A 56038-nucleotide genomic window follows, 5' to 3' on the forward strand; every position below is an offset into this window, starting at 1 on the left:
CGCGCGCGCTGCATGCCACCGTGGACATCGATGACGAGATCCCGGCCGAGCACTACAAGGCCGTGGCCGAGGTGATCGGCTTCGTTCTGAGGTTGCGCCGCCGCGCCGCCTGACCGCGATGGATGCCGATCCGCTATGGACGTGATTCGTGCCGGCCGATCCCGAAAAGCCACTGTTTGTCCACCTTTATTCGGGAAAGTCCGCCGCAGCTTCCGGAGACAAATCCCTTGCTGCCCGGGGAGGCTCGGGCGTAACCGGTTCGCGTACGGGTGGATTGAGGCCTGATGGCTGAGCTGATGGGATCACCGGCGCCCGTGTCGGGCTCGATCGACCGGTCCGAGCGTCCGGGCCGCGTCGGGCTCCTCCTCGTCCTGGCGGGCCTGCTCGTCGGCGCCGCGATCGGCCTCTCGTTCGTCGCCAACGAGCAGGCGCAGTCCCTGATCGTGTGGCTGCTGGCGCTGCTGGCCATGGCCGGCGTGTTCTTCCTGTTCGCGCTCGCCATCGGCGCGATCCAGCTGAGCGGGCAGGGCGCGCGCGACGACATCACCAAGGCGATCGTGGACGCGGCACCGGAGGCGGCCGTGGTGGTCGAGGAGGGCGGACGCCTGATCTACGCCAACGAGGCGTATCTGCGGATCGCCGGCGGCGACAATTTCTCGAACCTGCGCTCGGTGGAGCGGATCTTCGTGGGTTCGCCGGAGGTCTCGGAGGCCGTCTATCGCCTCGCGCAAGCGGCGCGCGAGGGCCGCAGCCACACGGAGGAGATCCGGATGGCGCCGCCGCCGAGCGGCACGGCGGAGCGGGAATTCGCGTGGTTCCGCATCTCGGTCCGGGCGTTGAGCCGTCCGCGCCGGCAATCCTCCCTGTGGACCGTCGGCGACATCACGCATGAGCGCGAGCGGCAGGAGAACGTCTTCCAGGAACTTCAGCACGCGATCGACTATCTCGACCACGCGCCGGCGGGCTTCCTCTCGATCGATCCGGCCGGCTCGATCGTCTACATGAACGCGACGCTTGCCTCCTGGCTCGGCTACGACCTCGCCACCGTCGGTCCCGGCGGTCCCCACCTGTCGGAGATCGCGCCCGGCGCCGACGTCCTGACGAGTGCCGCGGGCATGCCCGGCGAGGTTCGTACCGACCGGTTCGATCTCGACCTGCGTCGGCGCAACGGTCACTCGCTCCCCGCGCGCCTCTATCACCGGGTCGCCTTCGGCAAGGACGGCAAGCCCGGTTCCTCGCGCACCTTCGTCATCAACCGCTCGGCCGGCGCCGAGTTCGACGAGCCGCAGCGGGCGGCCGAGGTGCGGCTCGCCCGCTTCCTCAACAATTCGCCGATCGCCATCGCGACCCTCGACCGGACGGGCAGGATCGCACGGGCGAACGCCTCCTTCGCCAGGCTCTTCGGGGCCATGCCCCGGCAGGCGATCGAGGTCGGGGCGGCCGAGGCGGGTCCCGAGCCGAGCATGGGCGAGACCGTGACGGAGCGCGACCGCGCGGCGCTCGAGGCCGCTCTGGCCAAGGCGGCGAGCGGCCTCAGCGACGTGCAGCCGATCGAGGTCGCGCTGCAGGGTGCGGGCAATCGGTCGGCGCGCGTCTGGCTCAGCCCGGCGGGCGGCGAGGGCGCCGCCGCCGACCAGAGCCTCGACGAAGCCGATCGCGAGCGTGTGATCCTCTACGCCCTCGACACCACCGCTCAGCGTCAGCTCGAACAGCAGGTCGCGCAGACCCAGAAGATGGACACGGTCGGCCAGCTCGCCGGCGGCATCGCGCACGACTTCAACAACGTCCTCCAGGCGATCATCGGCTACTCGGACCTGCTTCTGGCGAGTCACAAGCCGACCGATCCCGCCTTCCAGGACATCATGCAGATCAAGCAGAACGCGAACCGGGCGGCCGGCCTCGTGCGCCAGCTCCTCGCGTTCTCCCGCCGCCAGACCCTGCGGCCCGAGGTAATGAATGTCGGCGAATCCCTCTCCGAGCTGACGCTCCTGCTCAAGCGCCTCCTGGGCGAGCGCGTCGACCTCGAATTGAAGCACGGCCGCGACATCTGGCCGGTCAAGGCCGACGTAAACCAGTTCGAGCAAGTGATCGTGAACCTCGCGGTCAACGCCCGCGATGCCATGCCCAATGGCGGCCGCCTGCTCGTGCGAACGGCGAACGTGCCGGGTCAGGCCGAAGCGGATGCGCGCGGCGGCGCGCCGGCCGGAGACCACGTTCTGATCGAGGTGCTCGATACGGGCGAAGGCATTCCGCCCGAGCTGATGGAGAAGATCTTCGAGCCGTTCTTCACGACGAAGGACATCGGCAAGGGCACGGGCCTCGGTCTCTCGACGGTGTTCGGCATCGTCAAACAGAGCGGTGGCACGATCGACGTCCAGTCGACCGTGGGGGAGGGCACCGCCTTCCGGATCTACCTGCCGCGCCACGAGCCCGCCGAGGAGGCGGCCCCGGAGCCGATCGCCATCGCGAGCCCCTCCGCCAAGCTCGTTCCGCCGGGTCAGGCAGCCACGTCCGACGCGGTCGGAACGGCACCGGCCGAGCCGGCCGAGGCCGCGCCGGCGGTGCCGAAGGAGGTGCGCAAGCCGTCCGCCGACCACACCGGTCAGGGAACCATCCTCCTCGTCGAGGACGAGGACCCCGTCCGGGCCGTCAACAGCCGGGCGCTATCGGCCCGCGGCTACACGGTGCTGGAGGCCGCCTCGGGTGCCGAGGCGATGCGGATCGTGGAGGAGGGCGCGAGTGAGATCGATCTCGTCGTGTCCGACGTCGTCATGCCGGAGATGGACGGGCCGACCCTGCTGCGAGAGATCCGGAAGCACAAGCCCGGCCTGAAGGTCATCTTCGTCTCCGGCTACGCCGAGGACGCCTTCCGCAAGAATCTGCCGGAGGGCGAGGCCTTCAACTTCCTGGCCAAGCCTTTCAGCCTGAAGCAACTCGTCGAGACCGTGAAGAAGACGATGTCGGCGTGAAGGCCGGCACGGGTCTCAGCTCGGGAGGCCGACCTCCCGCAACACCGTGAGAAATGCGGGTGAACGGAAGTGCTCTCCCTTGCGAGATGAGAACAAAACAGGTACATAAATCGGCAACCGGGCGCATTGAGAACCGCGCCCTTTCCACGCATAAGGATGCCGACGCATGGCCCAGGCCGCACTGAAAGTGGTGGACACTCCGAGCATGGATAAGGACAAGGCCAAGGCGATCGACGCCGCGCTGTCCCAGATCGAGCGCGCCTTCGGCAAGGGCTCGATCATGCGCCTCGGCAAGACCGACAAGGTGCAGGAGGTCGAGACCATCTCGACCGGCTCGCTCGGCCTCGACATCGCGCTCGGCGTCGGCGGCCTGCCGCGCGGGCGCGTGATCGAGATCTACGGCCCTGAATCGTCGGGCAAGACCACGCTCGCGCTCCACACCATCGCCGAGGCCCAGAAGAAGGGCGGTGTCTGCGCCTTCGTCGACGCGGAGCACGCCCTCGATCCCGTCTACGCACGCAAGCTCGGCGTGAACCTCGACGACCTCCTGATCTCGCAGCCCGATACCGGCGAGCAGGCGCTCGAGATCACCGACACCCTCGTCCGCTCGGGCGCCATCGACGTGCTCGTCGTCGATTCCGTGGCCGCGCTGACGCCTCGGGCCGAGATCGAGGGTGAGATGGGCGAGTCGCAGCCCGGCCTGCAGGCCCGCCTGATGAGCCAGGCCCTGCGCAAGCTGACGGGCTCGATCTCGCGCTCGAACTGCATGGTCATCTTCATCAACCAGATCCGGATGAAGATCGGCGTGATGTACGGAAGCCCCGAGACCACCACGGGCGGCAACGCGCTGAAGTTCTACGCCTCGGTGCGGCTCGACATCCGACGCATCTCGACGCTGAAGGACCGCGACGAGGCGATCGGCAACCAAGTCCGCGTGAAGGTCGTGAAGAACAAGGTCGCGCCGCCCTTCAAGCAGGTCGAGTTCGACATCATGTTCGGCGAGGGCGTTTCGAAGGTCGGCGAACTCATCGACCTCGGCGTGAAGGCCGGCATCGTCGAGAAGTCGGGCGCGTGGTTCTCTCACGCGAGCCAGCGGCTCGGCCAGGGCCGCGAGAACGCCAAGGGCTTCCTGCGCGACAATCCGGATATCGCGGCCAAGATCGAGACGTCGATCCGCCAGAATTCCGGCCTGGTCGCGGAGCGGATCCTCGAGAACGCGACACCCACCGCCGACGATCTCGACGAGGGCGAGGCCTGATCTCAGCAGGCTACGCCGGACGGATCCCGAGGCCCGCCGCGAGAGATCGCGGCGGGCCTCATCACGTTCGCGTCAACCGCCGAAGGGCAGGATCTTGAGAAACAGGCCCCAGAGCACCAGCAGGATGCCGAGCATCGACACGCCCCAGGCGAGCGTGCGCATGACGGGAATGCCGAACGCGAAGATGGGCAGGTAGGCGGCCCGGCCGATCACGTAGAGGTAGGCCCCGGCGATTACGGCCGTGTTGTGCCGCCCGATGACGGCGCAGGCGAGGACGAGGGCGGCGAAGATCGGGAAGGTCTCGAAGAAGTTCTTGGACGCTTTCTCGAGACGCGCGGCCGCGCCGGTCACTTCCGGCGCCTTGCCTTCCCGGTTGCTCGCCGCCCAGGCGAGGCCGCCGCGCTGCCTCAGCCCGCTCGCGGAGGCCGCCACGATGTGGACGAGGCCGAGCAGGCAGGCGACGGCGAGAAGGCGGACTTCGATCGGCATGGGCGGGACCCTCGGCGGGAAATGTGTGGAACCTCGGCCGTTCCTAGCCCGAGGCAGCCCCGGCACGAAACCGCTCGCGAGAAACCACCCGTGACTTGCGCCGCGCCTCTCCTTATGAGGACGAAGAACGATAGCCAGGCTTCGCCGTGAGGCGCGTGGCGCAGGATCCGATCAGGACAGAGTCTATTTCGATGAGCGGCGTCAACGAGATCCGGTCGACCTTCCTCGACACCTTCGCGAAGGCGGGCCACGCCGTGCTGCCCTCCTCCTCGCTCGTGCCGAAGAACGACCCGACGCTGATGTTCACGAACGCCGGCATGGTGCAGTTCAAGAACGTCTTCACGGGCGTCGAGAAGCGGCCCTACACCAAGGCGACCACGGCGCAGAAATGTGTCCGCGCGGGTGGCAAGCACAACGACCTCGACAATGTCGGCTACACGGCGCGGCACCTGACCTTCTTCGAGATGCTGGGGAATTTCTCCTTCGGAGACTACTTCAAAGCCGAGGCGATCGAACTCGCCTGGACTCTGATCACCAAGGAGTTCGGTCTCTCGCCCGAGACTCTGCTCGTCACCGTCTACGCGGACGACGACGAGGCGGCCGGTCTGTGGCGGAAGATCGCCGGCTTCTCGGACGACAAGATCATCCGCATCGGCACCTCCGACAATTTCTGGCAGATGGGCGATACCGGCCCCTGCGGTCCCTGCTCGGAGATCTTCATCGACCGCGGGCCGGGCTTCGCGGGCGGCCCGCCCGGCTCCCCCGACGAGGACGGCGACCGGTTCCTGGAATTCTGGAACCTCGTCTTCATGCAGTACGATCAGGTGACGCCGGGCGAGCGCCAGCCGCTGCCGCGGCCCTCGATCGACACCGGCATGGGCCTGGAGCGCATGGCGTCGATCCTCCAAGGCGTTCCGACGATCTACGAGACCGACCTGTTCCGCGCCCTGATCGATGCAGTGGCCCATGCCGTCAGCCGCGCGCCGACGCCTGAGACCGCGGCCTCCTACAAGGTCGTGTCGGACCACCTGCGCTCGACCTCCTTCCTGATCGCGGACGGGGTGCTGCCCTCGAACGAGGGCCGCGGCTACGTGCTGCGGCGGATCATGCGCCGGGCGATGCGCCATCTCGAGCTCCTCGGCGCCCGCGAGCCGGTCATGTATCGCCTCGTGCCGACGCTGGTGCGCGAGATGGGCCCGACCTACACCGAGCTGATGCGGGCCGAGAGCCTGATCTCCGAGACGCTGCGGCTTGAGGAGACGCGGTTCCGGCGCACGCTGGAGCGGGGCCTCGCCATCCTCGACGCGGAGAGCCGCGATCTGACGGAAGGCCAGAACCTCTCGGGCGAGACGGCCTTCACCCTCTACGACACCTACGGCTTCCCCCTCGACCTGACGCAGGACGCCCTCAAGAACCGCGGCATCGGCGTCGACACCGCAGCCTTCAACGCGGCGATGGAGCGTCAGCGGCAGGCGGCGCGCGCCGCCTGGTCGGGCTCGGGTGAGGCCGCGACCGAAACGGTCTGGTTCGCGATCCGGGAGCGGGTCGGCGCGACTGAGTTCCTCGGCTACGAGACCGAGACCGCCGAGGGCATCGTGACCGCCCTTCTGCGCGAGGGCGCCGAGATCGAGACGCTGAAGGCCGGCGAGAGCGGTCTCGTCCTCCTGAACCAGACGCCGTTCTACGCGGAATCGGGCGGCCAAGTCGGCGATACCGGCCTCATCGTCGCGGCCGGCCTGAAGGCGCGCGTCACCGGCACCGAGAAGAAGCTCGGCGACCTCTTCGTCCACCACGTAACCGTCGAGGAGGGCAGCCTCGCTCTAGGTCAGGCCGTCGAGTTGCAGGTGGAGCACGCCCGGCGCAGCGCGATCCGTGCCAACCACTCGGCGACCCATCTGCTGCACGAGGCGCTGCGCCAAGTGCTCGGCGACCACGTCGCCCAGAAGGGGTCGCTCGTCTCGCCAGAGCGTCTGCGCTTCGACTTCAGCCATCCGAAGCCGATGGAGGAGGCCGAGCTCCGCGCCGTCGAGGATATCGCGAACGCCGTTCTCCTGCAGAACGCGCCCGTCGTCACCAAGCTGATGGCGGTCGACGAGGCGATCGAGTCGGGGGCCCGCGCCCTGTTCGGCGAGAAGTACGGCGACGAGGTGCGGGTGGTCTCGATGGGCCGGCCCGTGGACGATGCCGGCATCGAGACCGAGGGCGGACGCCTGCCGAACTTCTCGATCGAGCTCTGCGGCGGCACGCACGCCGCCCGCACCGGCGACATCGGCCAGATCACGGTGGTGGGCGAGAGCGCGGTCGGCGCCGGCGTCCGTCGCATCGAGGCGATGACGGGCAATGCCGCGCGCCGTCACCGCGCCGAGGAGAGCCGCGCCTTGGGTGCGCTGGCCGGCCTCCTGAAGGCGCCGGTCGCTGACGCGGCCGAGCGGCTCTCCGCACTGATGGAGGACCGCCGCCGCCTGGAGCGGGAGCTCTCCGAGACCCGCAAGAAGCTCGCCATGGGCGGCAGCAATCAGGGCGATGATGCGGCCCGCGAGGTCAACGGCGTCAAGCTGATGGCCCGCGTGGTCGAGGGCGTCGAGATGCGCGATCTCAAGAGCCTCGCCGACGAGGGCAAGAGCCGCCTCGGCTCCGGCATCGTCGCGATCGTCGGCGTCGCCGCGGACGGCAAGGCCGGCCTCGTCGTCGGCATCACCGAGGATCTGACGGAACGCTACGACGCGGTCGGGTTGGTGCGGGCCGGCGCCGGTCACCTCGGCGGAAAGGGCGGCGGCGGACGCCGGGACATGGCCCAGGCTGGCGGCCCCAACGGGGCGGGCGCGGAGGCGGCGCTCGCCGCCATCGCGGACGCTCTCGCCGCGGCGGCCTGACGGTTCCCGGCCCCGGCTTCCGCAGCCGGGGCCGACGATTGCTTGTGTGGGTGATGGCGCCTCAGTTCACCCGCTTCCAGGTCTGGCGCTTGCAGAACACGCTCATCACGCAGCCTGCGACCTCGAGGGTGCTCGGGCCGGTCACCTTCAGGCTCCCGGAATAGGTCTTCCCGTCCTTCGGATTGTAGAGCGTGCCTTCGTAGCCGTCCGCGGTCGGCGTCGTCGCGTTGACGATCTGAACGCCCACGACGCTGCGGCTGCGCAGCGCGGGGTTCGGGTTGTTCTCGTCGATGCCCTTGCCCGACGTGCTGACGATCGTGCCGCACATGCCGCCGCCGCAGCGGCTGAGCCGCACCTTCGAATCCCCCGTCTCCGTCAGCCAGACGCCGGTGGCATCGGGGGCGGCCTGAGCGGCCGGTGCGAGAGCAAGGAAACCGAGCAGGAGGGTGGGGATGAGGCGCGGCGCGCGAGGCATCGTCATGGTGGTTCCTCCCGTTGGTATCCTTATGGACCTTCGTCGAGCTTTAGCGTTCCCGGTCTGGCTTCGGCAAGAGTGCCCCGGCAAGATCGGCGCCCGGTGGCGCAATCGCGTTGCGGAGGGCTCGGCGACGGTTTTCGGACTTCCGGTATGCACGTGCAGGTGAGGCCGATGCCTCAGCGGCGTCCGAGGACGGCACCCCGGTAGGTCTCGGCGACCTCGCAGAACGGGACGCCGTCGCCGGTCGAGAGCACGGCCTCCACGGCGAAGAGCGCCTCGTCCGGCCCGGGCACCCGCCCGAAGGCAGCCTGCCAGATCACGCGGACCCCCAGATTACGCCGACTCGGGCTCAGCGGCCGCACCACGCGTCCGAACGGCGTGTCGCTGTCGGCGAGCCGGGCGTTCATCGCGGCCGTGAGGCGGCCTGGTACGTACCAATTGTCGGCCTCGGAGAGCACGTGCTCGCCGCAGGTGAGCCTGACGCGGCGGTAGCGCACGGGCTCGCCGGGCGCGAGGTCGAGGCGCCGGGCCTGCGCCGCGCTCAACGGCTTCTCCGGCCCGCTTTCCCGGCGCGCGACGAGCCGCGGCTCCGCCGCGAGTCCGCGCTCCGCGCACCAAGCCTCCAGGACGGAGGTGGCGCTCGGACCGGTGAGCAGCCGGGCTTTCAGCGTCTCGATCAGGATCGCCGCCTCAGCCGCGTCGGGAGTGGGTCGGACCACCTCGTCCGACGACGCACCGGGCGCCTCGGCATGGACGGGAACGGCCGGAACAAGCATCGCCATCGCAGCTCGGATATAGGCAGCCCGTCTCACGCGCGTACCTTCGCAGGTGATGATGCACCGCGATAGAAGCTGTCGGCGAAAAGATCCAGGTTCAGGAATTCGTCGAGAAGGAGGGGATGGTGGAGCCTAACGGGATCGAACCGATGACCTCTTCCATGCCATGGAAGCGCTCTCCCAGCTGAGCTAAGGCCCCACTCTATCCACCGCGGCGGCTGGAAACGCCCGCGGAGTTCGTCTCGCCGCCGGGTCCGTAGAGCCCGCCGGCGAGGCCGGTTCTATAGGCGGCTCCCGGCCCGGACTCAACCCCTTTTTTCACCGAGCGGAGCCGTTTTTCGCCGGCCGCCTCAGGGTGCGGGGAGAGGGGCGCGGGGCCGGCCCGCCTCAGCTCTCCTCGTCGTTCTCGATGTCGCCGTCGATCAGGTCGGAGACGTCGTCATCGCCCGTATCCTCCTCCTCGAGGAACGTATCGTCGTCGCTGTCCCCCGCATCCGCGTCGTCGCTGGAATCGTCGTCCGTCGTGGTGTCGGCTTCGTCCTCGGCCGCTTCGACCTCGTCGAGGGAGACCATCTCCGGGCCGCTCTTCTCTTCCGCGTCGTCATCCTCGTCGGTCGAGCGGGCGGCGAGCGCCGGGGCGGCGACGCGGCTCGTGGCGACGGCCTGATAGACAGTGCCGCATTTCGGGCAGATCGCGGGATCGCGGTCGAGATCGTAGAATTTCGCGCCGCAGCTCATGCATTGGCGCTTGATGCCGAGTTCCGGTCTGGCCACGGGCGAAAACCTCTGACGGTGGGGTCTGGAAGAGGGGCCCCGTTAGTCGCGCGGCGCGCCCGTGTCAAATGGGGCCGTTTCCCGAGGCGCCCGCGGGGCTTCGCTGGATTTTCGCGAGCGACCCGGCGTTGTTCGGAGCCGCGCGCAGAACCTGCCGGATGACGCCGGGCGGCGCGCATGATAACGGCCCGCCACCGCCCTCCAGCGAGGCCGATACCCGTGTCCCACGATTCCGAGCCACAGCCCCTCACCGCCGCTCCGGGCAAGCCCCTGACGGGCTCGCTCCGGCCGCCGGGCGACAAGTCGATCTCGCATCGGGCGATGATCCTCGGCCTTCTCTCGATCGGCGAGACACGCGTCGAGGGCCTGCTCGAGGGCGACGACGTGCTCCGAACCGCCGCTGCCGCACGCGCGCTCGGCGCCGGCATGGAGCGCCTCGGCGAGGGACGCTGGCTCGTGCGCGGCGTCGGCATCGGCGGCATGAGTGACCCGGCCGAGACGCTCGATTTCGGCAATGCCGGCACAGGCTCGCGACTGATCATGGGCGTCGTCGGCGGGCAGCCCGTGACCGCCACCTTCGACGGCGACGCTTCGCTGCGGAAGCGGCCGATGCGGCGGATCCTCGACCCGCTGGTGCGCATGGGCACCGAGGTGCTGGGCGAGGCGGAGGGCGGCCGCGTGCCACTGACCCTGCGCGGCCCGCGCGAGGCGATCCCGATCACGTACGAGACGCCCGCAGCCTCGGCGCAGATCAAGTCGGCCGTGCTGCTCGCCGCCCTCAACGCGCCGGGCGTCACCACGGTGATCGAGCGCGAGGCCACGCGCGATCACACGGAGCGGATGCTGCGCCTGTTCGGGGCCGAGGTCGCGGTGACCCCACACGGGCCGGGCGGGCATGGGCGCGCCGTGGCGTTGACCGGCCAGCCGACACTCCGCGGCACCGACGTCGTGGTGCCGGCCGACCCGTCGTCTGCGGCCTTCCCGCTCGTCGCGGCCCTGATCGTGCCGGGCTCGGACGTGACCATCCGCGGCGTCATGATGAACCCGCTGCGGACCGGCCTCATCACTACCCTCCTCGAGATGGGCGCGGAGATCGAGCGGCTCGACGAGCGCGAGGAGGGCGGCGAGACGGTCGCCGATCTGCGCGTGCGCGCGAGCCGCCTGAAGGGCGTCGATGTGCCGGCCGAGCGCGCGCCCGCGATGATCGACGAATATCCCATTCTGGCCGTGGCGGCGGCCTTTGCCGATGGCCCGACCCGGATGAACGGGCTCCACGAGCTGAGGGTGAAGGAATCCGACCGCCTCGCCGCGGTGGCCGACGGGCTTGCGCAGAACGGCATTGCCTACGCGATCGAGGGCGACGACCTCATCGTCACCGGCGACGGCCTCCCCCCGAAGGGCGGCGGCAAGGTGGCGACGCATCTCGACCACCGCATCGCCATGGCCTTCCTGGTTCTCGGCCTCGCCACCCGCGAAGCCGTAACGGTCGATGACGGTGCCATGATTGCCACGAGCTTCCCGAGCTTCCTGCCGACGATGAGGGGGCTCGGGGCCGAGGTCCGCGGAGAGGTCGTGGCGTGAGCGGACCGATGGTGATCGCGATCGACGGGCCGGCCGCGTCGGGCAAGGGTACGCTCGCCAAGCGCCTCGCCGCTCATTACGGGCTGCCCCACCTCGATACCGGCCTTCTTTACCGCGCCGTCGCGCTGGCGATGCTCGATGCAGGGCGCGCCCTCGACGACGAGGCTGCGGCCGCCCACGCCGCCGCCTCGCTGATCGCGGACAGGCTCGCAGATCCGCGACTTCGCGAGCGCGCCATGGGCGAGGCCGCCTCGCGCATCTCGGCGGTGCCGGCCGTGCGCGCGGCGCTCCTCGCTTGGCAGCAGCGCTTCGCCGGGAACGCGGTCGGGGCCGTACTAGACGGACGCGACATCGGCACGGTGGTCTGTCCCGACGCGCAGGTGAAGCTCTTCATCACGGCCTCGGCCCTTGAGCGCGCCCGCCGCCGCCACCGCGAGCTGATTCTGCGCGGCGAAGAGACGACGCTTGCCGTGATCCTCGCCGATATCGAGGCGCGCGACGCCCGCGACGCCTCGCGCGCGACGGCGCCCCTGAAGGCCGCCGCCGACGCCGTGGTGCTCGACACGACGGAGCTCGACGCGGACGAGGCATTCGAGGCCGCCAAGCAGGTGATCGATCGGCGCCGGCCGCACTGAGACCGATACGGGCCCGGCCGGCGCCGGCCGCGATCTCCGGGCGGGCGAGCGGCGTTCAGGTCCCCCGCGGCTTCGCGCGACGCGTCGGGGCCTCGCTCAAGGGGTCCTCCGGCCAGGGGTGACGCGGGTATCGCCCGCGCATCTCGGCGCGGACCGCCGCCCAGGAGCCGCGCCAGAACCCCGGCAGGTCACGGGTAATCTGAATGGGGCGGGAGGCCGGGGAGAGCAGGTGCAGGACGAGGGGAACGCGTCCGCCTCCGATCACCGGATGCCGGTCGAGACCGAACAATTCCTGGACACGCACGGCGAGGACCGGCTCGGCCTCCGCTTCGTAGGTGATCGGGACGCGTGAACCCGTGGGCACGGTGACGTGGGTCGGCGCTTCCGCGTCGAGGCGGGCGCGCAGGGTCCAGGGCAGGAGCGCGTCGAGGGCGCGCCCGAGATCGTCGGCCGTCACCGCGTCGAGGCTCGTCCGCCCGAGGATCGCGGGCGCCAGCCAGTCGGCAGCACTCTGCGCGAGGTGCCGGTCCGAGAGGTCCGGCCAGTCTTCGCCCTCGGCACCGCGCAGAAAGCGGATGCGCGCGACGAGTTGCCGGAGTGCCGGCGTCCAAGGCAAGGCGTCGAGTGCGGTCTCGCCGAGGCCGCGGGCGAGGATGGCCGCGCTCGTCTCGTCGGCCGGCACCGGCAGGGTGCGCTCGCCGAGCGTGACCGCACCGAGACGCCGGGCTGCGCGCGCACGCAGGGCACGCGAGGCGGGATCGAACACCACGTTCGTTGAGGCCTCGATCCGATCGGCGAACAGCGTCTCGATCGTATCGGCGTCGATCGCGGCCGCGGACAGGATGCGCGCATTGGCTGCCGCACCCGCGAGATCCGCCACAACGATGAAGGGCTCGCGGGCGAGGGAGGCGGCGGGATCGAGGCGCCCAGCCCGGCCGTTCACCATCACGAACTCGCCGTCCCGGCCGCGGGCGCGGGCGATCCGGTCGGGATAGGCCAGCGCCAGGAGCGCTCCCGTCCCCGGCGCCGCTCCGTCCCGGGATCCGGCGCCCGCCTGCCGGGCCCAACCCTCGGCGAGGCGCCGCATGTCGGCGGCGCGTCCGCCCCGCTCTCGGTGGAATCGGTCGACCCGCTCCGCGAGGTCGGTGCCATCTCCGCCGAGGCCGCGCTCGACGAGAACCGCGGCGAGATCGGCCGCGGCCTGCGCAGGATTGGCCTCGGCCGCGCTCACCACCATTCGAGCGAGGCGTGGCGGCAGGGGCAGGGCGCGAAGCCGCGCGCCAACCGGCGTCAGGCGCCCGTCGTCGTCGATTGCGGCGAGGGCGCGCAGCATGTCCCGCGCTTCCTTGAGGGCAGGCGCCGGAGGCGGGTCGAGGAAGGCGAGGGTCGCGGGATCCGCGACGCCCCAGGCGGCGCAGTCGAGGAGGAGGCCGGCAAGGTCCGCCGCCAGGATCTCGGGGCGCCCGAACGGGTCGAGGGCGTTCGTCGCCGCCTCCGACCAGAGGCGCCAGCAGATGCCGGGCTCGGTCCGGCCGGCGCGGCCGCGGCGCTGGTCGACGGAAGCGCGCGACGCCCGGGCCGTGACGAGACGGGTGAGGCCGATGCCGGGCTCGTAGACGGGAACCCGCGACAGGCCGGAATCGACCACGATCCTCACGCCCTCGATGGTCAGCGAGGTTTCGGCGATGCTGGTGGCCAGCACGACCTTGCGGCGGCCGGGCGGCGCGGGCGCCACCGCCCGGTCCTGCTCGGCCTGGGTGAGGGCGCCGTAGAGGGGCGCGATCTCGGTCTCGGCCCCGACGCGGCCGGCGAGCGCCTCGGCAACCCGACGGATCTCCCCCTGGCCGGGCAGGAAGGCGAGGATGGAGCCGGGATCGGCGCGAAGCGCCCGCAGGATGGCGTCCGTCATGGCGTCCTCGATCCGGCGGTTCGGATCGCGATCGGCGTAACGGGTCTCGACGGGATACGCGCGGCCCTCCGATTCGAGGATCGGCGCCTCGCCGATGAGGCGGGACACGCGCGCGCCGTCGAGGGTCGCCGACATCACGAGGAGACGGAGATCCTCACGGAGCCCCCCCTGCGCGTCGATGGCGAGGGCAAGCCCGAGATCGGCGTCGAGCGATCGCTCGTGGAACTCGTCGAACAGTACCGCGCCGACACCGGACAATTCCGGATCGTCGAGGATCATGCGCGTGAAAACACCTTCCGTGACGACCTCGATGCGGGTGCGGGCCGAGATCTTCGAGCCGAGCCGCACCCGCAAGCCCACCGTGTCCCCGACGCGCTCGCCGAGCGTCGACGCCATCCGCTCCGCCGCCCCGCGGGCCGCGAGGCGACGCGGCTCCAAGAGCACGATCTTCCGCCCTGCGAGCCACGGCTCGTCGAGGAGGGCGAGAGGCACCCGCGTGGTCTTGCCGGCTCCGGGCGGAGCGACGAGCACGGCCGCGTTCCGGCCGCGCAGCGCCCCCGTCAGGGCGGGCAGCACGGCGTCGATCGGCAAGGGCGCGGCGGCGAAGGTTGCAGAGACGGGCATCACGCCAGCGCATGCGGCCGCAGGGCACGTTTTGCAACCAGAAATAGAGGGGCTTTATGACTATGCACGTTTGTACTTGTAGATCCACGCCACGTCCGAGAGGAATTTATATTCCTCTGTCATGAAAAGCGTATATTCCCCCTAAAACTCAGTTCTATCCGGAACCTAAATAGTCGAGACAGCTTGTCGGGTCGATGCGCCGCGGGCGTGCGCTAACGGATAGGACTTGATGACGAAGCTTGCTCTCACCCTCGCGGCCGGCGTGATGCTCGGCGGCCTCGGCCTCACCGCCGCCTCCGCGGCGCCCGGCATGCCCGCCTCCGGGCTCGTCGCCGGCGAACCGGCGACGGAGACGGTCGCCCACAGCCGGTATCATCATTGGAAGAAGCATCACCGGATGTACCGCCGGCAGGTCAACCGGCACCGCATGCGCTACGGCGATCCGAACGCCCGCAACCCCGAGCGGCCCGGCTACATGCAGCAGCGCGGCACCACCTCGGGCGGCCCGCGCTACTGAGCGGTCGACAAAGCCCGTCGGTTCGAAGGGCCGGCGTCCCGCGCCGGCCCTGTCTCGGCTGATCAGACCCCGATGTCGAAGGCGGCAAGGGCGGCCATGTTGACGAGGTCGGCATCGGTCGCGCCGAGGGGCACGATCTGCACCGCCTTGTCGAGGCCGACGAGAAGGGGGCCGAGCACCATGGCGCCACCGAGTTCCTGGAGCATCTTGGTCGAGATCGCGGCGGAATGGAACGCGGGCATCACCAGCACGTTCGCCGGCTCCCTGAGGCGGCTGAACGGGTACTGGGCCATCAGTTCCTTATCGAGCGCCACATCCGCCGCCATCTCGCCCTCGTAGACGAAATCGACGCCGCGCCGGTCGAGGATGCGCACGGCCTCCCGCACCTTCTCCATGCGCTCCCCGCGCGGATGACCGAAGGTCGAGAAGGAGAGCAGCGCCACCCGCGGTTCGGTGCCGAGCCGACGCGCAGCGCCGGCCGCCTCGATGGCGATCTCGGCGAGTTCCTCGGCCGAGGGCATCTCGGTGATCGCCGTGTCGGCGACCATCACGGTGCGGCCGCGGGCGAGGCAGACCGAGAGGCCGATCAGCCGGTGGCCCGGCTTCTCGTCGATGACGCGGCGCACGTCCTCCAGCGCGATCGAGTAGTTGCGGGTCACGCCCGTCACCATCGCATCGGCGTCGCCGAGGGCCACCATCGTCGCCGCGAAGTGGTTGCGGTCCTGATTGATCAGGCGCTGGCAGTCGCGGAACAGGTAGCCGTGGCGCTGCATCCGTCCGTAGAGGGCCTGCGCGTACTCGGCGTTGCGGTGGGAGAGCGCCGCGTTGTGGATCTCGATGGTGTCGCGCCGCGACAGATCGATCCCCATCGCGGCCGCGTTGGCCGTGACACGATCCTCGCGCCCGACCAGGATCGCGGTCCCGAGGCCCTGGTCGGCGAAGGTCAGCGCCGCTCGGATCACGAGCCCTTCCTCCCCCTCCGCGAAGACGACGCGCTTCGGAGCCTTGCGCACTTCCTCGAAGACCCGGTTGAGGATGCCCGCGACGGGATCCCGGCGCGCCGAGAGGCGGTCGCGGTATGCGGCCATGTTCTCGATGGGCTTGCGGGCGACCCCGGTCGCCATCGCGGCCTTCGCCACGGCGGGGGGAACGGTGTGGATGAGGCGCGGGTCGAACGGGACCGGGATGATGTAATCCCGCCCGAAGCGCGGGCGCTCGCCCTGATAGGCGGCCGCGACCTCGTCCGGCACGTCCTCACGGGCGAGATGCGCGAGAGCCTCGGCCGCAGCGATCTTCATTTCCATGTTGATCGAGCTGGCATGGACGTCGAGCGCGCCCCTGAAGATGTAGGGGAAGCCCAGAACGTTGTTGACCTGGTTCGGGTAGTCCGAGCGGCCGGTTGCCACGATCGCGTCGGTGCGGATCTGGCCGACCTCCTCGACGGTGATCTCGGGGTCCGGGTTCGCCATGGCGAAGATGATCGGGTTCGGCGCCATCGAGCGGATCATGTCCGCCGAGAAGGCCCCCTTGACCGAAAGCCCGTAGACGATGTCGGCGCCCTCCATCGCCTGTGCGAGCGTCCGCTTGTCGGTGCGGACCGCATGGGCCGACTTCCACTGGTTCATTCCCTCGGTGCGGCCCTCGTAGACGACCCCCTTGGTATCGCAGAGGATGACGTTGTCGTGCCCGAAGCCCATCGCCTTGAGGAGCTCGATGCAGGCGATGCCGGCAGCCCCCGCGCCGTTGACCACGAGCTTCGCGCTGGCGATATCGCGGCCCGTGAGGTGGAGCGCATTGATGAGCCCCGCCGTGGCGATGATCGCCGTGCCGTGCTGATCGTCGTGGAAGACCGGGATGTCCATCACTTCCCGCAGCCGGTCCTCGATGATGAAACATTCCGGAGCCTTAATGTCCTCCAGGTTGATGCCGCCGAAGGTCGGCCCGAGGTAGCGCACGCAGTTGATGAAGGCCTCCGGATCCTCGGTGCCGACTTCGAGGTCGAACGAATCGATGTCGGCGAAGCGCTTGAAGAGCACTGCCTTGCCTTCCATCACCGGCTTCGAGGCGAGGGCGCCGCGGTTGCCGAGGCCGAGGATCGCGGTGCCGTTCGAGATCACCGCGACGAGGTTGCCCTTGGCCGTGTAGTCGTAGGCCCGCGAGGGGTCCTCGGCGATGGCGAGCACCGGGACGGCGACGCCCGGCGAATAGGCGAGCGACAGGTCGCGCTGCGTCGCCATCGGCTTCGTGGCGACGACCTCCAGCTTGCCCGGCCGCCCCTGTGCGTGGAAATGCAGGGCCTCGTCGTCGGTGAAGGTTGGGCGCTTGGCGCGCTTCTGCGGGTTCGTCGGCTCGGTCATGGGCTCCTCCTCGGGAGGCCGCCTATCGATCGTGCACAAATCGTTCAAGATCGCGCTCGCGGCCAGGCCGACGGCCCGGTTACAGGAGAGGCGCATCGTCGGCTCCCTTCTCCCCAGCCGAAACCATCCGCCGCCCTGATTCGGCCGGCCCGCTCTGCTATGAAGCGGACATGGCCCAAGCTGCAGTCCGAACGATCGCGAGAGCCCACCCCGCGGACGAGGCCGTGAGCGCGTCCGCCACGTCTGCGGCTGCGGCCGGCGCGACGCCGATGATGGCCCAGTACATCGAGATCAAGGCCGCCAATCCGGACTGCCTGCTGTTCTACCGGATGGGCGATTTCTACGAACTGTTCTTCGAGGACGCCGAGATCGCATCCCGGGCGCTGGGCATCGTGCTCACGAAGCGCGGCAAGCATGCAGGCGCCGACATCCCGATGTGCGGCGTGCCGATCGACCGGGCCGACGATTACCTGAGCCGGCTGATCGCGCTCGGCCACCGGGTCGCGGTCTGCGAGCAGACCGAGGATCCGGCGGAGGCGAAGAAGCGCGGACCGAAATCCGTGGTGCGCCGTGAGGTCGTGCGCCTCGTCACCCCCGGCACCATCACGGAGGACCGGCTCCTCGACCCGGGCCGTGCGAACCTCCTTCTCGCCGTCGGCCGCCGCAAGCTCTCGGAGAATTCCTTCGCCTACGGGCTCGCGGCGCTCGACATCTCGACGGGGCGCTTCTCCCTGAGCGAGGTGGCTGGCGCGGAGCTTGCCGGCGCCATCGCCCGCCACGACCCGCGCGAGATCGTCCTGTCGGAGACGATCCACGCCGATCCCGGCCTCGCGCGGCTCTGGCAGGACGTGACGGCGCCGGTAACGCCGCTGGCGCAGGCCGAGCTCGAGCCGGCCTCCGCCGAGCGGCGCATCAAGGAGCAGTTCGGCGTCTCGACGCTCGAGGGTTTCGGCAGCTTCTCCCGGGCCGAGATCGCGGCCGCGGGCGCTGCCCTTCTCTACATCGAGCGCACCCAGATCGGGGCGCGCCCGCCCCTGAGCCCTCCCGCCCGCGAGGCGAGCGGCGCCACCCTCTCGATCGACGCGGCGACGCGGGCCAACCTCGAACTCACCCGGACACTCTCGGGCGAGCGGACAGGCAGCCTTCTCGACGCGATCGACCGCACCGTCTCGGCGAGTGGGGCGCGGCTCCTTTCAGAGCATCTCGCCGGGCCGCTGATGAACCTGAAGGCGATCGTGCGGCGCCAGGAGGCGGTCGCCTTCCTCGCCGAGGATCACGTGCTGCGCCGAGCCCTGCGCGACGCGCTCGCCCGCGCGCCCGACCTCGCCCGCGCCCTCTCGCGCCTCGGCCTCGGGCGCGGCGGCCCTCGCGACCTCGCCGCGATCCGCGACGGGCTCGACGCGGCCGGCATCATCGCCGGGCGGCTCGACGAGGTCGAGGCGCTGCCGGACGGCCTCGGGCGCCTCGCCAGGCACTTGGCGGAAGCCAATGCCGATCTCGTCGGGACTCTGAGGGCCGCGCTCGCCGACGAGCTTCCGCTCAACCGGCGCGACGGCAATTTCGTGCGCGCGGGCTATCACCCGGAGATCGACGAGGCCCGCCTCCTCGGCCACGATTCGCGAAAGGTGATCGCCGCGCTCCAGGCCCGCTACGCCGAGGAGACCGGCTGCCGCACGCTGCGGATCAAGCACAACAACGTTCTCGGCTACTACATCGAGGTGCCGCAGGCCGTGGGCGAGTCCTGCCTGAAGGGGCTGATGCGCGAGACCTTCGTGCATCGCCAGACCATGGTCGACGCGATGCGCTTCACGAGCGTCGAGTTGGGCGAGCTGGAAACGAAGATCTCGGGCGCCTCCGACCGCACCCTCGCGCTCGAAGGCGCGGTGTTCGAGGATCTCGCGGCCCGGGTGCTCGCCCAGACGGAGACCGTGGCACAGGTCGCGGAGGCGCTCGCCGGGCTCGACGTGGCGGGAAGCCACGCGGAACTCGCGGTCGAGCAGAGCTGGGCGCGGCCGCACGTGGACGACAGCCTCGCCTTCGCCGTCGACGGCGGTCGCCATCCCGTGGTCGAGGCGGCGTTGCGGCGCACGGGTGAGCCGTTCATCGCGAACGATTGCGACCTGTCGGGCGAGGGGCGGGGCCGCATCCGGCTGATCACCGGGCCGAATATGGGCGGCAAATCGACCTTCCTGCGCCAGAACGCCCTCATCGCCGTGCTGGCGCAGATGGGCGCCTTCGTGCCGGCCGCGCGCGCCCATATCGGACTCGTCGACCGTCTGTTCTCGCGCGTCGGCGCCGCCGACGACCTCGCCCGCGGCCAATCGACCTTCATGGTCGAGATGGTGGAGACGGCGGCGATCCTGAACCAGGCGAGCCGCCGCTCCCTCGTGATCCTCGACGAGATCGGGCGCGGCACCGCGACCTTCGATGGACTCTCGATCGCTTGGGCCTGCCTGGAACACCTGCACGAGGCGAATGCCTGCCGGTCCCTCTTCGCCACCCATTTCCACGAGCTGACCGCCCTGAGCCAACGCCTCGCGCGGCTCGACAACGCGACCTTGAGGGTGACCGAGCACCGGGGCGAGGTCGTCTTCCTCCACGAGGTGGTGCCGGGCGTGGCTGAACGCTCCTATGGGTTGCAGGTCGCCCGCCTCGCCGGTCTGCCGCCGGGGGTGATCGCCCGTGCCGGTGCCATCCTCAAGGGCTTGGAGAAGGCTGAGCGCGACCGGCCGGGCCGCCCCCGCATCGACGATCTGCCGCTGTTCGCGAGCCTCAGCCCGCCTCCGCCGCCGGAGCCTCCGGCACCGGTCGCGGACGACGCTCTCGGCGAGATGCTCGACGCGATCGATCCCGACGCGATGACACCGCGCGAGGCGCTTGAAGCGCTCTACGGCCTGAAGCGGGAGCGTGCAGCGCGGCGCTGAGCCGACTCAGGCATTCGGGGCGAGGCTCAAACCGTCCGGGGCTGCGCCGGGCCCGGCCCCGGCCCTGCGCTCGGCGACGTAGGTGAGGGCACTGGCCACGACGCGCTCGGAATAGGGCTTGGCGATCACCCCGAAGGCGCCCGCGAAATCCTCAGGGATGCGCTTGCTGTTGGCCGTCATGAACACGACCGTCGTGCGCGGGTCGGCGCTGAGCGCCCGGGCGACGTCGACGCCGGTCGGCCCGTCGACCAGATGGATGTCCACGAGCGCGACGTCCGGGCTCGTCGAGCGTCCGAGCGCGATGGCCTCAGCCGAACTTCCGGCGACGCCGACCGTCTCGTAACCGAGATCCTGCAGCAGGTATTCGAGTTCGAGCGCAATGAGCACCTCGTCCTCGACGACGAGGATGCGCATCGCCGGCGCCACGGTCATGCCGTCTCCCGATCGTGTTGCGCCGGACCGAACGTCTCGGGGGATCGTCCCGGCGGCCTGCAAACCAAAAACGCACGTCGTCCCGAGAGCATGTTTCATGTTCCCTGGACCACGCTCCAACCTTTCGATGCAGCGCATGATTTTCGAGCGAACGGGAGGCCGCCCCGCTCGGAAACCCGCTAGATCCCGCTCTCCAGCGGAACGCTGATGTCGACGCGGGTCCCGGGCGACGCGTCGTCCCAGCGGATCGTGCCCCGAAGCTGGCGCACCACCATCTCGGCGAGGCTGCGGCCGAATCCCGCCGGGTTCGTCCCGGTCGCGCTCATGCCGACGCCGTCGTCCTCGATGACGAGATGAAGGGCCTCCCCGTCCCTGCGCGCCGTCACGGAAATCCGGCCGGCCCGGCCGCCCGGGAACGCGTGGCGAACCGCATTGGTGGCGAGTTCGTGAATCATCAGGGCCAGAGGCGCCGCCATCGCGGCGGAGACCGCGATCGGATCGACCTCCGATTCGAGCCTCGTCCGATCCTCCTCGAGGCCCACGCTCAGATCGGCCAGGAGATCGGCGGCGAAGTCCTGCAGGTTGAAGCGCGAGACGTCGCCGGCCGAGTACAGCATGCGGTGGGCCGTCGAGAGGGCGCCGACACGTTCGGCCATGCTCTGCAGCGCGTCCCTGGCCTCGCCTTCCGGCGTGCGCCGGGCCTTGAGCAGCATGAGCGAGGATATCACCTGGAGGTTGTTCTTCACCCGGTGGTCGACTTCGTGGAGGAGGGCGGTCTTCTGCTCCAGGGCCGATTGCAGGTCGGCGGTTCGGGCGTCGACCTGTCGCTCGAGCTCGTCGTTCGTGCCGCGCATCGCCATCTCGAAACGGCGCTTGTCGGTCATGTCGGCCTGGGCGGCGAAGAAATACGCGAGTTCGCCGGAGGCGTCGCGAACCGGCGCGATGGTCATCGCGTTCCAGAACGGCGTCCCGTCCTTGCGATAGTTGAACAGCTCGCACTCGATTGTCCGCGCGGCGGCGATCGCCCCGCCGATGCGACGGATCTCGGCGGGATCGGAATCGGGTCCCTGCAGCATCCGGCAATTATGCCCGCGCAGTTCATCGAGGCCGTAGCCGGTCAAAGCGACGAAGGCGGTGTTCGCCCAGACGATCGGGTTGTCGGGCTGGCGCGCGTCGGTGACCACCATCGGCGTCGGGCTGGCGCTGAAGGCGGCCGCGAAGATGCCGTCCGCGAGACTGAATGCGTCGAGGGCCGATCTGTCGTCGTCCGTCATGCCATCGCCGACCGCCGATCCTCGTCGCGGCCCAGGAACGCGGGCCGGACCGAGCGTGCACACGGGGTGCCCGAAGCACCCTGGGTTCCGAACAGGAAGCTGGGGCCGCGGTTCCCGCCTGCGCCGCCTTGTCCACCGCCAAGTTGGGGCGAGCACGTTAAGAAATCGTCGACCATCTTCCCCCCACGCCTGAGATCTCGCGATTCGGCGTCCGCGCCTCGCGGGTGAGCGCAAGGCTGCCACGATTTTTGCTGAACAAGAGGCCGCGAGCCCGAGGAGTTCCACCGCCATGCCCGCCAAGCTCGAGCGCCCGTCCGCCTCTGCGAAAGCGGCCCGCCCGCGGCTCCGGATGCGCGACATCCTGGAGGATTCGCGGATCGCCCTGATGCTGGCCCTCGGCTTCGCCTGCGGCCTGCCGATCCTGCTCGTCTTCTCCACGCTCTCGGCGTGGCTCGCCACCGCCGGAATCCAGCGCACCAGCATCGGGCTCCTGTCCTACGTCTCGTTCGCCTACTCGCTGAAGTTCATCTGGGCGCCGGTGATCGACCGGCTCGACCTCCCGGTGCTGGCGCGCCTCCTGGGGCGGCGCCGGGCCTGGATGCTGCTCTCCCAGGTCGCGGTAGCGGCGGGTCTCGTCGGCATGAGCCAGGGCGACCCGTCGGCCTCCCTCAGCTTCATGGTGATCTGCGCGCTCATCACCGCCTTCGCCTCGGCGACGCAGGACATCGTCGTCGATTCCTGGCGCATCGACGCCGCCCCGACCGAGCGGCAGGGCATGATGCTCGCCGCCTACCAGCTCGGCTACGCGGTGGCGCGGGCCTTCGCGGGGGCGGGCGCCCTCTACATCGCCCAAGGGGCGGGCTGGTCGCTGGCCTACGGGGCGATGGCGCTGCTGATGCTCGTCGGCATCGTCGCCGCGCTGCTCGCGCCGCGCCAGGATCCGGTCCCGGTGCCGGACGAGCACCGTTCCGTGGGCCGCACCCTCCAGATCGCCGTCGTCGAGCCCTTCGGCGACCTGATCCGCCGCAAGGGGGCGCGGCTGATCCTGATCCTGTCCCTGATCATGCTCTACCGCTTGCCCGACATCATCTCCGGCGTGATGGCCCAGCCCTTCTACATCGAGCAGGGGTTCTCGCTCACCGAGATCGCCAACGTCACCAAGGTCTACGGCGTGATTGTCGGGATCGTGGGGGCCTTGGCAGGCGGCTTCGCGGTGATCCGCTTCGGGCTGCAGGCCTCGCTCCTGTTCGGCGGCATCGTCGCGGCCGCCTCGAACCTGATGTTCTCGTGGCTCGCGGTCTCGGGGCACGACACCTGGCTCTTCGTCGCGAGCATCTCGATCGACAATTTCGCGGGCAATTTCGCCGGCACGGCGCTCATCGCCTACATGTCGAGCCTCACCTCCCCGGCCTTCGTGGCGACGCAGTACGCGCTGCTCTCCTCGCTCTACGCGCTGCCCGGCAAGTTCGTCGGCGGGTTCTCCGGCTTCATGGTCGACGCGATGGGTTACCCGACCTTCTTCGCGGCCTCGGCGGCGATCGGCATCCCGGTCGCTCTTCTCTGCCTCGCCCTGATCGCCCTACGGGAGGGCGCCGACGACGAGGCGGAGCCCGCCCCGCTGCCCGAAGAGGAGGTCATCGCCGCGAAGGCGTGAGCGGCGGGTCCCGGTCCCGGAACCAAGGGAAGGGCCCGGCGCTTGCCTTGACCGGACTTTCCGCGAGACCCACCTCCCCGACACCAGACAAGGGACCTCAGACGTGAGCGACATCACCCTCGCCGGCGAGACCCTGCCCACCCCGGTCGATGCCCAGCCGCGCGCGCTCAGCGACGAGGATCTCGCCGCGCTGCGCCGGGCGGTGCGTGCCCTGGAGCGGCCCGGCCTCGCCGCCCGCCTCTCGGCGGCGGCCGGCGCCCCCCTCGACATCATCGGGCGCTCCCTCCCGGCTCCGGTGACGGATGCCGTCGCGCGCTCGACCGAGACGGCGATGCGCGGCGCGTTGCGCGTGGCGCTCGCCACGCTGCCCAAGAAGGCCGTCGTCGCGGAGGGCCGGGAGGTCGCGCCCGTCGCGCTCCCGCGCGAGGGGCTGATGGGGCGGCTCCTCGGCTCCAGCGAGGCCACCCACAAGGCGCTCGCCGCCGTCTCGGGCGCGATCGGCGGCGCCTTCGGCCTCGCGACGCTCGCGGTCGAGCTGCCGCTCTCGACCACGCTGATGCTGCGCTCGATCGCCGAGATCGCCCGCGAGGAGGGGGAGGACATCGCGACCCCGGAAGGGGCGCTCGCCTGCGTCCAGGTCTTCGCCCTCGGCGGCCGTGGCGGCGAGACGGGCTTGGCCGAGAGCGGCTACTTCGCCGTGCGGGCGGCGCTCGCCAAGACGCTCAGCGAGGCGGCCCGCTACGCCGGAAGCCGCGCCCTCGTCGACGAGACGGCGCCGGCTCTGATCCGCTTCTCCGCGCAGATCGCCGCGCGCTTCGGCGTCATCGTCTCGCAGAAGGTGGCGGCGCAGGCCGTGCCGATCCTCGGGGCCGTCGGCGGCGCCGCCGTCAACACGGCCTTCATGAATCATTTCCAGTCGACGGCGCGGGGGCATTTCACCGTGCGGCGCCTGGAGCGCACCTACGGCATCGCCACTGTGCGCGCGGCCTACGAGGTCGAGAAGGCCGCGCTCGGGCCGGCCTGACCCGGATTCCACCGGCCGCCGGGGCGCCCGATGTGGCGCGGCGGCCCGGTCCCGCCTCCGGGCCGTCTTCCTGTAATCGCTAGGCTGCGGCCTTCCCGCCATTGTCGAGGAAGAGCCGGTAGGCCGGGTTGTCGGTCTCGTCGGTGCAGGGGAAGCCGAGCTCGTCCACCGCCTTCTGGAAGCGTTCGCGCTCGGAGGGAGGCACCGCGATGCCCGCGAGCACGCGACCGTAATCGGCACCGTGGTTGCGGTAGTGGAACAGCGTGATGTTGAAGCCCTCGCCGAGCCCGTCGAGGAAGCGCAGCAGCGCGCCCGGGCGCTCCGGGAACTGGAAGCGGTAGAGGCGCTCGTCCGCGAGCCCCGTGGCGCGGCCGCCCACCATGTAGCGGATATGGACCTTGGCCATCTCGTTGTCGCTCATGTCGAGCACGGCGTAGCCGGCCTCGCGCAGCGACGTGATGAGGGCCCGCTTCTCGGGCAGGCCCCCGGCGAGGTTCACGCCGACGAAGATCTGCGCGTCCGCGTCCTTTGCGTAGCGGTAGTTGAACTCGGTGATGGCGCGGGGACCGAGCGTGCCGATGAAGGCGCGGTAGGCGCCCGGCCTCTCCGGGATCGTGACGCCGAGGAGGACCTCCCGCTGCTCGCCGATCTCGGCCCGCTCGGCGATGTGGCGCAGACGATCGAAATTGAGGTTGGCGCCGCTGGAGACGGCCACCAGCGTGCCGGCCCCGCCCTCGCGCTCGGCGTAGAGCTTGGCGCCGGCCAGCGCCAGCGCGCCCGAGGGCTCGGAGATGGCGCGGGTGTCGTCGAACACGTCCTTCACCGCGGCGCACATGGCGTCGGTGTCCACCGTGATGACCTCGTCGAGGCTCTCCCGGCAGAGGCGGAAGGTCTCCTCGCCGGCGCGCCGCACCGCGACGCCGTCGGCGAAGAGGCCGACGCTGTTGAGCGTGGTCGGCTCGCCGGTGGCGAGCGCCGCCGCCATGCAGGCGGCATCGTCCGGCTCGACGCCGATGACCTTCGTCTCGGGGCGCAGGTACTTCACGAAGGTCGCGACGCCCGCCGCGAGGCCGCCGCCGCCGATGGGAACGAAGATCGCCTCGATCGGCCCGCTGTGCTGGTGCAGGATCTCCATGCCGATCGTGCCCTGGCCGGCGATGACGTCGGGGTCGTCGAACGGGTGCAGGAAGGTCAGGCCCTCTTCCGCTTCGCGGCGCCGGGCCTCGGTGAGGGCCTCGTCGAAGGTGTCGCCGTGCAGCACGACCTCGGCGCCGCGGGCCCGGCAGGCATCGACCTTGATGGCCGGCGTGGTGCGGGGCATCACGATGACGGCCCGGACGTTCAGCTTCGCAGCCGAGAGGGCGACCCCCTGGGCGTGGTTGCCGGCCGAGGCGCAGATGACGCCGCGGGCGAGCTGGTCCGCGTCGAGGCCCGACATCTTGTTGTAGGCGCCGCGCAACTTGAACGAGAAGACCGGCTGCAGGTCCTCGCGCTTCAGGAGAATCGGCCGCGCGTAGCGGGCCGAGAGGCGCGGCATCGGATCAAGCGGCGACTCGATCGCGACGTCGTAGACGCGGGCGGTGAGGATCTTGCGGATGTAATCTGTCACGGGCCGGAGCGATCATGAATCGGGACGTCGGGACGTTGATCGCGACATAGTCCTTCGCGGCGCAAGAAGCGAGCGCCTGCCGCATCTTAGCCCGCGCGATCGATCAGCGCGGCGATCCACACGAGGATCGCGATCACCTGCGCCAGGAAGGTGCCCGCCGACGCGAGATCCTTCACGGCGCCGATCCGCGGATGCCGGTCGGGGTGGAGGTGGTCGCAGAGCTTCTCGATCGCGGTGTTCAGGAACTCGGCGGCGAGCATCAGGAGGAGGCTCGCCACCAGCGCCACCCGCACCCAGAGGCTCGGGCCGAGGACCAGCGCGACGGGGATGCCGAGGCCGAGGAGCAGGAGTTCCTGGCGCACCGCCCGCTCGGTGAGGGCGCCGTGCAGGAGGCCGCGCCAGGAATTCAGGAAGGCGAGGAGGAGCGCGCGCACCGCCTCACCCCCGCGGAGCCGGATCGGGGGGCGCGGCCCGCGCGATCCACTTGGCCAGAATCGGCCCGGTCACCAGCACCACGAACAGCCGCAGGGTCTGCACGGCGAGGACGAAGGAGACGTCGGCCTTGGACCCCACCGCGATGATGGCGACGGAATCGAGCCCGCCCGGGCTCGTCGCCAGGAAGGCGGTGAGGAAGTCGATCGGCAGGATGCGGGTCAGGCCGAAGGCCCAGGCGGCGCAGAGGGCGATGACGGCGAGCGTCGCCACCGCGATGCCGGGGAAGGCGTGCAGGGTCTCCGCCAGGGTCTCGCGGGTGAAGCGCAGGCCGACATACCAGCCGATCACGGCGTAGGCCCCGTCGAGGAGCCAGGGCGGCAGGCTGATGCTGGCGAGCCCCGTCGCGTGCAGCGCCGAGCCGAGCAGCATCGGGCCGACGAGGGCGCCCGCCGGCAGGCGCAGAGCCAGCGCGACGCCCGCGCCGACGGCGGCGACGGCGAGCGTCGCCAGGACGGCGCCCAGGGGCGCGGCCGGGGATGCGGCCTGGGCCGCTCCGGCCGGCAACTCGGCATCGGTGAGGAGGCGCGCCACGAGCGAGGCGGAGAGGACGACGGCCGCGACCCGCACGTATTGCATGAAGGCGACGAGGCGCGGGTCGGAGCCGTATTCCTCGGCCATGGCCACCATGGCGGCGGCGCCTCCGGGCGAGGAGCCCCAGGCGGCGGTGGTGCCGGGCAGGACCCGCATCCGGGTCAGGACGATTCCGACCACCGCGCCCGCCGCCACGGTCACGAGCACCACGAGGAGGATGAGGAACCCGTCATCCAGCAGGGTGCCGGTGATCTCGGCATTGACGGCGTGGGCGACGAGGCAGCCGATCAGGGCCTGGGCGGCCTGGAAGGGGGCTTTGGGCAGGGTGATTCCGGCACCGCGCACGCCGAAGGCGATGGCGGCGAGCATCGGCCCGAGCAAGAGGGCTGCGGGGAAGCGGGCGAGGGCGAGGCCGTAGGCGAGGATGCCGGACGCGGCGATCAGCAGCGCCCAGAGACCGAGGCTGCGGCCGAGGGAACGGGGTGCGGGCAAGGCGGGGCTATGATTCCTGGGGGCCCGCGCGCCGTGCGAACCGAGGCGCGGCGCTACACCGGAATGGCCGGCCTGTCACGGTGTGAGGCCGCCGGGCGACCGCGCGTCGGCGCCCGCCGAGCCCTGTCCGGCGTCGCTACCGCGCTCCCAAAACCGAGCCCGCATCACCTCTCCCGGCCGGGAGAGGTCGAGTCGGCGCAGCCGACCGGGTGAGGGGCGCGACGTCTCCGGATAGGGCGCACCCCTCACCCTGTCCCTCTCGGAACGAGAGGGGACCCGTGCTCGACAGGCCGGCGTCGCCGTCTCCCCGACCAATGGACCGGCGAGAAGGCTCCGCGGTTAGGAGAGGCCCTCGTCGTCCCGGCAGGCTGCCGTGCTCGGCGGCGCGTGCGCCCTGAAGAACGCGGCCAGGTGCGAGAGGCCGGCGGCGCGGGGGTCGCTGGAGCGCCAGGCCAGCGCGATGGTGCGGCCGGGTCCGTCCGCGTCGAAGCCCCGCGTCACCACGAGGCCGCTCGGATCCGGGCCGGCGGGCACGGCGAGCGCCGGCAGGAGGGTGTAGCCGGAGCCCGCCGCCACCATCGAGCGCAGGGTCTCGAGGCTCGTCGCGTGGCGGCCGACGCCGCTGCCCGCGCCGCAGGCGGCCACCGTCTGGTCGCGCAGGCAATTGCCCTCGTCGAGGAGCAGCAGGCCCGGCCCCGCGATGTCCGTGGCCCGCAGAGCGCCCCCCTGGGCAAGCGCGTGGTCGGCCGGGCAGGCGAGCCAGAACGGCTCCACGAAGAGCGGCGAGACGGTGAGCCCGGCCGAGGCCAGCGGCAGGGAGACGAGGGCGGCGTCGATGCGCCCGTCCCGCAGGCCCTCGAGGATCTCGGCGGTGCGCGCCTCGCTGAGTGCCAGCGAGAGGAGGGGGAATTCCTGGCGCAGCAGGCGCAGCACCAGGGGGAAGAAATAGGGGCCGAGCGTCTGGATCGCGGCCAGGACGAGGCGGCCGGTGAGCGGGGCGCCGCGGCCCTCGCTCGCCAGGGTCAGCAGGCGCTGCGCCTCCGCCAGCACCGCCCGGGCCTGCCGCACGATGACCTGACCGGCGGGCGTCTGCAGGACCCGCCGGTTCGAGCGCTCGAACAGGGCGAGGCCCAGGGCCTCCTCCAGCTTGCGGACCTGAACGCTCAAGGTCGGCTGGCTCACATTGCAGCGATCGGCCGCCCGGCCGAAATGACCCTCGTCGGCGATCGCCACCACGTATTCGAGATCGCGAAGGGACAGGCCGGCGACATTCATAGACGCCGTCTATCACGATCTTTGCGACGATGCATTTGCCAATGGGTCAAGCCGCGGTCATAACGGCAGCCCAGAACAGTTCCAGCTTGCCGGGCGTTGCCCTGGCATCCTGCACATCTCACCCGAATTCCCAGAGAGGCGCGACGCATGAGCGACCAACGTCCCATTCTGACGACCCGCCAGGGCCATCCGGTCCGCGACAACCAGAGCACGCGGACGGTCGGCGAGCGGGGCCCGGCGACCCTCGAGAACTACCAGTTCATCGAGAAGATCACCCATTTCGACCGCGAGCGGATCCCCGAGCGCGTGGTCCACGCCCGCGGCGCCGGCGCCCATGGCTACTTCGAGGCCTATGGCAAGATCGGCGACGAGCCGGCCTCCAAGTACACCCGCGCCCGCGTGCTCACCGAGACCGGCGTGAAGACGCCGATGTTCGTGCGCTTCTCCACCGTCGCCGGCGCCAAGGAGAGCCCCGAGACCGAGCGCGACCCGCGCGGCTTCGCGGTCAAGTTCAAGACCGTCGACGGCAACTGGGACCTCGTCGGCAACAACCTGAAGGTCTTCTTCATCCGCGACGCGATCAAGTTCCCGGACATGATCCACGCGTTCAAGCCGGACCCGGTGACGAACCGCCAGGAGGCGTGGCGCTTCTTCGACTTCGTGGCCCAGCACCCCGAATCGATCCACATGGTGACGCACCTGAAGTCGCCCTGGGGCATCCCCGCGAATTACCGCGAGATGGAGGGCTCGGGCGTCAACACCTACAAGCTCGTCAACGATCAGGGCGAGGCGGTGCTCTGCAAGTTCCACTGGGAGCCGAAGCAGGGCGTGCGCAACCTGACCTCGGCCCAGGCGTCCGAGATCCAGGCCAAGGATGTCGGCCACGCGACGCGGGACCTCTACGACAACATCAAGGCCGGCAATTTTCCCGAGTGGGAATTCTGCGTGCAGATCATGCCGGACGGCCCGAACGACCACCTGTCGTTCGACCCGCTCGACGACACCAAGCTGTGGCCCGTCGACCAGTTCCCGCTGCTGCCGGTGGGCCGCATGGTGCTCGACCGCGTGCCGGACAACTTCTTCGCCGAGGTCGAGCAGTCGGCCTTCGGTACGGGCGTGCTCGTCGACGGCATCGACTTCTCGGACGACAAGATGCTGCAGGGCCGGACGCTGTCCTACTCGGACACGCAGCGCTACCGCGTCGGCGCGAACTACCTGCAGCTGCCGATCAACGCGCCGCAGCCCGGCGTGAAGGTCTACTCGAACCAGCGCGACGGCCAGATGACCTACGGCGTCGACGGTACGGGGCCGAACCGGCACATCAACTACGAGCCCTCGACGCTGGCCGAGGGCCTGCGCGAGGCGCCCAAGCCCGCGAAGGACTACCACCAGCCCGTGAGCGGTAATCTCGGCCGCTACCAGACCTCGCGGACCGAGGACGACTACACCCAGGCCGGAATCCGCTACCGCTCCTTCGAGGATTGGGAGCGCGAGGACCTGATCGCCAACCTCGTGGCCGACATGAAGCAGTGCCCCGAGCCCATCCAGCTCCGGATGGTCTGGCACTTCTGGCACGCGGACGAGGATTACGGCCGCCGCGTCGCGGAAGGCGCCGGGATCGACCTCGAGAAGGCCAAGGCCCTGCCGCCGCTGCCGGGCCGCGCGGCCCCGGGCAAGCGCCTGACGGCCGAGACCTACACGGACGGCTCGCAGGCCCACAAGGTCGCCGCCGAGTAAGGCGGACTCCGGATCCGAGACGATTCACGCCCCGCCCGGTCCCCGACCGGGCGGGGTTTTCGTTTGGCAGGCCGATGCGCACATGGGGCGGGAGGGCCCCGCCGGGGCCGGCCATCGATCCGGGAGAGATGCCATGGGCCAGATCCTCAGGGCCGGGGAGGGCGCGCATGTCTGCATCAACGGGATGGAGATCACCTATCTCGCCCGCAGCGGCTCGACCCACGACGCGATGGGGATCTACGGCGTCACGCTCGCGGCGCAGTCCCCGGGCGCGGGCCTGCACCGGCATGCCCGGCTCACCGAGACCTTCGAGGTGCATGCGGGCACGCTCGCCATGCGCATCGACGGCCGGGACGTCGATCTCGGGCCCGGCGACTTCGTGCTGATCCCGCCCGGGCAGCCCCACGCCTTCGCCAACCGCTCGGAGGCGGCCGTGCGCTTCACCCTGAGCTTCACGCCCGCCCTGGAGCGGGAGGGCTTCTTCGAGGGGCTCGCCAAGCTCGCGGCCGAGAACAGGCTCGCGGACGAGGCGGCGATGGAGCGGCTGATGCGCCGCTACGACCAGGAGCCGCTGGAAGGGTTCGGGGGCTGGAGCGAGGTCGATTGAGGGCCGCGAGCGGGCCTCAGCCCGCGGCGATCGTCCGGGCCTTGCCCGCGTGCAGGCCGAACAGCAGGGCGCCGAGGGCGAAGGTGGCGAAGACGCACGCCGACAGGTTCCAGCCGCCCGCCTCGTGGGCGAGGCCGAAGCCGAAGGGGCCGAGCGCCGCGATGGCGTAGCCGACGCCCTGCGCCAGCGCCGAGAGCGCGGCGGCGCTGCCGGGATCGCGGGCGCGCAGCACGATGAGGGTGAGCCCCAGGCCGAACGTGCCGCCGAGGCCGAAGCCGAGGGCGACGGCGAGGGGCGCGACGAGCGCGACCGGGGCGAGCAGGATGCCGAGGAAGGCGCCGAGCGTCAGGCTCACGAGGGCGGCGACGAAGGCGCGCTGCTCCCGAGCCCGCGCGGCGAGTGTCGGCACGAGGAGGGCGCTCGGCGCCTGCCCCAGGCTCATCAGCGAGGCGACGAAGCCTGCCTCGGCCGGCCCGAGCCCGCGGTCCAGCAGCACGCTCGGCAGCCACGCGAAGGCGATGTAGGCGAGCGAGGATTGCAGGCCCATGAAGCCCGTCACCTGCCAGGCGAGGCGGTGCCGGGCGATTCCCTGGATCATCGCGCCGCCGGCTGCGGAGGCGGCGCCGTGCGTGCGGGCCAGCGCCAGCGGCGCCCAGGCGAGGCTCGCGAGGAGCGCCGGGACCGCCCAGGCCGCGAGCGCCATCGCCCAGCCGCCGGGCAGGATGTCGAGGAGCGGCACGGTGAGCCCCGAGCCCGCCGCGGCGCCGAGGCAGAGCGTCATGGTGTAGAGGCCCGTCACCAGCCCGACATGGCCGGGGAAGTCGCGCTTGACGAGGCCCGGCAGCAGGCCGCCCGCGAGGCCGATCCCGGCGGCCGAGACGCAGGCGCCGAGGAACAGGGGGAGGAGGCCGCCGAGCGCCCGCAGGGCCAGGCCCGCCGCCACGACGAGGATCGCCAGCAGCACGCCGCGGTCGGGGCCGAGGCGGCGGCTGATCGCCGGCCCGAGCGCGCTGGCGAGCCCCAGGAACAGGACCGGCAGGGTGGTGAGGAACGCGGCACCCGCCGCGCCGAGCCCCGTCTCGGCGCGGATGCCGGCGAGCAGCGGCCCGACCGTGGTCAGGGCCGGGCGCAGGTTGAACGCGACGAGGAGGAGGCCGGCCCCGAGGAGGAGGGTGGGCGGCCGGCTCTCGCCCGGGCTCACGCCCGGCGCCAGGCCGCCAGCGCGCAGAGGAGCGCGCCCGCGAGCATCAGGGCGAAGGGGATGTCGCCGAGCCGGGCATAGAGGGTGCGGCCGGGCACGGGGGCGGGGAGGTCCGCGTCGAGGATGTCCTCGCGGCCGAGGGGAAGGCTCGCGGTGACGCGCCCATAGGCGTCGACCACCGCCGAGATGCCGGTATTGGCGTCGCGCACCAGGGGCAGGCCCTCCTCGACGGCGCGCAGCCGCGCCTGCGCGAAGTGCTGGCGGGGGCCGGGCGTGTCGCCGAACCACGCGTCGTTCGTGACGTTCAGGATCAGGCCCGGCACCGGCTCCGCGGCGCCCGGATGGGCGGCGGGCACGATGCCTCCGGGGAAGATCGCCTCGTAGCAGATCGTGGCGGCGGCGGGGGGCAGGCCGGGCACGGTGAGGATGCGCTGCCCCTCCCGGCTCCCGGCCGAGAAGCCGCCCGGCACCGACACGAACTGGCGCAGGCCCACGGCCCGCAGCGCCGCGTCGAGGGGCCCGGGCAGGTACTCGCCGAAGGGCACGAGGTGGACCTTGTCGTAGGTGTCGCTGATGCGGGCGGGCGCCTCGATCGTCATGATCGCGTTGAAGAAGCGCAGGCGCTCGCCGGGCAGGGGCTCCTCGGCCCGCGCCGCGCCCGTGACGAGGCGGGCGCCCGGCGGCAGGCCGGAGCCGACCTTGGCGAGCGAGGCGGGATCGCGCTGGATCAGGAAGGGGAAGGCGGATTCGGGCCAGATCACGTGGGTCGGCGCCGGCGCGCCGGACTCGGGCGGGCGCTGGCTCAGCTCGACGTAGCGGTCGACGATGTCCTCCCGGTTCTCGGGGCGGAACTTGGCGTCCTGGGGCAGGTTCGGCTGGACGAGGCGCAGCCGCACGCCCGCGACCGGCGCCGAGGGGGCGGGGGGCACGCGCTCGGCGCCCCACAGGGCAAGCGCCGCGAGCCCAATCGCGGCCGCGGCGGTGGGGCCGTAGCGGGCGCGCGGATGCGTGCCGGTGGCGAGCGTCGCGGGGGCGGCGCAGATCAGGACCGCGAGGAGCGTCAGCCCGTAGAGGCCGATATAGGCCGCCGCCTGCATCAGCCAGAGATCCTGGCCGAGCGCCATGCCGAGCGTGTTCCAGGGAAAGCCCGTGAACAGGTGGCCCCGAAGCCATTCGGCCCCGGCGAGGCCGACGCCGAGCGCGGCGATGCGGCCGGCCTTGCGCGACCAGAGCAGGCGCGCGGCCGCAAAGCCCGCGCCGTAGAAGATGGCGAGCACGGCGGGCAGGCCGACGACGCCCAGCGGCAGCGCCCAGGCGAACTCGTCGGCCTCGACGAGGAAGGCGGCGCCCAGCCACCACAGCCCGGCCGTGAGGTAGCCGAAGCCCCAGGCCCAGCCGACGAGGAAGCAGGGCCCGAGCGTGCGCGCGAGGCCCGCCCGGCTCGCGGCCGCCCCGTCCATCAGCCAGACCGCGGCGGTGAGCGAGACGACGAGCGCCGGCACCAGCCCGAAGGGCGGCATGGCGAGCGCGCCCAGCGCGCCGGCCAGCATCGCGACGCAGACCCGGCGCCAGCCGCGGGCGAGCGCCAGCCAGCGAACCGGGGCGGCGAGGGGGCCGCCCGCATGGTCGCGCGCGGGCAGGTCCGCCCGGAGATACGCCTCGCCCGCGGTCACGAGCCGTGGGTCTCGACGCTCGGGGCGGGCTTCGGCGGCGGCAGGGCGAGGGGGACGACCGCCTCGATCTTGGCCGGCCCGCGCTGGAAGCGCAGGCGCTTGAGGCGGCGCGGGTCGGCGTCGAGCACCTCGAATTCGAGGTCGCCCGGCCCGGCGATCAATTCGCCGCGCGAGGGCACGCGACCCGCGAGCGTCACGATCATGCCGCCGATCGTGTCGATCTCCTCGGCCATCTCGCCGACGGCGGCGACGAGATCGACGCCGGTCGCCTCCGAGACCTCGGCGAGGCCGGCGCGGGCATCGGCGACGAAGACCTCCCCCTCGCCGTCGAGCCGCTGCACGAGCCGGCCCTCGGCCACGTCGTGCTCGTCCTCGATGTCGCCGACGACCATCTCGATCAGGTCCTCGATCGAGATCAGGCCGTCGGTGCCGCCGTACTCGTCGATGACGAGGGCCATGTGGGTGCGCGTCGCCTGCATCCGCACGAGCAGGTCGATCGCCGGCATCGAGGGCGGCACGAACAGGACCGGCCGCTGGATGCGCGTCGCCGCGAGCGTCGCGGAGAGGTCGACATGGGCGAGGTTGAGGGAGCGCAGCGTCCGCGCGCCGCCGTTGCGCCGGCCGCGGGGGGCGGGCTTCTCCTCGGCGACGACGGGCTCGGGAATCGCGGCACTCGCCGCCGCGCGGCGAGTCCCGGCCTCGGCGCGGGCGGCGATATGGTCGACGAAGTCGCGGATGTGGACCATGCCGCGGGGATCGTCGAGGGTCTCGCCGTAGACGGGCAGGCGCGAATGGCCGGCCGTGCGGAACAGCTTGAGCAGGTCGCCGAGGCTCGTCTCGATCGAGACCGCGACGATGTCCGCCCGCGGGATCATCACGTCGTCGACGCGCACCTTGTGCAGGCCGAGCACGTTCTTGAGCATGGCCCGTTCCAGGGGCGAGAAGGCGTTCTCGCCGTTGTCGGGCTCGGACAGGGCGCCCTCGATGTCGTCGCGCAGGGAATCGCGCGGCTTCAAGTGCAGGGCCTGGAGCAGGCGGTCGTACCAGGGCTCGCGGGAGCCGGCCTCACCGTCCGCGGAGGGGAGCGCGGCCTGGGCCGCGCCGCGACTTCGATCGTTCGTCATGTCTCTCGGGTCTGGGATAGGCGCCGGGCGTCCGCCTCAATCGGCGTAGGGGTCGGGCACGCCGAGGGTGCGCAGGGCCGCCACTTCGAGGGCTTCCATCGCATCGGCCTCGGCCTCGCCGGTCTCATGGTCCTGGCCGAGAAGGTGCAGCGTGCCATGAACGAGCAGGTGCGCGAGATGATCGGCGAGCGGCTTCGACTGCTCGGCACTCTCGCGCAGCATCGTGTCATACGCAAGGACGACGTCGCCGAGCGGCGCCGCCATCCCGGCGACGACGGGCTGCGGCGGGGCCGGGAAGGACAGGACGTTGGTCGGCTTGTCCTTGCCCCGCCACGTCCGGTTGAGCGCCTGCACGGAGGCGTCGTCGGTCAGCAGCACGCTGATCTCGGCCGGCCCCGCGGGCGCCTCGGGTGCGGCGGCGTACCCCGCCTCGACCGCGCGGATCACCAGCGCCTCGAGGTCGGGCGAGACCCCTTCCCAGCGCGGATCCTCCACGGCGACGTCGATGTCGAGGGGCATGGTCAGGCAAGCGGCCGGCGGCGCGGGTTCGGGTTGCGGTCGGCCTCCGCATCGCCGTGGGAGGCCCGCTCGTAGGCCGTGACGATGCGGCGGACGAGGTCGTGGCGGACCACGTCCACGTCCTTGAAGGTGACGCGGCCGATCCCCTCGACGCCGTCGAGGATCGAGACCGCCTCGACGAGGCCGGAGCGCTGGCCGGGCGGCAGGTCGATCTGGCTCGGATCGCCGGTGATGATCATGCGCGAATTCTCGCCGAGCCGCGTCAGGAACATCTTCATCTGCATCGAGGTCGTGTTCTGCGCCTCGTCGAGCAACACCACGGCATTCGTCAGCGTGCGCCCGCGCATGAAGGCAAGCGGCGCGATCTCGATCTGCCCGGTCTGCAGGCCGCGATCGACGTGGCGCGCCTCCATGAAGTCGTAGAGGGCGTCGTAGATCGGGCGCAGGTACGGGTCGACCTTCTCGCGCATGTCGCCGGGCAGGAAGCCGAGCCGCTCTCCGGCCTCGACCGCCGGGCGCGACAGGATCAGGCGCTCGACATGCCCCTGCTCCAGGAGCGAGACCGCGTGGCCGACGGCGAGCCAGGTCTTGCCGGTGCCGGCGGGCCCCTCCGCGAAGACGAGCTCGTTCGTGCGCAGGGCCTTGATGTAGGCGTCCTGCGCGGCGTTGCGGGCGCGCACGGCGCCCCGGCGGCGAGTGGCGATCTGCTCGAATTGCGGCCGGTCCGATTCGGCGGCGATCTCGGCCGTGGGGAAGAGGCTGCCCTGGACCGTCGCCTCCTGGATGGCGCCGTCGACGTCGCCGAGCGTCAGCGCGGTGCCGCCGCCCTGCACGCGGGCGTAGAGCCGCTCGAAGACGCGGCGCGCCCGCTCGGCCGCATCCGGCGCGCCCTTGACGACGAGGTGGTTGCCGAGCGCCGTCGCCGTCACGCCGAGGCGGCGCTCGATATGGGCGACGTTCTGGTCGTACTGGCCGAAGACGAGGCTCGCGAGGCGGTTGTCGTCGAAGGTCAGCGACACCTCGACCGTCTCCATGATCTCGCCGGGCCGGGAGGCGGGTCCGCGCCCGCGCAGGGCACCCCCACGGCCGGAGGCTCCGTCACTCGGGCTCACGCGGATGTCCTTCTGATCGCGGGTCTCACGCGGCGGCCGCTTCGGCCAGGATCTCGCCGAACAGGCTGTTGGCGCCGGCCTCGACGATGCGCACGGGCAGGATCGTGCCGATGCTGGCGGCGGGCGCATCGACCTGCACGGCAAGCATGTGCGGCGTCTTGCCGGCGACCTGACCCGGATGGCGGCCGGGCTTCTCGACGAGGATCTCGGTCGTCCGGCCCACCGCCGCGTTCTGGTAGGCGTGGCGCTGCCGGTCGAGGAGCGCCTGCAGCGCGGCGAGGCGCTCGCTCTTCACGGATTCCGGCACGGCGTCGGCACGCTCGGCCGCGGGTGTGCCGGGGCGCGGGCTGTACTTGAAGGAGAAGGCGCTCTCGAAGCCGATATCGGCCACGAGCCGCATCGTGTCCGCGAAATCCGCGTCGGTCTCGCCGGGGAACCCGACGATGAAATCGGAGGAGAGGGCGATGTCGGGCCGGCTCGCCCGGATCCGGTCGATCAGGCGGCGATACGCGTCGCCGGTGTGGCGCCGGTTCATCGCATCGAGCACCCGGTCCGAGCCCGATTGCACGGGCAGGTGCAGGTAGGGCATCAGGGCCGGGATCTCGGCATGCGCCCGGATCAGGTCCTCGCCCATGTCGTTCGGGTGGCTCGTCGTGTAGCGGATGCGCGCGATGCCGGGGATCCCGGCCACCGCCCGCATCAGGTCGGCGAGGGTGGCGGGCTCACCGTCCGCACCGGCGCCGTGATAGGCGTTCACGTTCTGCCCGATCAGCGTGATCTCGCGCACGCCCCCCTCGGCGAGCGCCCGCGCCTCCGCGAGCACGGCCGGGACCGAGCGCGAGACCTCGGCGCCCCGGGTATAGGGCACGACGCAGAAGGCGCAGAACTTGTCGCAGCCCTCCTGCACGGTGAGGAAGGCGGAGACGCCCTTGTTCCGGCGGACGGGGAGGCGGTCGAACTTGTCCTCGACCGGAAACTCGGTGTCGACGACGCGCTTGCCCCGCGACTGCTCCAGAAGCTCCGGCAGGCGGTGGTAGCTCTGGGGGCCCACCACCACGTCGACGGCAGGCGCACGCGCGAGGATCTCGGCGCCCTCGGCCTGGGCGACGCAGCCCGCTACGACGATCCGGGTGTCGCGCCCCTCGGCCCGGCGCTCGCCCTTCAGCACGCGCAGGCGCCCGAGCTCCGAGTAGACCTTCTCGGCGGCCTTCTCGCGGATGTGGCAGGTGTTGAGGATGACGACGTCCGCGTCCTCCACGGAATCCGTCGCCGCGTAGCCCTGCTGCCCGAGCACGTCCGCCATGCGGGCCGCGTCGTAGGCGTTCATCTGGCATCCGTAGGATCGGACGAAGGCTTTCTTCAACGATTCGGGTCCCGGACGGCGTGGTCTGCGGCCCCGTTCGCGCGTCGCGGGGGCCGGAATGGATCTTCGAGGGCGCGCGTCTACCACAGTTTTCGCCGATCGTCGCGCGGCCTGATGACCTCGGCGCTGGCGCCGGGCTTGCTTGCCGGCGAGGCCGCAACGACGAGGATGCCCGTGACCGAGCTTGAGCGTGCCGTGCAGGAGATCTCCGAGGAGATGCGGCAACGGCCGGACAGGGGCGAGGTGGCCACCTACATCCCGGAGCTGGCGCGGGTCGATCCGCAGGCCTTCGGCCTCGTCGTCATCGACGCGGACGGGAACGTGGCGGCGGGCGGCGACAGCGACGTCGCCTTCTCGATCCAGAGCATCTCGAAGGTGTTCACCCTCACCCTCGCCCTCGGCACGGTCGGCGACCGACTGTGGCGGCGGGTCGGGCGCGAGCCCTCGGGCAGCCCCTTCAACTCGATCGTGCAGCTCGAGCGCGAGCGCGGCATCCCGCGCAATCCCTTCATCAACGCGGGCGCGATCGCGGTGACCGACGTGATCCTGTCCGGCCACCGGCCGCGGGAGGCGCTCGGCGAGATCCTGCGCTTCATGCAGTTCGTGGCCGACGACCCGTCGATCGCGATCGACGAGGCGGTGGCGGCCTCCGAGCAGCGCACGGGCTTCCGCAACAGCGCGCTGGCCAACTACATGAAGTCCTTCGGCGTGATCGAGAACCCGGTCGACTACACGCTCGGCGTCTACTTCCACCATTGCGCCATCGCGATGACCTGCCGCCAGCTCGCCAGAGCCGGGCGCTTCCTCGCCCATTCCGGACGCAACCCCGCGACCGGCCTCTCCGTGGTGCAGCCGGAGCGGGCGCGCCGCATCAACGCGATCATGCTGACCTGCGGCCATTACGACGGCTCGGGCGAATTCGCCTACCGCGTCGGCCTTCCCGGCAAGAGCGGGGTCGGCGGCGGCATCCTCGCGGTCGCGCCCGGCAAGGCGTCGATCGCGGTGTGGTCGCCGGGCCTCGACGCGGCCGGCAACTCGCATCTCGGCCGGATCGCGCTCGAGGCGCTGACCCGGCGGATGGGCTGGTCGATCTTCGGGGTCTAGGCGGCTCAGGGCTTGCGGGAGCGCTCGGCTTCCTGGATGGCCGCCTCGTGGTACCACGCGCCCGCGCCGGTCTCCACGACGGGGTAGGACGCCGCGCCGCCCTTCGGGCTGCCGGGCTGCCAGCCGGCCGCGACCCGGGGCCGGACGGGGAAGGGGTAGATCTTGGCCGTCTCGCGACGGGGGCTCGCTGTCATCGGACCGTATCTCCCTGTGACGCGACAACCTCGAACCGAGGCTCCGGTTCAAGATATCGGCGCTGCACAGTGTTTGCACGGCCTGCTTCCAGAAAAATCACGTTTTGCCAGTAATTTGCGCAGCCAAGCTATTGCCAATTCGCTCGGCATAGGCTCATGGCGCATTTTTGACCTGCATCCGATTCGTGCAGGAAGCCTGCCGACGAACGAGGCGTTCCGTCCGGCAGCCTGTTCGGTGGGCGCCACAGCCTTCGTTAACGGGCCTGCGGGCAGAAGCGCGGGCACGGGCGGACGCCGCTGGAGGAGATGGCCGCGGGACGGGGCTGGCATAATTCATGCTAACGAGGGCTCGGCCGGAGGCTGCGACAGATCGTCAAAATCAACGCAATAATCGCATGAGCAAGTGACGAGAGATCCCCAATGACGAAATTTAAACTCGAATATATCTGGCTCGACGGCTACACGCCGACCCCGAATCTGCGCGGCAAGACCCAGATCAAGGACTTCGACAGCTTCCCGGCGCTCGATCAGCTGCCGCTCTGGGGCTTCGACGGCAGCTCGACCAAGCAGGCCGAGGGCAGCTCGTCCGACTGCGTGCTCAAGCCCGTGCGCCACTTCCCCGACCCGGCCCGCAGCAACGGCGTGCTGGTGCTCTGCGAGGTCATGATGCCGGACGGCACGACCCCGCACCCGTCGAACAAGCGCGCCACCATCCTCGACGACGAGGGCGCGTGGTTCGGCTTCGAGCAGGAATACTTCTTCTACAAGAACGGCCGCCCGCTCGGCTTCCCCGAGACCGGCTTCCCGGCCCCGCAGGGTCCCTACTACACGGGCGTCGGCTACTCGAACGTCGGCTCGATCGCGCGCCAGATCGTCGAGGAGCATCTCGACCTCTGCCTCGCCGCTGGCATCAACCACGAGGGCATCAACGCCGAGGTGGCGAAGGGCCAGTGGGAGTTCCAGATCTTCGGCAAGGGCTCCAAGAAGGCCGCCGACGAGATGTGGATGGCGCGCTACCTGATGCAGCGCCTCTGCGAGAAGTACGAGATCGACATCGAGTACCATTGCAAGCCGCTCGGCGACACCGACTGGAACGGCTCGGGCATGCACTGCAACTTCTCAACCACGTTCATGCGCGAGGTCGGCGGCAAGGCGTATTTCGAGGCGCTGATGGCCGCCTTCGACAAGAACATCGAGGAGCACATCGCGGTCTACGGACCGGACAACCACCTGCGCCTGACCGGCAAGCACGAGACCGCGCCCTGGAACAAGTTCAGCTACGGCGTGGCCGATCGCGGCGCCTCGATCCGCGTGCCGCACAGCTTCGTCAAGAACGACTACAAGGGCTACCTTGAGGATCGCCGCCCGAACTCCATGGGCGACCCCTACCAGATCGCCTCGCAGGTCCTGAAGACGATCGCGTCGGTGCCGACCGACACCGCCTCGAAGGCGGCGGCCTGATCGAAAAGACGGGGCGCGAAGGCCGCGAAGGCCGCGCCCTCACGTCCGGAACGGGCCGTCGCCGCGAGGTGGCGGCCCGTTCCCGTTCAGGCGGCGGGCAGGTCCGCCGCCTCGAAATCCGGCGGGGCCGCCGCTCGCGAGCCCGATGGCGCGCGCTCCCCGCGCGGCGGCGCCGCCTCCGGCCGCCCGGTCACGGCCCGACGCAGGGCGGCGCGGACCTCGGCCTCCGCGAGCGCCGTCGCGACCTTGCGGTCGGTGCCGGCCTCGAAGGCGATCGGTGCGCCCCAGACCACGTGCACGTCGATCGGGCCGCGGCGCACGAACCGGGCGAGGTGGGGCGCGAGGTCCATGTCGCCGTACCACGCCACCTCCGGCCGCTCCTTCCGGTCGAGCGGCAGGCCGTTCCGGCGCGGGTACGTGATGGCTAGCGGCTGCAGGCGGATCCGGTCGAGCCGCGCGCCCTCGGCCTGGATCGCGGCGCGGGCGGCGCCGACGAGGGAGGAGCGAAAGGGCAGGATGCGGTTGCCGTCCCCCGTCGTGCCCTCGGCAAACAGCACGATCAGGTCGCCCGCGGCGAGCCGCGTGCCCACCGTCGCGTTGACGCTCGCGGTGGCCGCGCGCCGAGCCCGGTCGATGAAGACGGTGCGCTGCAGGCGCGCGAAGGTGCCGATCAGGGGCCAGCCCGCGATCTCGGATTTCGCCACGAAGGAGAGCGGCCGGAGCGAGCCGAGGGCCACGATGTCGAGCCACGAGATGTGGTTCGACAGGACGAGGGCGGGCTCTCCGGCGGCCGGCGGCGTGCCGCTCTGCGTCACGCGGACGCCGAACATGCGCAGGGCGACCCGGTGGAACAGGGCCGGCGCATGGGCCGCGACGCGCCCGCGCCCGAAGCGCAGGCTCAGCCAGTGCGGGCCGATCAGCATCAGGAAGGCGAGGGCGCAGACGGCGAGCCGCAGGGCCGTGAGGAGGCCGGTCATCGCCCGGCGCGCGCGGGCCCGCTCACGCCAGCGTCGCGCGCATGGTGAGCGCGGTCGTCCGGCTGCCATCGGCGCGGGTGTAGTAGCCGGTGCGCTCGCCGACCTGCGTGAAGCCCTGGCGCGCGTAGAGGCGCAAAGCCGGGCCGTTGCCCTCGTCCACCTCGAGATGCACGTGGCGCACGCCCGCATGGGCGAGATGCGTCAGGTGCTCGCGCAGGAGCCGGCGGCTCAGCCCGCCGCCGCGGGCGGAGGGGGCGAGCACCAGGGTCAGGATCTCGGCCTCGTCCGCGACCCGGCGGGAGAGGATGAAGCCCTGCACCGCGCCCGCCCGCCAGAGGGCATGCGCCTCGGTCGAGCGCTCGCACAGCATCCGCTCGAATTCGTGCGCGTCCCAGGGACGGGCGAAGGCGGTGGCGTGGATGCGGGCGAGCGTCCGGGCCTGCCCGGAATCGCGCAAGGGGGCGACGTAGGGCTCGGGGCCCCAGGCATCCCACCAGGCGAGCCACCATTCGAGGGGCCAGAACGGGGAGACCGGGCGCGTCATCGGCGGGCGAGCCTCGCATGATCCTGCGGCTGGGCGTCGGCGCCGCGCAGGTAGAGGGGCCGGGCGAGCGCCTGGGCCGGATCGGCGAGCAGGCCGAGGGAGGCGACCCAGGCGATTTCGGGCGGGTGGGTGCCGGCGATCTCCGCCGCGACGCCGCGGGCCTTCGCGGCGGCGGCGAGGGCGGGCGCGCCGGAGCCGACGAGGGTGAGGGGACCATCGCCGAGAAGGTCCAGCGCCGCCTCGACGGCGAGGTGGCTCGGCGGCACGACGATGCCCTCGCCGACGCTCATCGCCTGGAGGTAGACGGCGCCGTGGCGGGCATCGATCGCGGCCGCGATCAGCCCGTCGCCGTTGAGCGCCAGGAGCGGCGCGAGCAGGGCCGAGAGGGTGGTGACGCCGACGACCGGGATGCCCGCGGCGAGGCCCACGGCCCGGGCCGCCGAGAGCCCGACGCGCAGGCCCGTGTAGCTGCCCGGCCCGACCGTGACCGCCACCCGGTCGAGGCTCTCGAAGCCGCCCTCGACCCGCGACATCACCCGCTCGACGAGGGGCAGCAGCGCCTCAGCGTGCCCGCGGGACAGCACCATGCTCTCCTCGGCCAGAAGATCGTCCGACGCGTCCGTCGCGACGCAGGCAGAGCAGGCGTCGAGCGCCGTGTCGATGGCCAGGATACGCACGCTCACTCCAGCTGCCGCCGGCGACGGGCCGGGCGGTCGTTCCCTCGATGGCGCACGCGCTGCGGGCGCGCAGGGAATGGTATGGCAAAAGGGCCGCCCCGTCAGCGCGGCGCGGCCCCCGAGGCGTCAGGCGGGCGGCGAGTGTTGCCGACTTGCGTCGCCCCGGGCTCGCGGCGGCCCAGGGCGGTCAGACCGCCTGGACCTCGCGGACGTCCGGCAGGAAGTGGCGGAACAGGTTCTGCACGCCGTGCCGGAGCGTCGCGGTGGAGGAGGGGCAGCCCGAGCAGGCGCCCTTCATCTCCAGGTAGACGACACCTTCCTTGTAGCCGCGGAAGGTGATGTCGCCGCCATCGCCCGCCACGGCAGGCCGGACGCGGGTCTCGAGCAGGTCCTTGATCGTCGCGACCGTATCGGCATCGGCCTCGTCGAAGAACTCCTCCGTGTCCGCCTCGGCGGCGGAGGCACCCTCGGCGAGGACCGGAGCGCCCGACTGGAAATGCTCCATGATCGCGCCGAGCACGGCGGGCTTCACCTGGGGCCAGCCGTCGCCGCCCTCGGCCTTGGTGACCGAGATGAAATCGTGGCCGAAATAGACGCCGGTCACGCCCGGCACGTCGAACAGGCGCTGGGCCAGCGGAGAGCGGGCGGCGGCCTCGGCATCGCGCGCCTCGAAGGTCGATTCCGGCAGCACGACGCGGCCGGGCAGGAATTTCAGGGTGGCCGGGTTCGGGGTGGCTTCGGTCTGGATGAACATGGCTTGGCTGGATCCTCGTCCTCTGCGCCGGTTCAAGGCCGGCCGGGAACGGCGCGCGGGGGCGCCCCGTCCCATGTGGACCGCCGGGCGGATTTTCTCAACGGGTCCGCCTAGCGGCGGCGGGCCGAAAACTGCGCAGGGGCAATCGACAAGCGGGCCGGGTTCGTGTAGGGGCAGCGCCAACTCACAACAGGATGCCGAAATCCTGACGCTCGATTCCCGTCTCGGGGCGCGGGCGCAACGGCCGGAGCTTTGCCATGAACATCATCCAGCAGCTTGAGCAGGAAGAGGTCGCTCGTCTTGCCAAGACGATCCCCGATTTCGAGCCGGGCGACACCGTCATCGTCAACGTCCGCGTGAAGGAAGGCGACCGCACCCGCGTGCAGGCCTACGAGGGCGTCTGCATCGCGCGCTCCGGCGGCGGCCTCAACGAGAGCTTCACCGTCCGCAAGATCTCCTACGGCGAGGGCGTCGAGCGCGTCTTCCCCGTGCATTCCCCGATGATCGACTCGATCAAGGTGGCCCGCCGCGGCAAGGTCCGCCGCGCCAAGCTCTACTACCTGCGCGACCGCCGCGGTAAGTCGGCCCGCATCGTCGAGCGGAACGATCGCCCCGCCAAGGCCGAGAAGCCCCCCGCCGCCGCGGAGTGACCCTTTTTGCGAAGCCGGAGTCCGATGGGGCACCGTCTTCGCCCGCTCGTGAGAACCCGCCCCGACAGCGTCGCGGCGGGTTTTTTCTTTGCCCGATCCGGCGGCGCAATCCTGAAGGCCCGATGCGGCCGGTTCGGGACCGGGATACCGCACTCGCGCGCCGTCATGCATCAATCGGCAGCGTGCAGCATCGGCCACCCGGCCGGCGTCGATCGCGCTTCAGAGAACCTATTGTTCGTAGTGCCGCCGACACTGCGCAATTTCGAGTGCCTGCTCGGCTCCCTTTCCGCTGACCCGGTACACGAGCCGGTGCTCGCCGTTGATCCGGCGTGACCAGAAGCCCTTAAGATTGCCGCGTAGAGGCTCGGGCTTGCCCATCCCGGCAAAGGGCGTGCGCATCGTCTCCTTGATGAGATCGTTGATCCGGCGCAGCACCACCGCGTCACTCGTTTGCCAGGACAGGTAGTCCTCCCAGGCGTGATCCGACCAGATCAGCCTCACTCCTCGATCAAGCCGCGTTCGTGTCCCTCGGAGCCATCGAGTTGCGCGATCGATTCCTGCAAGCGGCGCGCATTCGCGGGCGTCCCGAGAAGATGCAGCGTCTCGTGCAGGCTTTCCCACTCGGCGAGCGGGAGGATCACCATGTCGGCATGATTCTGGCGGGTCACCACCAGTTCGGAGCGGTCGTGCTCGACCCTGTCGAGGTGGCTGGCGAGGTTACGGCGCAACTCGGTGAAGCTGACATGCGACATAACCAACATCCGATCTGTACAGGATAATGTACATAATTCGAATCGAACCAGTCCGCAACGGCCTCACCCCCGCCGCAACGCCTCCAGCACCTTCGCGCCCGGCCGGCCCGTGCGCGGCATGCCGAGCTGAGCCTCGATCTCCTTGATCGCCTCGCGGGTCTTGGCGCCGACCTTGCCGTCCGGCTCGCCAACGTCGTATCCGCGGCGGGCGAGGCGGGCCTGGAGATCGCGGCGCTCGGCGCGCGACAGCGGCGGGTCGTCGGTCGGCCATTCGGCCTGGATGCCGGGACGGCCGCGCAGGCGGTCCGACAGGACGGCGATGGCGAGCCCGTAGGATTCGGCGGCGTTGTAGGAGTAGATCGCGTCGAAGTTCCTCGTCACGAGGAAGGCCGGGCCGTCCGCGCCGGCCGGCGCCAGGATGCCCACCGGCCCCTCCGCCGCCAGCGGGCGCCCGTCGATGCGGGTGACGCCGAGGCTTGCCCAATGTGCCACCGGCTTCTTGTTCTTGCGGCCGGCGGCGGCCGTGTTGAAGCCGCGCGGCAGGCGGACCTCATAGCCCCAGCCATGCCCGTTCGACCACTTGGCCACGCGCAGGAAGTTCGCGGTGGAGCCCACCGCGTCGGCGGCCGAATCGACCACATCGCGGCGGCCGTCTCCGTCGAGGTCGACCGCGAGGCGCTGGTAAGTCGAGGGCATGAACTGGGTCTGGCCGAAGGCGCCGGCCCAGGATCCGTAGAGGCGCGAGGCGTCGATGTCGCCCCGCTCGATGATCTTCAGGGTGGCGATCAGCTCGCCCCGGAAGAAGTCGCGGCGGCGATTGCTCGAGCAGGCCAGCGTCGCCAGCGACTGCACGAGCGGCATCTTGCCGAGGTTCTTGCCGAAATTCGATTCGACGCCCCAGACCGCCGCGATCGTGTAGCGGTCGACGCCGTACTTGGCCTCCGCGGCGGCGAGCGCCTGCGCGTGCTGGCGCATCGCGGCCTTGCCGTCGTCGACCCGCTCGTCGTCGACGAGGGCCGCCATGTAGTCCCAGATCGGCGTCTTGAACTCGGGCTGCGCCTGCGAGAGCTCGATCACCTTGTCGTCGTAGCTGATGCCGCTCGTCGCCGCCCGGAAGGTCTGGGCCGAGACACCCGCGCCGGCCGCCTGCGCCTGGATGCCGGCGAGGCACGACTGGAAGTCGGCGCGGGCGCTCCCCGTCGCCGCGAGGCTCGCGAGGCAGAGGAGGGCGGTGGTCTTCGCGCGCGACGTCATGGGGCGTCTCCTGGGGAATCCGAGCGATTCCCCATCTTTAAGGCGCCCTGATGGTAAACGAACCGTGACGACGGTCCGGCAATCAGGCCCAGCCGCGCTCCGCGAGCCGCGCCTCGAAGGCGTCGATCTTCGGCGCGCGCTCCAGCGTCAGGCCGATCTCGTCGAGCCCGTTCAGCAGGTTGTGCTTGCGGCCCTCGTCGATGTCGAAATGCAGCGTGCCGCCGTCCGGCCCCTTGATGGTCTGCGCGGCGAGATCGACGGTCAGCGTCGCGTTGGCGCCCCGCTCGGCATCCTCGAACAGCTTCTCCAGATCCTCCGGCGAGACCACGATCGCCAGGATGCCGTTCTTGGCGCAGTTGTTGAAGAAGATGTCGGCGAAGCTCGTGGAGATCACGCAGCGGATGCCGAAATCGGCGAGCGCCCAGGGCGCGTGCTCGCGCGACGAGCCGCAGCCGAAATTGTCGCCGACGACGAGGATCCTGGCGTTGCGATAGGCCGGCTGGTTGAGCACGAAATCCGGGTTCTCGGAGCCGTCGTCGTGGTAGCGCATCTCCGAGAACAGGCCCTTGCCGAGTCCCGTGCGCTTGATGGTCTTCAGGTACTGCTTCGGAATGATGCGGTCGGTGTCGACGTTGATGATCCGCATGGGCGCCGCGACGCCCTCCAGGGTGGTGAACTTGTCCATGGTCGGTGCCGTGAGGATGGGGCCGGGTTCCCGCGAACCGGCGCGATGCCGGGGTTCTAGCAGCCGCCGGAAAGGTCTCAAAGCCTCGCCAGCGCGTCTCGCCGATGTCGTGCGCGCAGCCTATGGTGCCACCGGTACGGTCGGACGAGGCGAGGCGGGATGAGTGAGCCGAGCAATACCTTCAAGAAGGCGCCTAAGCGCAAGCCGATGCGCGGCAAGAGCGTGGCCGTCTCGCCCGAGATGCGGGAGGCCTACGCGAAGATGATTCAGGAGCGGGAGCAGAAGGAGGAGACCTACGGCCGGCACCTGCCGCAGGATCCGCCGAAGGGCCGTTAGCCCGCCACGTTAGCCCGTGATGGGCGAGCCCCTCCCCGATGCGGGGGAGGGGCGACCGTGTCAGCGCTTCAGAGGCCCGGCCTCGATCACGTCCTCGACCGTGCGCAGGCCTGCGCGCGGCGAGTTGACGAGGCAGGCCATGTTGCCCGGCGGGTGCTGGTTCTTCCACATCTTGGTGTGGGCCGCCGGGATCTTGTCCCAGGGGAAGACCTCGCTCATGCAGGGGTCGATGCGCTGGTCGAGCACGAACTGGTTGGCGGCCGAGGCCTGCTTCAGGTGGGCGAAGTGCGAGCCCTGGATGCGCTTCTGGCGCATCCACACGTAGCGGGCGTCGAAGGTGATGTTGAAGCCGGTCGTGCCGGCGCAGAACACCACCATGCCGCCGCGCTTCACGACCAGCGCCGAGACCGGGAAGGTCGCCTCGCCCGGATGCTCGAACACGATGTCGACGTCGTTGCCCTTGCCCGTAATGTCCCAGATCGCCTTGCCGAACTTGCGCGCCTCCTTGGTCCAGGCGTGGAATTCCGGCGAGTTCACCTTCGGGAGCTGGCCCCAGCAGTTGAAATCCTTGCGGTTGATGACGCCCTTGGCGCCGAGGCTCATCACGTAGTCGCGCTTCGACTCGTCCGAGATCACCGCGATGGCGTTGGCGCCGGATGCCGCGCAGAGCTGCACGCCGAACACGCCGAGGCCGCCGGACGCGCCCCAGATCAGCACGTTCTGGCCCGGGCGCACGGTGTGCGGCGCGTGGCCGAACAGCATGCGGTAGGCGGTGGCGAGCGTCAGCGTGTAGCAGGCCGCCTCCTCCCAGGTGAGGTGCTTCGGGCGCACCATCAGCTGGCGGGACTGCACCCGGCAGAACTGCGCGAAGGAGCCGTCCCCGGTCTCGTAGCCCCAGATGCGCTGGGTCGGCGAGAACATCGGGTCGCCGCCGTTGCACTCCTCGTCGTCGCCGTCGTCCTGGTTGCAGTGGACGATGACCTCGTCGCCGACCTTCCAGCGCTTCACCTTGGCGCCGACCTTCCAGACGATGCCGGACGCGTCCGAGCCCGCGATATGGTACTCGCCCTTGTGCACGTCGAAGGGCGAGATCGGCTCTCCGAGGCCGGCCCAGACCCCGTTGTAGTTGACGCCGGCGGCCATGACGTAGACCAGTACCTCGTCGTCGCCGATCTCCCAGACCGGCAGCACTTCGAGCTGGTGCGACTGCTCCGGCGGCCCGTGGCGCTCGCGACGGATCGCCCAGGCATACATCTTGGCCGGCACGTGACCGAGGGGCGGGATCTCGCCCATCTCGTAGAGGTCCTTGACCTCGGTCCCCGCCTGCACCGCCGCACTCGCAGCCATCTGAGCTCTCCCTGACACTGTCGTTCGGCCCCTATAGCGACGATGTTTCTGCGCTCCAAGTGGCACCAAAGGCTAGTGTCGCGGCTCTTTCCACGAAAAAAGGACGCCGGCTCATCACGACGGTTCTTGTATACAATATTCCGATCTTGGCCCGCCTTCCGCCGACCTGCGAGCGGGGCCTCGAGACCTGCCGGGTGCACCGCATCGGCGCCCCATGAATCGGGCGCAACCCACCCCTCCCGTGCGGGAGCGGGGGCTCGCTCTCGCCGCCGTTCGCGAGGCCGAGGCCAGGCAGGCCGCGAGCGCGGCGCCATCGTGGGCGACGGCAGCCAGGAGAATGCGCAGGGTCGGGGACGTGGCCGGGCTCCCTTCAAGAAGGACCACGCCGCGCGGCCCCCGGAGCGTCCGTCGCGGCGGAGGCAAATCCGGTTCAGACCCCGCGTGAATTTTTCTCCGAATCCCCCGGCGCCTTCGCGCCCCTCTCGGACCTTCGGGGCGGATGACGGGGGCGGCGCCCTCGGCTACGGTGCGCGCAAAGGCGCGTCACGCGTATGCCGCGCCACGGTCTCAGGGAATCGGAGTTGGAGCGGATGAGCGGGCAGGCAGCGATCGCCGAGGTGAAGCGCGACAAGCCGTGGATCATCCGGACCTATGCCGGGCACTCGACGGCCGCGGATTCGAACAAGCTCTACCGCGGCAACCTCGCCAAGGGGCAGACCGGCCTCTCGGTGGCCTTCGACCTGCCGACCCAGACCGGCTACGACCCGGACCACGAGCTCGCCCGCGGCGAGGTCGGCAAGGTCGGCGTCTCGATCGCGCATCTCGGCGACATGCGGACCCTGTTCGACCAGATCCCGCTCGCGCAGATGAACACCTCGATGACCATCAACGCGACGGCGCCCTGGCTGCTGTCGCTCTACCTCGCGGTGGCCGAGGAGCAGGGCGCGCCGATCTCGGCCCTGCAGGGCACGACGCAGAACGACATCATCAAGGAGTACCTGTCGCGCGGGACCTACGTGTTCCCGCCGGCTCCCAGCCTGCGGCTGACCAAGGACGTGATCCTGTTCACGACCAAGGAAGTGCCGAAGTGGAACCCGATGAACGTCTGCTCCTACCATCTGCAGGAGGCGGGGGCGACGCCGGTCCAGGAACTCTCCTACGCGCTGGCCATCGCCATCGCCGTGCTCGACACGGTGCGCGACGACCCCGAATTCGACGAGGCGAGCTTCGCCGACGTGTTCGGCCGGATCTCGTTCTTCGTGAATGCGGGCCTGCGCTTCGTCACCGAGATCTGCAAGATGCGGGCGTTCTCCGAGCTCTGGGACGAGATCGCGCAGGAGCGCTACGGCATCACCGACCCGAAGAAGCGCATCTTCCGCTACGGCGTGCAGGTGAATTCCCTCGGGCTCACCGAGCAGCAGCCGGAGAACAACGTCCACCGCATCCTGATCGAGATGCTGGCGGTGACGCTCTCGAAGCGCGCGCGGGCGCGCGCCGTGCAGCTCCCCGCCTGGAACGAGGCACTCGGCCTGCCGCGCCCCTGGGACCAGCAATGGTCGATGCGGATGCAGCAGATCCTCGCCTTCGAGACCGATCTCCTCGAATACGACGACATCTTCGACGGCTCGCGCGTGATCGACGCGAAGGTCGAGGCGCTGAAGGCCGAGACCCGGGCGGAGCTGGAGCGGATCGGCGGTATCGGCGGCGCGGTCGCGGCCGTGGAGACGGGGGCGCTCAAGCGCGCGCTCGTCGAATCGAACGCCAAGCGCATCTCGGCGATCGAGGCGGGCGAGCAGATCGTCGTCGGCGTCAACAAGTGGCAGAGCGGCGAGCCCTCGCCGCTGACGGCGGGCGAGGGCGCGATCTTCACCGTCTCCGAGACGGTCGAGATGGAGGCCGAGCAGCGCATCCGCGCCTGGCGCGCCGAGCGCGACCAGGGAGCCGTCGACACGGCGCTGGCGGATCTGGAGCAGGCCGCGCGCTCGGGCGCCAACATCATGCCGGTCTCGATCGCCGCGGCGAAGGCCGGCGTCACCACGGGCGAGTGGGGCGAGCGGCTGCGGCAGGTCTTCGGCGAGTACCGGGCGCCGACCGGCGTGACCCTGGAGACGGTCTCGGCCGGCGCGGCCGAGGAGGCGCGCCTGCTCATCGCCGATCTCGGCGAGCGCCTCGGCGAGACCCCGAAGCTCGTCGTCGGCAAGCCCGGCCTCGACGGCCACTCGAACGGCGCCGAGCAGATCGCGCTGCGCGCCCGCGACGTCGGCTTCGACGTGACCTACGACGGCATCCGCCAGACGCCGACCGAGATCGTCGCCAAGGCGAAGGAGACGGGTGCCCACGTCGTCGGCCTCTCGATCCTGTCCGGAAGCCACGTGCCGCTGGTGCGCGACGTGAAGGCGAAGCTCCGCGAGGCCGGGCTCGACCACGTTCCGGTGGTCGTCGGCGGCATCATCTCGCCGGAGGACGAACTGGTCCTCAAGAACATGGGCGTGCAGGCGGTCTACACGCCGAAGGACTACGCCATCGACCGGATCATGGTCGGCCTCGCCAAGGTCGTGGAGAAGTCCCTCGACACCGCCAAGTCCCGCCGCCAGGACGGCCAAGCCCGCACCGGCGAGGGCGCGGCCCAGGTCTACTGACGGCGCGCCGCGGTCGGCGATGAAAGCGGAGAGGGTGAGGTCCGGGCCTTGAGCGCACCGCTCGTCGCACTGACCGGGGCAACCGGGTTCATCGGCCGTCACCTGCTGCGCTCGCTCTCGGCCCGGGGCTTCCGGGTGCGGGTGCTCCTGCGGCGGCCGGTCGAGGTGCCGGACGGCGCGGCGAGCGCCGTCGTCGGCGACCTCACCCGGCCGATGAACATGGCGGCGGCGCTCTCGGACGTCGACGCGGTGGTGCATTCGGCCGGCATCGCCCACCCGATGTCGGGGGCGCCCGAGGACGATTACCGCACCCTCAACACGGAGGCGACGCGCCGCCTCGCCGAGGCCGCCGCCCGCGCGAAGGTGCGCCGCTTCGTCTTCCTCTCCTCGATCCGGGCGCAGTGCGGGGCCGGCGCGAGCGGCATCGTCACCGAGGCCGACGAGGCCGCGCCGACCGAGGCCTACGGGCGCTCGAAGCTCGATGCGGAGCGGGCGCTCGCGGAGGCCGACCTCGACTGGGTGGCGCTGCGCCCGGTCCTCGTCTACGGCGCCGGCGTGAAGGGCAACATGGCCGAGCTCCTGCGGCTCGCCAGGCTGCCCTATCCGCTCCCGCTAGGCGGCTTGCGCGAGCGGCGCTCGCTCGTCTCGGTAGAGAGCCTCGCCGGGGCGGTCGAGACCGTGCTGCGGACGGGCGCGCCGCTGCGGCGGCCGATGATCGTCGCCGATCCCGACGCCCTCTCGCTCCCTGAGATGATCGCGGCGCTCCGCCACGGGCTCGGGCGCGGCCCCGGCCTGCTGCCGATGCCGGCGCCGCTCCTGGGCCTCGCCTGCCGGATGGCGGGGCGCCCCGACGCCTATGCCAGCCTCTCCACGAGCCTCGTCGCCCGGTCGGACGGGCTCACGGCACTCGGCTGGACACCGGCGGCGACCTCCCGAGAGGGGCTCGCGGCGCTGGCGCGCGCGACGGCCTGAAACGGGCTAATCCGCCGCGCGGGCGGCCTTGCCGGCGAGCGACACGTAGAAGCCGAGCCCGTCCTGCGCGGGAAGCGTCTGGAGCCGCTCGATCAGGCCGCGCTTCTTCGCGTCGAGGAGGAGGCGGCCTGCCGGCTGGAACAGGGTTTCGCCGCCGCCCTCCGGCGGCGGGTCGAGACGGATCGCCACCGTCTTTCCCTTCGCGAAGCGGCTTCGCTCCAGCATGTCCTTGAGCGACGCTTCCGCGGTCGGGCGATTGGTGCCCCGCAGGTCGAGCACCGATTCCGCGTCGGTGAGGCCGAGGGAGCCGCGCAGCTTGTCGGCGTAGAAATCTTCGAAGTGGGGCAAGGGCAGGGACCTGGGTTTGCGCAGCGGTCAGGGATCAAGGCCCGCGTCGATCGCGGAAACCGGGAGGCTCGCGGCCGGTTCGGGCAGATCGATCGTGCCATCGAGGCCGGCCGAGACGAAGGCCCATGTCGCGCCGGAGCGGCGGATCAGATCCGCCGTGATCTGCCGATGCCGCTCGGAAGGGGGCGACATCAGGAGGGCCTCGCCGTCGATCAGCTCCCAGCGATCACCCTCGGGCGCCGCTTCGAGCATCGCCAGGAAACCGTCGATCCGCAGACGCGCATCGCGTCGGACGGCCAGTACCATCGCACTCTCCCGATCCTCGGCGGGAGCTTATCACTCGCTGCGAATGCGCGACAGGCATTCGCGGCTGGCGGGGTGCGCGTCGCGCCCCGCCAGTCCGTTCGGCCTCAGCCGTGCACCAGCACGTTGCGGAACTGCCAGGGGTCGCTCGCGTCGATGTCCTCGGGGAAGAGGCCCGGCCGGTCGGTGAGCGGCGTCCAGTCCGTGTAGACGCCGACGACGGGGCCGAGATACGGCGTCTGCACCTCGAGGCAGCGGCGGAAGTCGATCTCGTCGGCCTCGACGATGCCGGCCTCCGGGTTCTCCAGCGCCCAGACCATGCCGGCGAGCACGGCGCTCGTCACCTGAAGGCCGGTGGCGTTCTGATAGGGGGCGACCCGGCGCGTCTCCTCGATCGAGAGCTGCGAGCCGTACCAGTAGGCGTTCCTGGCATGGCCGTAGACGAGCACGCCGAGCTCGTCGATCCCGTCCACGATCTCGTTCTCGTCGAGGATGTGGTGCTCCTCCTGCACCTTGCCGGCATTGCCGAACATCTCGTGCAGGGACAGCACCGCCTCGTTGCAGGGGTGATAGGCGTAGTGGCAGGTCGGCCGGTAGACGACGGTCGCGCCCTCCCTCACCGAGTAATAGTCGGCGATCGAGATCGCCTCGTTGTGGGTCACGAGGAAGCCGAACTGCGACTGGGCGGTCGGGGTCCAGGAGCGCACGCGGGTATCGGCGCCCGGCTGGAGCAGGTAGATCGCGCAGCGCGTGCCCTTCTCCTGCTCGCGCGCGTTGTCGGGCTTCCAGGTCTCGTGGGTGCCCCAGCCGAGCTCGGCCGGCTGGTTGCCCTCGGAGACGAAGCCCTCGACCGACCACGTGTTGACGAAGACCCCCATCGGCTTCTCGGACTTGGCGCGCTGGGTGTCGCGCTCGGCGATGTGGATGCCCTTGACGCCGAGGTCCCTCATCAGAGCCGCCCATTCCTCGCGGCTCGTCGGCTCCGGCCGGGACAGGCCGGTATCGGCCGCGATGTTGAGGAGCGCCTGCTTGACGAACCACGACACCATGCCGGGATTGGCGCCGCAGCAGGACACGGCCGTCGGGCCGCCGGGGCTCGCGGCACGGGCGTCGAGGATCTGCTGGCGGAGGGCGTAGTTGGTGCGGTCGCCCTGGCTCTTCGTCTTGTCGAAGTAGAAGCCCGGCCAGGGCTCGGCCACCGTGTCGATGTAGAGCGCGCCGAGCTCACGGCAGAGCTCCATGATGGCGCGGGAGGAGGTGTCGACCGAGAGGTTCACGCAGAATCCCTGGCCGCCGCCCTCGGTGAGGAGGGGGGTCAGGATCGCCCGGTAATTCTCCTTGGTCAGCGCCACCTTCTCGAAGCGCAGACCATGCTTCTCGGCCAGCGCCCGGTCCTTGTCGGAGGGGTCGATCACCGTGAAACGGGCCTTGTCGTAGGCGAAATGACGCTCGATCAAGGGAAGCGTGCCGCGGCCGATCGAGCCGAACCCGATCATCACGATGGGACCGCTGATGCGGCCATGGACGGGGTGCTGGGTCGAAGGGTCGGTCATCGGGCGGGCAATCCTTCCTCTCACGTCGCTTCGTCGGGAGAAGCGGCGTCCATAAGCAGTGGACATGACGAATGAGCGACGCGCTCACTGGCGCCTCAAACCCCTGCGGTCAACCGCCGGGAAGCCTGCAGGTGTGAAGACTTCGTTGCCGACGCATGAGCCCGCTGCATGGCGGGTCTCCCTGCCGTCGCGTTGCAGGGTCGGGCAGCAGACAGCATATTGCATTGCAACATAAACCGAAAATCCGGCGGAAACGCCCGCGCGCGGCCCTCTCTCATGGAGCCTCCCATGCTCGCGGTACTCGTCTCGAACATTGCCCGTCCCGTCGAGGAGCCCCTCGACCGCGATCCCGGCTTCCTCACCCTCGCCGCCTCGATCCTCCGTGCCCTCCGCCGCGGGCACGAGGCCGCGTTCGCGCGGCGCTGCGCCCAGGCTCGGGGGCACCGCTTCGACGCGGCTTTCTGAAGCGCCGAGCCGCTGAGGGAAACCGGCGGCCCGCGATTGCGTCGCGGCGCCGGGGCGGTTAGGCGGCATTCCCGAGTGGCGACGCTCTCACGCGTCGCGCCGGGGGACCCGCCGTATGAAGCCGATCCGCGCGATCCGCACCTTCACCCTGATCGGGGCGCTCGCCCTCCTGCCCTGCGCGATGGGTGCGGGCGCTCACGCGCAGGAGGATGCTCCGGCCCCCGAGAGCCCGGCACCGGCCGCCAAGCCGAAACCCAAGCCGCAGCCGCGCAAGCCCGCGCCGAAGCCCGCCGAGGCCGCGCCGAAGCCGGTGGACACCCCGGCCGCGGCGAGCGGGGTCGCTTGGCCCGCGGGCGCCGCGGCGGTGAGCGAGACCTACGACAACTGGACCGTGAACTGCAGCCGCGAGAACGCGGCCACGCAATGCACGATGACGCAGAGCCAGGGCGACCGGACGACCGGGCGGCGGCAATTCGCCATCGAGCTGAAGGCGCCGAAGGACGGCCGCTCGGAGGGGCTGATCCTGATGCCGTTCGGCCTCTCGATCGAGCCCGGCGTCACGTTCAAGCTCGATGAGACCGTACTCGGCAAGGGCGCGCCCTACCTCGCCTGCGGGTCGGAGGGTTGCATCGTCCCGATCAGCTTCCCGACGCTCGCCACCGACGCCATGAAGACGGCGCAGAAGCTCACGATCACCGCCCCGCGGCCGGAGGGGCAGGAGCCGACCGTGGTCACGG

General features: G+C 70.7%; 51 protein-coding genes and 1 tRNA gene (1 of these 52 cut by a window edge). 20 read left to right on the plus strand and 32 right to left on the minus strand.

Annotation, left to right across the window (positions count from 1 at the left end; translation table 11 throughout):
- The 3 genes from E1J50_RS03030 to recA all read left to right on the plus strand — a co-directional run.
- The coding region (locus E1J50_RS03030; RefSeq protein WP_207919140.1) for an EscU/YscU/HrcU family type III secretion system export apparatus switch protein at window positions 1-113 on the plus strand (113 nt) is incomplete at its 5' end.
- 171 nt (window positions 114-284) lie between these two features.
- Window positions 285-2969, plus strand: coding sequence for a cell cycle histidine kinase CckA (gene cckA, locus E1J50_RS03035; protein WP_132250283.1), 2685 nt, complete (start codon window positions 285-287; stop codon window positions 2967-2969).
- Between the two features lie 166 nt (window positions 2970-3135).
- Window positions 3136-4227, plus strand: coding sequence for a recombinase RecA (gene recA, locus E1J50_RS03040; protein WP_132250285.1), 1092 nt, complete (start codon window positions 3136-3138; stop codon window positions 4225-4227).
- A gap of 72 nt (window positions 4228-4299) precedes the next feature.
- Here recA and E1J50_RS03045 read toward each other — a convergent pair whose 3' ends face one another.
- Complete coding sequence (locus tag E1J50_RS03045; protein ID WP_132250287.1) at window positions 4300-4716, minus strand: MAPEG family protein; 417 nt, start codon at window positions 4714-4716, stop codon at window positions 4300-4302.
- 191 nt (window positions 4717-4907) lie between these two features.
- Between E1J50_RS03045 and alaS the strand changes: the two genes are divergently transcribed.
- Complete coding sequence (gene alaS, locus E1J50_RS03050; protein ID WP_132250289.1) at window positions 4908-7589, plus strand: alanine--tRNA ligase; 2682 nt, start codon at window positions 4908-4910, stop codon at window positions 7587-7589.
- Between the two features lie 61 nt (window positions 7590-7650).
- On the opposite strand, the gene E1J50_RS03055 is transcribed toward alaS, so the two are convergent.
- The 4 genes from E1J50_RS03055 to E1J50_RS03070 all read right to left on the minus strand — a co-directional run bounded on the left by E1J50_RS03055 (window position 7651) and on the right by E1J50_RS03070 (window position 9617).
- Window positions 7651-8070, minus strand: coding sequence for a DUF2147 domain-containing protein (locus E1J50_RS03055; RefSeq protein WP_165937760.1), 420 nt, complete (start codon window positions 8068-8070; stop codon window positions 7651-7653).
- Window positions 8071-8243: 173 nt separating this feature from the next.
- Window positions 8244-8849 (minus strand): hypothetical protein, encoded by a 606-nt coding sequence (locus tag E1J50_RS03060; RefSeq protein ID WP_245516403.1) that lies wholly within the window; start codon window positions 8847-8849, stop codon window positions 8244-8246.
- A gap of 117 nt (window positions 8850-8966) precedes the next feature.
- Window positions 8967-9042 (minus strand) — tRNA-Ala (locus tag E1J50_RS03065).
- Window positions 9043-9230: 188 nt separating this feature from the next.
- Window positions 9231-9617 (minus strand): TIGR02300 family protein, encoded by a 387-nt coding sequence (locus E1J50_RS03070; protein ID WP_132250291.1) that lies wholly within the window; start codon window positions 9615-9617, stop codon window positions 9231-9233.
- A gap of 219 nt (window positions 9618-9836) precedes the next feature.
- Here E1J50_RS03070 and aroA point away from each other — a divergent pair, with 219 nt between their 5' ends.
- Together aroA and cmk are read left to right on the plus strand one after the other, a co-directional pair.
- Complete coding sequence (gene aroA, locus E1J50_RS03075) at window positions 9837-11198, plus strand: 3-phosphoshikimate 1-carboxyvinyltransferase (RefSeq protein ID WP_132250293.1); 1362 nt, start codon at window positions 9837-9839, stop codon at window positions 11196-11198.
- 8 nt (window positions 11199-11206) lie between these two features.
- Window positions 11207-11833 (plus strand): (d)CMP kinase, encoded by a 627-nt coding sequence (gene cmk, locus E1J50_RS03080; RefSeq protein WP_132250414.1) that lies wholly within the window; start codon window positions 11207-11209, stop codon window positions 11831-11833.
- 55 nt (window positions 11834-11888) lie between these two features.
- On the opposite strand, the gene hrpB is transcribed toward cmk, so the two are convergent.
- Entirely contained in the window at window positions 11889-14366 is a 2478-nt protein-coding gene (hrpB, locus tag E1J50_RS03085; protein WP_132250295.1) for an ATP-dependent helicase HrpB, read from the minus strand.
- Between the two features lie 229 nt (window positions 14367-14595).
- On the opposite strand from hrpB, the gene E1J50_RS03090 reads away from it, so the two are divergent.
- On the plus strand, window positions 14596-14883 hold the full coding sequence (locus tag E1J50_RS03090; RefSeq protein WP_132250297.1) for a hypothetical protein: 288 nt from the start codon (window positions 14596-14598) through the stop codon (window positions 14881-14883).
- 62 nt (window positions 14884-14945) lie between these two features.
- Here E1J50_RS03090 and E1J50_RS27945 read toward each other — a convergent pair whose 3' ends face one another.
- Window positions 14946-17240, minus strand: a complete 2295-nt coding sequence (locus E1J50_RS27945) for an NADP-dependent malic enzyme (RefSeq protein WP_132250299.1) — start codon at window positions 17238-17240, stop codon at window positions 14946-14948.
- 170 nt (window positions 17241-17410) lie between these two features.
- On the opposite strand from E1J50_RS27945, the gene mutS reads away from it, so the two are divergent.
- The gene (gene mutS, locus E1J50_RS03100) at window positions 17411-20164 is read left to right on the plus strand and encodes a DNA mismatch repair protein MutS (protein ID WP_132250301.1); all 2754 of its coding nucleotides are present in this window, start codon (window positions 17411-17413) and stop codon (window positions 20162-20164) included.
- Window positions 20165-20170: 6 nt separating this feature from the next.
- On the opposite strand, the gene E1J50_RS03105 is transcribed toward mutS, so the two are convergent.
- On the minus strand, window positions 20171-20596 hold the full coding sequence (locus E1J50_RS03105) for a response regulator (protein WP_132250303.1): 426 nt from the start codon (window positions 20594-20596) through the stop codon (window positions 20171-20173).
- A gap of 179 nt (window positions 20597-20775) precedes the next feature.
- The gene (locus E1J50_RS03110; RefSeq protein ID WP_132250305.1) at window positions 20776-21870 is read right to left on the minus strand and encodes a histidine kinase dimerization/phosphoacceptor domain -containing protein; all 1095 of its coding nucleotides are present in this window, start codon (window positions 21868-21870) and stop codon (window positions 20776-20778) included.
- A 289-nt stretch (window positions 21871-22159) separates the two neighbouring features.
- On the opposite strand from E1J50_RS03110, the gene E1J50_RS03115 reads away from it, so the two are divergent.
- Entirely contained in the window at window positions 22160-23524 is a 1365-nt protein-coding gene (locus tag E1J50_RS03115; protein ID WP_245516404.1) for an AmpG family muropeptide MFS transporter, read from the plus strand.
- 103 nt (window positions 23525-23627) lie between these two features.
- The gene (locus E1J50_RS03120; RefSeq protein ID WP_132250307.1) at window positions 23628-24548 is read left to right on the plus strand and encodes an EcsC family protein; all 921 of its coding nucleotides are present in this window, start codon (window positions 23628-23630) and stop codon (window positions 24546-24548) included.
- Between the two features lie 79 nt (window positions 24549-24627).
- On the opposite strand, the gene ilvA is transcribed toward E1J50_RS03120, so the two are convergent.
- The 4 genes from ilvA to E1J50_RS03140 form a co-directional block, all read right to left on the minus strand.
- Window positions 24628-26157 (minus strand): threonine ammonia-lyase, biosynthetic, encoded by a 1530-nt coding sequence (ilvA, locus tag E1J50_RS03125; RefSeq protein WP_132250309.1) that lies wholly within the window; start codon window positions 26155-26157, stop codon window positions 24628-24630.
- Window positions 26158-26243: 86 nt separating this feature from the next.
- Window positions 26244-26591, minus strand: coding sequence for a diacylglycerol kinase (locus tag E1J50_RS03130; RefSeq protein ID WP_132250311.1), 348 nt, complete (start codon window positions 26589-26591; stop codon window positions 26244-26246).
- Between the two features lie 4 nt (window positions 26592-26595).
- Entirely contained in the window at window positions 26596-27675 is a 1080-nt protein-coding gene (locus E1J50_RS03135; protein WP_132250313.1) for an AbrB family transcriptional regulator, read from the minus strand.
- Window positions 27676-28014: 339 nt separating this feature from the next.
- Window positions 28015-28950, minus strand: a complete 936-nt coding sequence (locus E1J50_RS03140) for a LysR substrate-binding domain-containing protein (protein WP_132250315.1) — start codon at window positions 28948-28950, stop codon at window positions 28015-28017.
- Window positions 28951-29097: 147 nt separating this feature from the next.
- Between E1J50_RS03140 and E1J50_RS03145 the strand changes: the two genes are divergently transcribed.
- Together E1J50_RS03145 and E1J50_RS03150 are read left to right on the plus strand one after the other, a co-directional pair.
- Window positions 29098-30687: a catalase gene (locus E1J50_RS03145; protein WP_132250317.1), complete on the plus strand. Its 1590-nt coding sequence runs from the start codon at window positions 29098-29100 to the stop codon at window positions 30685-30687.
- A gap of 133 nt (window positions 30688-30820) precedes the next feature.
- The gene (locus E1J50_RS03150) at window positions 30821-31294 is read left to right on the plus strand and encodes a cupin domain-containing protein (protein ID WP_132250319.1); all 474 of its coding nucleotides are present in this window, start codon (window positions 30821-30823) and stop codon (window positions 31292-31294) included.
- A gap of 16 nt (window positions 31295-31310) precedes the next feature.
- Here the strand turns inward: E1J50_RS03150 and E1J50_RS03155 are convergent, their stop codons facing one another.
- From E1J50_RS03155 to miaB, 6 genes are read right to left on the minus strand one after another with little or no spacing between them, the layout of a single operon-like run.
- Complete coding sequence (locus tag E1J50_RS03155) at window positions 31311-32495, minus strand: MFS transporter (protein ID WP_132250321.1); 1185 nt, start codon at window positions 32493-32495, stop codon at window positions 31311-31313.
- Window positions 32492-34135: an apolipoprotein N-acyltransferase gene (lnt, locus tag E1J50_RS03160; RefSeq protein ID WP_245516409.1), complete on the minus strand. Its 1644-nt coding sequence runs from the start codon at window positions 34133-34135 to the stop codon at window positions 32492-32494. Before lnt ends, E1J50_RS03155 begins: the two co-directional genes overlap by 4 nt.
- Window positions 34136-34164: 29 nt before the next feature.
- Complete coding sequence (locus E1J50_RS03165; protein ID WP_132250323.1) at window positions 34165-35292, minus strand: hemolysin family protein; 1128 nt, start codon at window positions 35290-35292, stop codon at window positions 34165-34167.
- A gap of 36 nt (window positions 35293-35328) precedes the next feature.
- Window positions 35329-35811 carry an rRNA maturation RNase YbeY gene (gene ybeY / locus E1J50_RS03170; protein WP_132250325.1) on the minus strand — a complete coding sequence of 161 codons (483 nt, stop codon included), beginning with the start codon at window positions 35809-35811 and terminating at the stop codon, window positions 35329-35331.
- Window positions 35812-35813: 2 nt separating this feature from the next.
- Complete coding sequence (locus E1J50_RS03175; RefSeq protein ID WP_132250327.1) at window positions 35814-36923, minus strand: PhoH family protein; 1110 nt, start codon at window positions 36921-36923, stop codon at window positions 35814-35816.
- 25 nt (window positions 36924-36948) lie between these two features.
- Entirely contained in the window at window positions 36949-38286 is a 1338-nt protein-coding gene (miaB, locus tag E1J50_RS03180; RefSeq protein WP_132250329.1) for a tRNA (N6-isopentenyl adenosine(37)-C2)-methylthiotransferase MiaB, read from the minus strand.
- A gap of 174 nt (window positions 38287-38460) precedes the next feature.
- Between miaB and E1J50_RS03185 the strand changes: the two genes are divergently transcribed.
- Window positions 38461-39390 carry a glutaminase gene (locus E1J50_RS03185; RefSeq protein WP_132250331.1) on the plus strand — a complete coding sequence of 310 codons (930 nt, stop codon included), beginning with the start codon at window positions 38461-38463 and terminating at the stop codon, window positions 39388-39390.
- A 5-nt stretch (window positions 39391-39395) separates the two neighbouring features.
- On the opposite strand, the gene E1J50_RS03190 is transcribed toward E1J50_RS03185, so the two are convergent.
- The gene (locus tag E1J50_RS03190) at window positions 39396-39584 is read right to left on the minus strand and encodes a DUF2735 domain-containing protein (RefSeq protein WP_132250333.1); all 189 of its coding nucleotides are present in this window, start codon (window positions 39582-39584) and stop codon (window positions 39396-39398) included.
- A gap of 420 nt (window positions 39585-40004) precedes the next feature.
- On the opposite strand from E1J50_RS03190, the gene E1J50_RS03195 reads away from it, so the two are divergent.
- The gene (locus tag E1J50_RS03195) at window positions 40005-41045 is read left to right on the plus strand and encodes a glutamine synthetase beta-grasp domain-containing protein (protein ID WP_132250335.1); all 1041 of its coding nucleotides are present in this window, start codon (window positions 40005-40007) and stop codon (window positions 41043-41045) included.
- A gap of 86 nt (window positions 41046-41131) precedes the next feature.
- Here E1J50_RS03195 and E1J50_RS03200 read toward each other — a convergent pair whose 3' ends face one another.
- The 4 genes from E1J50_RS03200 to E1J50_RS03215 all read right to left on the minus strand — a co-directional run bounded on the left by E1J50_RS03200 (window position 41132) and on the right by E1J50_RS03215 (window position 43997).
- On the minus strand, window positions 41132-42022 hold the full coding sequence (locus E1J50_RS03200; RefSeq protein ID WP_132250337.1) for a lysophospholipid acyltransferase family protein: 891 nt from the start codon (window positions 42020-42022) through the stop codon (window positions 41132-41134).
- Window positions 42023-42044: 22 nt separating this feature from the next.
- Window positions 42045-42566, minus strand: coding sequence for a GNAT family N-acetyltransferase (locus E1J50_RS03205; protein ID WP_132250339.1), 522 nt, complete (start codon window positions 42564-42566; stop codon window positions 42045-42047).
- Entirely contained in the window at window positions 42563-43243 is a 681-nt protein-coding gene (gene tsaB / locus E1J50_RS03210; RefSeq protein WP_132250341.1) for a tRNA (adenosine(37)-N6)-threonylcarbamoyltransferase complex dimerization subunit type 1 TsaB, read from the minus strand. The genes E1J50_RS03205 and tsaB overlap by 4 nt, the downstream gene beginning before the upstream one ends.
- A 187-nt stretch (window positions 43244-43430) precedes the next feature.
- Window positions 43431-43997, minus strand: a complete 567-nt coding sequence (locus E1J50_RS03215) for a NifU family protein (protein ID WP_132250343.1) — start codon at window positions 43995-43997, stop codon at window positions 43431-43433.
- A gap of 257 nt (window positions 43998-44254) precedes the next feature.
- On the opposite strand from E1J50_RS03215, the gene rplS reads away from it, so the two are divergent.
- The gene (gene rplS / locus E1J50_RS03220) at window positions 44255-44647 is read left to right on the plus strand and encodes a 50S ribosomal protein L19 (RefSeq protein ID WP_132250345.1); all 393 of its coding nucleotides are present in this window, start codon (window positions 44255-44257) and stop codon (window positions 44645-44647) included.
- 228 nt (window positions 44648-44875) lie between these two features.
- Here rplS and E1J50_RS03225 read toward each other — a convergent pair whose 3' ends face one another.
- From E1J50_RS03225 to leuD, 4 genes are all read right to left on the minus strand, one after another.
- Window positions 44876-45148: a Txe/YoeB family addiction module toxin gene (locus E1J50_RS03225; RefSeq protein WP_132250347.1), complete on the minus strand. Its 273-nt coding sequence runs from the start codon at window positions 45146-45148 to the stop codon at window positions 44876-44878.
- A complete protein-coding gene (locus E1J50_RS03230; protein WP_132250349.1) occupies window positions 45145-45399 on the minus strand; it encodes a type II toxin-antitoxin system Phd/YefM family antitoxin in 255 nt (84 codons plus the stop codon). The genes E1J50_RS03225 and E1J50_RS03230 overlap by 4 nt, the downstream gene beginning before the upstream one ends.
- A 63-nt stretch (window positions 45400-45462) precedes the next feature.
- Window positions 45463-46653 (minus strand): lytic murein transglycosylase, encoded by a 1191-nt coding sequence (locus E1J50_RS03235; protein ID WP_132250351.1) that lies wholly within the window; start codon window positions 46651-46653, stop codon window positions 45463-45465.
- A gap of 82 nt (window positions 46654-46735) precedes the next feature.
- Complete coding sequence (gene leuD, locus E1J50_RS03240) at window positions 46736-47338, minus strand: 3-isopropylmalate dehydratase small subunit (protein ID WP_132250353.1); 603 nt, start codon at window positions 47336-47338, stop codon at window positions 46736-46738.
- 159 nt (window positions 47339-47497) lie between these two features.
- Here leuD and E1J50_RS27095 point away from each other — a divergent pair, with 159 nt between their 5' ends.
- Window positions 47498-47674 carry a hypothetical protein gene (locus E1J50_RS27095; RefSeq protein WP_165937761.1) on the plus strand — a complete coding sequence of 59 codons (177 nt, stop codon included), beginning with the start codon at window positions 47498-47500 and terminating at the stop codon, window positions 47672-47674.
- Window positions 47675-47734: 60 nt separating this feature from the next.
- Here E1J50_RS27095 and ccrA read toward each other — a convergent pair whose 3' ends face one another.
- Window positions 47735-49021: a crotonyl-CoA carboxylase/reductase gene (gene ccrA / locus E1J50_RS03245; RefSeq protein ID WP_132250355.1), complete on the minus strand. Its 1287-nt coding sequence runs from the start codon at window positions 49019-49021 to the stop codon at window positions 47735-47737.
- 590 nt (window positions 49022-49611) lie between these two features.
- Between ccrA and E1J50_RS03250 the strand changes: the two genes are divergently transcribed.
- Complete coding sequence (locus E1J50_RS03250) at window positions 49612-51660, plus strand: methylmalonyl-CoA mutase family protein (RefSeq protein ID WP_245516405.1); 2049 nt, start codon at window positions 49612-49614, stop codon at window positions 51658-51660.
- Window positions 51661-51708: 48 nt separating this feature from the next.
- A complete protein-coding gene (locus E1J50_RS03255) occupies window positions 51709-52632 on the plus strand; it encodes an NAD-dependent epimerase/dehydratase family protein (protein WP_132250357.1) in 924 nt (307 codons plus the stop codon).
- Between the two features lie 6 nt (window positions 52633-52638).
- Here the strand turns inward: E1J50_RS03255 and E1J50_RS03260 are convergent, their stop codons facing one another.
- From E1J50_RS03260 to E1J50_RS03270, 3 genes are all read right to left on the minus strand, one after another.
- Window positions 52639-52980 (minus strand): hypothetical protein, encoded by a 342-nt coding sequence (locus tag E1J50_RS03260; RefSeq protein ID WP_132250359.1) that lies wholly within the window; start codon window positions 52978-52980, stop codon window positions 52639-52641.
- A gap of 27 nt (window positions 52981-53007) precedes the next feature.
- The gene (locus tag E1J50_RS03265) at window positions 53008-53286 is read right to left on the minus strand and encodes a PDDEXK family nuclease (protein WP_132250361.1); all 279 of its coding nucleotides are present in this window, start codon (window positions 53284-53286) and stop codon (window positions 53008-53010) included.
- Between the two features lie 104 nt (window positions 53287-53390).
- Window positions 53391-54836: a homospermidine synthase gene (locus tag E1J50_RS03270; protein ID WP_132250363.1), complete on the minus strand. Its 1446-nt coding sequence runs from the start codon at window positions 54834-54836 to the stop codon at window positions 53391-53393.
- Between the two features lie 288 nt (window positions 54837-55124).
- Here E1J50_RS03270 and E1J50_RS27100 point away from each other — a divergent pair, with 288 nt between their 5' ends.
- Together E1J50_RS27100 and E1J50_RS03275 are read left to right on the plus strand one after the other, a co-directional pair.
- Complete coding sequence (locus tag E1J50_RS27100) at window positions 55125-55301, plus strand: hypothetical protein (RefSeq protein WP_165937762.1); 177 nt, start codon at window positions 55125-55127, stop codon at window positions 55299-55301.
- 115 nt (window positions 55302-55416) lie between these two features.
- On the plus strand, window positions 55417-56038 hold the 5' portion of the coding sequence (locus E1J50_RS03275) for an invasion associated locus B family protein (RefSeq protein ID WP_132250365.1). Its footprint extends 56 nt past the window's final position; the window shows 622 of its 678 coding nt (coding positions 1-622); its start codon is at window positions 55417-55419; its stop codon lies off the right edge, out of view.

Origin of the sequence: Methylobacterium segetis, assembly GCF_004348265.1 — a bacterium.
In the GTDB taxonomy this organism is placed as follows: Bacteria; Pseudomonadota; Alphaproteobacteria; order Rhizobiales; family Beijerinckiaceae; genus Methylobacterium; species Methylobacterium segetis.

What these genes read in the sequence shown, in the direction of transcription:
- mutS (WP_132250301.1), top strand. Translation starts at nt 17,411, where the DNA reads ATGGCCCAAGCTGCAGTCCGAACGATCGCGAGAGCCCACCCCGCGGAC.
- E1J50_RS03110 (WP_132250305.1), bottom strand. Translation starts at nt 21,870, where the DNA reads ATGACGGACGACGACAGATCGGCCCTCGACGCATTCAGTCTCGCGGAC.
- E1J50_RS27100 (WP_165937762.1), top strand. Translation starts at nt 55,125, where the DNA reads ATGCTCGCGGTACTCGTCTCGAACATTGCCCGTCCCGTCGAGGAGCCC.
- E1J50_RS03270 (WP_132250363.1), bottom strand. Translation starts at nt 54,836, where the DNA reads ATGACCGACCCTTCGACCCAGCACCCCGTCCATGGCCGCATCAGCGGT.
- E1J50_RS27945 (WP_132250299.1), bottom strand. Translation starts at nt 17,240, where the DNA reads ATGACCGAGCCGACGAACCCGCAGAAGCGCGCCAAGCGCCCAACCTTC.
- E1J50_RS03205 (WP_132250339.1), bottom strand. Translation starts at nt 42,566, where the DNA reads ATGACGCGCCCGGTCTCCCCGTTCTGGCCCCTCGAATGGTGGCTCGCC.
- E1J50_RS03140 (WP_132250315.1), bottom strand. Translation starts at nt 28,950, where the DNA reads ATGAATGTCGCCGGCCTGTCCCTTCGCGATCTCGAATACGTGGTGGCG.
- E1J50_RS03055 (WP_165937760.1), bottom strand. Translation starts at nt 8,070, where the DNA reads ATGACGATGCCTCGCGCGCCGCGCCTCATCCCCACCCTCCTGCTCGGT.
- E1J50_RS03215 (WP_132250343.1), bottom strand. Translation starts at nt 43,997, where the DNA reads ATGTTCATCCAGACCGAAGCCACCCCGAACCCGGCCACCCTGAAATTC.
- E1J50_RS03165 (WP_132250323.1), bottom strand. Translation starts at nt 35,292, where the DNA reads ATGACGAACGATCGAAGTCGCGGCGCGGCCCAGGCCGCGCTCCCCTCC.
- E1J50_RS03235 (WP_132250351.1), bottom strand. Translation starts at nt 46,653, where the DNA reads ATGACGTCGCGCGCGAAGACCACCGCCCTCCTCTGCCTCGCGAGCCTC.
- ccrA (WP_132250355.1), bottom strand. Translation starts at nt 49,021, where the DNA reads ATGGCTGCGAGTGCGGCGGTGCAGGCGGGGACCGAGGTCAAGGACCTC.
- E1J50_RS03145 (WP_132250317.1), top strand. Translation starts at nt 29,098, where the DNA reads ATGAGCGACCAACGTCCCATTCTGACGACCCGCCAGGGCCATCCGGTC.
- E1J50_RS03250 (WP_245516405.1), top strand. Translation starts at nt 49,612, where the DNA reads ATGAGCGGGCAGGCAGCGATCGCCGAGGTGAAGCGCGACAAGCCGTGG.
- ybeY (WP_132250325.1), bottom strand. Translation starts at nt 35,811, where the DNA reads ATGCCCCTCGACATCGACGTCGCCGTGGAGGATCCGCGCTGGGAAGGG.
- hrpB (WP_132250295.1), bottom strand. Translation starts at nt 14,366, where the DNA reads ATGCCCGTCTCTGCAACCTTCGCCGCCGCGCCCTTGCCGATCGACGCC.
- E1J50_RS03150 (WP_132250319.1), top strand. Translation starts at nt 30,821, where the DNA reads ATGGGCCAGATCCTCAGGGCCGGGGAGGGCGCGCATGTCTGCATCAAC.
- E1J50_RS03195 (WP_132250335.1), top strand. Translation starts at nt 40,005, where the DNA reads ATGACGAAATTTAAACTCGAATATATCTGGCTCGACGGCTACACGCCG.
- cckA (WP_132250283.1), top strand. Translation starts at nt 285, where the DNA reads ATGGCTGAGCTGATGGGATCACCGGCGCCCGTGTCGGGCTCGATCGAC.
- E1J50_RS03060 (WP_245516403.1), bottom strand. Translation starts at nt 8,849, where the DNA reads ATGGCGATGCTTGTTCCGGCCGTTCCCGTCCATGCCGAGGCGCCCGGT.
- rplS (WP_132250345.1), top strand. Translation starts at nt 44,255, where the DNA reads ATGAACATCATCCAGCAGCTTGAGCAGGAAGAGGTCGCTCGTCTTGCC.
- E1J50_RS03105 (WP_132250303.1), bottom strand. Translation starts at nt 20,596, where the DNA reads ATGACCGTGGCGCCGGCGATGCGCATCCTCGTCGTCGAGGACGAGGTG.
- E1J50_RS03230 (WP_132250349.1), bottom strand. Translation starts at nt 45,399, where the DNA reads ATGTCGCATGTCAGCTTCACCGAGTTGCGCCGTAACCTCGCCAGCCAC.
- E1J50_RS03045 (WP_132250287.1), bottom strand. Translation starts at nt 4,716, where the DNA reads ATGCCGATCGAAGTCCGCCTTCTCGCCGTCGCCTGCCTGCTCGGCCTC.
- E1J50_RS03090 (WP_132250297.1), top strand. Translation starts at nt 14,596, where the DNA reads ATGACGAAGCTTGCTCTCACCCTCGCGGCCGGCGTGATGCTCGGCGGC.
- E1J50_RS03265 (WP_132250361.1), bottom strand. Translation starts at nt 53,286, where the DNA reads ATGGTACTGGCCGTCCGACGCGATGCGCGTCTGCGGATCGACGGTTTC.
- leuD (WP_132250353.1), bottom strand. Translation starts at nt 47,338, where the DNA reads ATGGACAAGTTCACCACCCTGGAGGGCGTCGCGGCGCCCATGCGGATC.
- E1J50_RS03190 (WP_132250333.1), bottom strand. Translation starts at nt 39,584, where the DNA reads ATGACAGCGAGCCCCCGTCGCGAGACGGCCAAGATCTACCCCTTCCCC.
- alaS (WP_132250289.1), top strand. Translation starts at nt 4,908, where the DNA reads ATGAGCGGCGTCAACGAGATCCGGTCGACCTTCCTCGACACCTTCGCG.
- E1J50_RS03200 (WP_132250337.1), bottom strand. Translation starts at nt 42,022, where the DNA reads ATGACCGGCCTCCTCACGGCCCTGCGGCTCGCCGTCTGCGCCCTCGCC.
- E1J50_RS03115 (WP_245516404.1), top strand. Translation starts at nt 22,160, where the DNA reads ATGCCCGCCAAGCTCGAGCGCCCGTCCGCCTCTGCGAAAGCGGCCCGC.
- recA (WP_132250285.1), top strand. Translation starts at nt 3,136, where the DNA reads ATGGCCCAGGCCGCACTGAAAGTGGTGGACACTCCGAGCATGGATAAG.
- E1J50_RS27095 (WP_165937761.1), top strand. Translation starts at nt 47,498, where the DNA reads ATGAGTGAGCCGAGCAATACCTTCAAGAAGGCGCCTAAGCGCAAGCCG.
- cmk (WP_132250414.1), top strand. Translation starts at nt 11,207, where the DNA reads ATGGTGATCGCGATCGACGGGCCGGCCGCGTCGGGCAAGGGTACGCTC.